This window comes from Kitasatospora sp. NPDC088264 (genome assembly GCF_040685715.1).
In the GTDB taxonomy this organism is placed as follows: Bacteria; Actinomycetota; Actinomycetes; order Streptomycetales; family Streptomycetaceae; genus Kitasatospora.
The window spans coordinates 1-57,671 of sequence record NZ_JBFBIR010000001.1 but is presented as its reverse complement, the minus strand read 5'-3'; the positions used below and the strand labels follow the sequence as shown (position 1 = coordinate 57,671).

43 protein-coding genes and 1 riboswitch (1 of these 44 running past the window's edge) are annotated in these 57,671 nt (G+C 74.4%); of the genes, 23 read left to right on the top strand and 20 right to left on the bottom strand.

The window, feature by feature from the left end; genetic code table 11:
- The 9 genes from AB0O82_RS00215 to AB0O82_RS00175 form a co-directional block, all read left to right on the top strand.
- Positions 1-1,009, top strand: partial view of a hypothetical protein gene (locus AB0O82_RS00215; protein ID WP_363579181.1) — the 3' portion only. 284 nt of this gene lie to the left of the window's left edge; the window shows 1,009 of its 1,293 coding nt (coding positions 285-1,293); its start codon lies beyond the left edge, outside the window; its stop codon occupies positions 1,007-1,009.
- Positions 999-2,639 carry a CpaF/VirB11 family protein gene (locus AB0O82_RS00210; RefSeq protein ID WP_363579179.1) on the top strand — a complete coding sequence of 547 codons (1,641 nt, stop codon included), beginning with the start codon at positions 999-1,001 and terminating at the stop codon, positions 2,637-2,639. The genes AB0O82_RS00215 and AB0O82_RS00210 overlap by 11 nt, the downstream gene beginning before the upstream one ends.
- Entirely contained in the window at positions 2,636-3,598 is a 963-nt protein-coding gene (locus AB0O82_RS00205; RefSeq protein WP_363579177.1) for a type II secretion system F family protein, read from the top strand. The genes AB0O82_RS00210 and AB0O82_RS00205 overlap by 4 nt, the downstream gene beginning before the upstream one ends.
- Positions 3,595-4,473 (top strand): hypothetical protein, encoded by an 879-nt coding sequence (locus tag AB0O82_RS00200; protein ID WP_363579175.1) that lies wholly within the window; start codon positions 3,595-3,597, stop codon positions 4,471-4,473. The genes AB0O82_RS00205 and AB0O82_RS00200 overlap by 4 nt, the downstream gene beginning before the upstream one ends.
- 54 nt (positions 4,474-4,527) lie before the next feature.
- Positions 4,528-4,815 carry a hypothetical protein gene (locus AB0O82_RS00195; protein ID WP_363579173.1) on the top strand — a complete coding sequence of 96 codons (288 nt, stop codon included), beginning with the start codon at positions 4,528-4,530 and terminating at the stop codon, positions 4,813-4,815.
- 35 nt (positions 4,816-4,850) lie between these two features.
- Positions 4,851-5,228, top strand: coding sequence for a TadE/TadG family type IV pilus assembly protein (locus tag AB0O82_RS00190; RefSeq protein ID WP_063350046.1), 378 nt, complete (start codon positions 4,851-4,853; stop codon positions 5,226-5,228).
- Positions 5,225-5,755, top strand: coding sequence for a TadE/TadG family type IV pilus assembly protein (locus tag AB0O82_RS00185; RefSeq protein ID WP_363579171.1), 531 nt, complete (start codon positions 5,225-5,227; stop codon positions 5,753-5,755). The genes AB0O82_RS00190 and AB0O82_RS00185 overlap by 4 nt, the downstream gene beginning before the upstream one ends.
- A gap of 164 nt (positions 5,756-5,919) precedes the next feature.
- Positions 5,920-6,366 carry a hypothetical protein gene (locus tag AB0O82_RS00180; RefSeq protein ID WP_363579169.1) on the top strand — a complete coding sequence of 149 codons (447 nt, stop codon included), beginning with the start codon at positions 5,920-5,922 and terminating at the stop codon, positions 6,364-6,366.
- Positions 6,366-10,481, top strand: a complete 4,116-nt coding sequence (locus tag AB0O82_RS00175; RefSeq protein WP_363579168.1) for a BTAD domain-containing putative transcriptional regulator — start codon at positions 6,366-6,368, stop codon at positions 10,479-10,481. Before AB0O82_RS00180 ends, AB0O82_RS00175 begins: the two co-directional genes overlap by 1 nt.
- 78 nt (positions 10,482-10,559) lie before the next feature.
- Here the strand turns inward: AB0O82_RS00175 and AB0O82_RS00170 are convergent, their stop codons facing one another.
- Both AB0O82_RS00170 and AB0O82_RS00165 read right to left on the bottom strand, forming a co-directional pair.
- Complete coding sequence (locus AB0O82_RS00170) at positions 10,560-10,847, bottom strand: hypothetical protein (RefSeq protein ID WP_363579166.1); 288 nt, start codon at positions 10,845-10,847, stop codon at positions 10,560-10,562.
- A gap of 11 nt (positions 10,848-10,858) precedes the next feature.
- Positions 10,859-11,401 (bottom strand): HAD domain-containing protein, encoded by a 543-nt coding sequence (locus AB0O82_RS00165; protein ID WP_363579164.1) that lies wholly within the window; start codon positions 11,399-11,401, stop codon positions 10,859-10,861.
- 158 nt (positions 11,402-11,559) lie between these two features.
- On the opposite strand from AB0O82_RS00165, the gene AB0O82_RS00160 reads away from it, so the two are divergent.
- A complete protein-coding gene (locus AB0O82_RS00160; protein ID WP_363579162.1) occupies positions 11,560-13,743 on the top strand; it encodes a hypothetical protein in 2,184 nt (727 codons plus the stop codon).
- Between the two features lie 139 nt (positions 13,744-13,882).
- Here the strand turns inward: AB0O82_RS00160 and AB0O82_RS00155 are convergent, their stop codons facing one another.
- The 4 genes from AB0O82_RS00155 to AB0O82_RS00140 form a co-directional block, all read right to left on the bottom strand.
- Entirely contained in the window at positions 13,883-15,253 is a 1,371-nt protein-coding gene (locus AB0O82_RS00155; RefSeq protein WP_363579160.1) for a S53 family peptidase, read from the bottom strand.
- Between the two features lie 253 nt (positions 15,254-15,506).
- Entirely contained in the window at positions 15,507-16,304 is a 798-nt protein-coding gene (gene fabG / locus AB0O82_RS00150; RefSeq protein ID WP_363579158.1) for a 3-oxoacyl-ACP reductase FabG, read from the bottom strand.
- Between the two features lie 121 nt (positions 16,305-16,425).
- A complete protein-coding gene (locus tag AB0O82_RS00145; protein ID WP_363579157.1) occupies positions 16,426-17,628 on the bottom strand; it encodes an acetyl-CoA C-acyltransferase in 1,203 nt (400 codons plus the stop codon).
- Between the two features lie 160 nt (positions 17,629-17,788).
- Positions 17,789-18,952, bottom strand: coding sequence for an acyl-CoA dehydrogenase family protein (locus AB0O82_RS00140; protein ID WP_363579155.1), 1,164 nt, complete (start codon positions 18,950-18,952; stop codon positions 17,789-17,791).
- Between the two features lie 138 nt (positions 18,953-19,090).
- Here AB0O82_RS00140 and AB0O82_RS00135 point away from each other — a divergent pair, with 138 nt between their 5' ends.
- On the top strand, positions 19,091-19,768 hold the full coding sequence (locus AB0O82_RS00135) for a TetR/AcrR family transcriptional regulator (protein WP_363579153.1): 678 nt from the start codon (positions 19,091-19,093) through the stop codon (positions 19,766-19,768).
- A 57-nt stretch (positions 19,769-19,825) separates the two neighbouring features.
- Here AB0O82_RS00135 and AB0O82_RS00130 read toward each other — a convergent pair whose 3' ends face one another.
- From AB0O82_RS00130 to AB0O82_RS00095, 8 genes are all read right to left on the bottom strand, one after another.
- Positions 19,826-21,046, bottom strand: a complete 1,221-nt coding sequence (locus AB0O82_RS00130; RefSeq protein WP_363579151.1) for a nitric oxide synthase oxygenase — start codon at positions 21,044-21,046, stop codon at positions 19,826-19,828.
- A gap of 120 nt (positions 21,047-21,166) precedes the next feature.
- Positions 21,167-22,591, bottom strand: a complete 1,425-nt coding sequence (locus tag AB0O82_RS00125; RefSeq protein WP_363579150.1) for a sugar porter family MFS transporter — start codon at positions 22,589-22,591, stop codon at positions 21,167-21,169.
- Between the two features lie 143 nt (positions 22,592-22,734).
- On the bottom strand, positions 22,735-23,706 hold the full coding sequence (gene egtD / locus AB0O82_RS00120; RefSeq protein ID WP_363579148.1) for an L-histidine N(alpha)-methyltransferase: 972 nt from the start codon (positions 23,704-23,706) through the stop codon (positions 22,735-22,737).
- A gap of 45 nt (positions 23,707-23,751) precedes the next feature.
- Positions 23,752-24,501: an ergothioneine biosynthesis protein EgtC gene (gene egtC, locus AB0O82_RS00115; RefSeq protein WP_363579146.1), complete on the bottom strand. Its 750-nt coding sequence runs from the start codon at positions 24,499-24,501 to the stop codon at positions 23,752-23,754.
- Complete coding sequence (gene egtB, locus AB0O82_RS00110; protein WP_363579144.1) at positions 24,501-25,844, bottom strand: ergothioneine biosynthesis protein EgtB; 1,344 nt, start codon at positions 25,842-25,844, stop codon at positions 24,501-24,503. The genes egtC and egtB overlap by 1 nt, the downstream gene beginning before the upstream one ends.
- Positions 25,841-27,130, bottom strand: a complete 1,290-nt coding sequence (gene egtA, locus AB0O82_RS00105; RefSeq protein WP_363579142.1) for an ergothioneine biosynthesis glutamate--cysteine ligase EgtA — start codon at positions 27,128-27,130, stop codon at positions 25,841-25,843. The genes egtB and egtA overlap by 4 nt, the downstream gene beginning before the upstream one ends.
- Before the next feature lie 288 nt (positions 27,131-27,418).
- Positions 27,419-28,564, bottom strand: a complete 1,146-nt coding sequence (locus AB0O82_RS00100) for an aminotransferase class I/II-fold pyridoxal phosphate-dependent enzyme (RefSeq protein WP_363579141.1) — start codon at positions 28,562-28,564, stop codon at positions 27,419-27,421.
- Between the two features lie 73 nt (positions 28,565-28,637).
- A complete protein-coding gene (locus AB0O82_RS00095) occupies positions 28,638-29,102 on the bottom strand; it encodes an SRPBCC family protein (protein WP_363579139.1) in 465 nt (154 codons plus the stop codon).
- 276 nt (positions 29,103-29,378) lie between these two features.
- On the opposite strand from AB0O82_RS00095, the gene AB0O82_RS00090 reads away from it, so the two are divergent.
- The 3 genes from AB0O82_RS00090 (at position 29,379) to AB0O82_RS00080 (ending at position 36,205) form a co-directional block, all read left to right on the top strand.
- Positions 29,379-30,185, top strand: coding sequence for an SAM-dependent methyltransferase (locus tag AB0O82_RS00090; RefSeq protein WP_363579137.1), 807 nt, complete (start codon positions 29,379-29,381; stop codon positions 30,183-30,185).
- Between the two features lie 256 nt (positions 30,186-30,441).
- The gene (locus tag AB0O82_RS00085; protein ID WP_363579135.1) at positions 30,442-32,556 is read left to right on the top strand and encodes an EAL domain-containing protein; all 2,115 of its coding nucleotides are present in this window, start codon (positions 30,442-30,444) and stop codon (positions 32,554-32,556) included.
- A gap of 232 nt (positions 32,557-32,788) precedes the next feature.
- A complete protein-coding gene (locus AB0O82_RS00080) occupies positions 32,789-36,205 on the top strand; it encodes a hypothetical protein (protein ID WP_363579133.1) in 3,417 nt (1,138 codons plus the stop codon).
- A 43-nt stretch (positions 36,206-36,248) separates the two neighbouring features.
- Here AB0O82_RS00080 and ribA read toward each other — a convergent pair whose 3' ends face one another.
- Positions 36,249-36,878: a GTP cyclohydrolase II gene (gene ribA, locus AB0O82_RS00075; protein WP_363579131.1), complete on the bottom strand. Its 630-nt coding sequence runs from the start codon at positions 36,876-36,878 to the stop codon at positions 36,249-36,251.
- Positions 36,879-37,227: 349 nt separating this feature from the next.
- Between ribA and gdhA the strand changes: the two genes are divergently transcribed.
- From gdhA to AB0O82_RS00055, 4 genes are all read left to right on the top strand, one after another.
- Positions 37,228-38,616 carry an NADP-specific glutamate dehydrogenase gene (gene gdhA / locus AB0O82_RS00070; protein ID WP_363579129.1) on the top strand — a complete coding sequence of 463 codons (1,389 nt, stop codon included), beginning with the start codon at positions 37,228-37,230 and terminating at the stop codon, positions 38,614-38,616.
- Positions 38,617-38,732: 116 nt separating this feature from the next.
- A complete protein-coding gene (locus AB0O82_RS00065; protein ID WP_363579127.1) occupies positions 38,733-39,602 on the top strand; it encodes an AraC family transcriptional regulator in 870 nt (289 codons plus the stop codon).
- Between the two features lie 243 nt (positions 39,603-39,845).
- Positions 39,846-40,754: an NADP-dependent oxidoreductase gene (locus tag AB0O82_RS00060; RefSeq protein WP_363579125.1), complete on the top strand. Its 909-nt coding sequence runs from the start codon at positions 39,846-39,848 to the stop codon at positions 40,752-40,754.
- Positions 40,755-40,830: 76 nt separating this feature from the next.
- Positions 40,831-41,595, top strand: a complete 765-nt coding sequence (locus AB0O82_RS00055) for a VOC family protein (RefSeq protein WP_363579123.1) — start codon at positions 40,831-40,833, stop codon at positions 41,593-41,595.
- A 64-nt stretch (positions 41,596-41,659) separates the two neighbouring features.
- Here the strand turns inward: AB0O82_RS00055 and lnt are convergent, their stop codons facing one another.
- Both lnt and cobN read right to left on the bottom strand, forming a co-directional pair.
- On the bottom strand, positions 41,660-43,330 hold the full coding sequence (lnt, locus tag AB0O82_RS00050; RefSeq protein ID WP_363579121.1) for an apolipoprotein N-acyltransferase: 1,671 nt from the start codon (positions 43,328-43,330) through the stop codon (positions 41,660-41,662).
- An 89-nt stretch (positions 43,331-43,419) separates the two neighbouring features.
- Entirely contained in the window at positions 43,420-47,118 is a 3,699-nt protein-coding gene (gene cobN / locus AB0O82_RS00045; protein WP_363579119.1) for a cobaltochelatase subunit CobN, read from the bottom strand.
- 301 nt (positions 47,119-47,419) lie between these two features.
- Positions 47,420-47,505, bottom strand: a riboswitch (cobalamin riboswitch).
- 167 nt (positions 47,506-47,672) lie between these two features.
- Between cobN and AB0O82_RS00040 the strand changes: the two genes are divergently transcribed.
- From AB0O82_RS00040 to AB0O82_RS00030, 3 genes are read left to right on the top strand one after another with little or no spacing between them, the layout of a single operon-like run.
- Complete coding sequence (locus AB0O82_RS00040; protein WP_363579117.1) at positions 47,673-48,986, top strand: hypothetical protein; 1,314 nt, start codon at positions 47,673-47,675, stop codon at positions 48,984-48,986.
- Positions 48,983-49,609, top strand: a complete 627-nt coding sequence (locus AB0O82_RS00035) for a precorrin-8X methylmutase (RefSeq protein WP_363579115.1) — start codon at positions 48,983-48,985, stop codon at positions 49,607-49,609. The genes AB0O82_RS00040 and AB0O82_RS00035 overlap by 4 nt, the downstream gene beginning before the upstream one ends.
- Positions 49,606-51,126, top strand: a complete 1,521-nt coding sequence (locus tag AB0O82_RS00030; protein WP_363579113.1) for a precorrin-2 C(20)-methyltransferase — start codon at positions 49,606-49,608, stop codon at positions 51,124-51,126. The genes AB0O82_RS00035 and AB0O82_RS00030 overlap by 4 nt, the downstream gene beginning before the upstream one ends.
- Positions 51,127-51,214: 88 nt before the next feature.
- On the opposite strand, the gene AB0O82_RS00025 is transcribed toward AB0O82_RS00030, so the two are convergent.
- Positions 51,215-52,954, bottom strand: coding sequence for a TIGR03767 family metallophosphoesterase (locus AB0O82_RS00025; RefSeq protein ID WP_363579111.1), 1,740 nt, complete (start codon positions 52,952-52,954; stop codon positions 51,215-51,217).
- Between the two features lie 296 nt (positions 52,955-53,250).
- Here AB0O82_RS00025 and AB0O82_RS00020 point away from each other — a divergent pair, with 296 nt between their 5' ends.
- Both AB0O82_RS00020 and AB0O82_RS00015 read left to right on the top strand, forming a co-directional pair.
- Complete coding sequence (locus AB0O82_RS00020) at positions 53,251-54,513, top strand: cobalt-precorrin-5B (C(1))-methyltransferase (RefSeq protein WP_363579109.1); 1,263 nt, start codon at positions 53,251-53,253, stop codon at positions 54,511-54,513.
- A 137-nt stretch (positions 54,514-54,650) separates the two neighbouring features.
- Positions 54,651-56,180, top strand: a complete 1,530-nt coding sequence (locus tag AB0O82_RS00015) for a UDP-N-acetylglucosamine 1-carboxyvinyltransferase (protein WP_363579107.1) — start codon at positions 54,651-54,653, stop codon at positions 56,178-56,180.
- A 71-nt stretch (positions 56,181-56,251) separates the two neighbouring features.
- Here AB0O82_RS00015 and AB0O82_RS00010 read toward each other — a convergent pair whose 3' ends face one another.
- The gene (locus AB0O82_RS00010; RefSeq protein WP_363579105.1) at positions 56,252-56,755 is read right to left on the bottom strand and encodes a DinB family protein; all 504 of its coding nucleotides are present in this window, start codon (positions 56,753-56,755) and stop codon (positions 56,252-56,254) included.
- 147 nt (positions 56,756-56,902) lie between these two features.
- A complete protein-coding gene (locus tag AB0O82_RS00005; RefSeq protein WP_363579650.1) occupies positions 56,903-57,646 on the bottom strand; it encodes a cobalt-precorrin-6A reductase in 744 nt (247 codons plus the stop codon).
- Between the last annotated feature and the right edge of the window lie 25 nt (positions 57,647-57,671).

The following is a 57,671-nucleotide window of genomic DNA, read 5'->3' as shown; positions in this document are numbered from 1 at the left end:
GCCCGGGCTGACCGACCCCACCCAGGCCCCGGGCCTCGCCTACACCTGGGAGCCGCTCGTCGACCTGCTGCACGGCCTCGAACCGCAGGGCTACGACGTCATCGTGGACCTCGGCCGCTCCGGCGCCACCGGCGTGAGCGCCGTGCTGGCCCGCCGGGCGGACGTGGTCGCGGTGACCGTCCGCACCACGCTGCGCGGCCTGAGCTCGGCCCGGCCCCGACTGGCCGCGCTCGCCGAGGACCTCGCCACGGCCGGCACCGGGGTGGACGCGCTCGGACTGCTGCTGGTCGCCGAGGGGCCGTACTCGGGGCCGGAGGTGGCGCGCGAGTTCGGCCTGCCGGTGCTGGGGCTGCTGCCGCACGCCACCCGCACCGCCCGGGTGCTCTCCGACGGCGGTGACATCACCGACCGGCGGTTCATCCGCTCGGAGCTGATGCGGACGGCGCGTTCGGCGGCGGACGAGGTGCAGCTGCTGGTCCGCCGCCGTCGCCAGCGGCTCGCGCCGACCGCCGCGCCGGTCCCGGCCCAGCTCACCGCCGCGGCCCGGACCGGGACCCCGGCCCAGCCCCCGACCGCGGTTCACGCCCAGCCCCCGGTGCCGACCCCGCAGGCGGCTGCGCCGACGGCGTACCGGCCGGTGGAGGGGGAGCAGCCCTCGTACACCCCGCCGCAGCCGGTCGGGCCGGTGATCACCACCGGCCCGGTGGCGCCGCTGGCCGGGCTGGCCCCCCAGCCGGCCGCTCCGGCCCCGTTCCCGGGGCACGTCCAGCCGCAGCCGCAGCCGCCGTACGGGCCGCAGGCCGGCTACGTCGCGTACGACCAGCAGGGCGGGTCCACCCCGTACGACCAGCAGGTGGGGGCCCCGTACGGCCAGCAGCCCGGGTACGTCCGCCCGGAGCCCGAGGACGACGGCCGCTACCCGCTCCAGCAGCCCGCCGTGACACCTGATCAGGCACACCCGAACGGTCCGCAGCCGTACAACCCCGGGGAGGTGCTCCGTGCGCGGTAGCCCCCTGCACCAGCACCCCGCGGCCGACCCGGCCGCGCTGCCCTGGGCCACCCAGGCCCAGGCCCAGGCCCCGACACAGGCCCAGACGCAGGCGCCGGCGGCCGCCCCGCCCCAGGCCTACCGGCCGGGCCCCGTCGCCCCGCAGCCCGCGCCGCCGCCGTACGTCCAGGCGGGCGGCGCGGCCACGCCCACCGCCGTGCCCTCCCAGCTGCCCTCGCTCGACCTGCGCGGCGCCGCCACCCGGCCGGCCGTCGACCCGCAGGTGGCCCGCGAGCTGAAGCGCCAGGTCGCGGCCGAACTGCACCAGCAGATCACCCGGTTGACCGCCACCTCGGGCGCCGAACCGGACCGCGCCACCCGCCGCCAGCGCGGCCGCGCGCTGATCGAGGAGGCAGTCGCCCGCTGGTCCGACGCCTACGCGCAGACCCACGGCATCCCGCCCACCCGGGAGCAGGACCGCGCGCTCGCCGAGGCCGTCTTCGACCTGCTGTTCCGGGCCGGGCGACTCCAGCCCTATCTGGACGACCCGGAGATCGAGAACATCCTGATCAACGGCTGTGACGACGTCTGGGTCTCCCGGGTGCACCAACCCCTGCGCCAGGTACCGCCGGTGGCCGAGAGCGACGCCGAACTCGTCGAACTGCTCCAGGACCTGGCCCGTCAGCACGGCGGCGGCGAGCGCAGCCTGTCCACCGCCAGCCCGACCCTCGCACTGCGCCTGGAGGGCGGCATGCGCCTCCAGGCGCTCACCGAGGTGACGCCCCGCCCGTACGTGGCGATCCGGCGCCACCGGGTGGCCTCGGCGACCCTGCCGGAGATGGTCGAACTCGGCACCCTGGACAGCACCTTGGCCGCGTTCCTGGCCGCCGCGATCCGGGCCCGGAAGAACGTGATGATCACCGGCACCCAGGGCGTCGGCAAGACCAGCCTGCTGCGCGCGATGGCCGCAGAGATCCCGCCGGACGAGCGGATCGGCACCCTGGAGTCGGAGTTCGAGCTGTGGCTGCACACTCTCGGCCACCTGCGCCAGGTCGTCCCGATGGAGGCCCGCGAGGGCAACGGCGAACGCGTCGAAGGCCGCCTGGCGGGCGAGTTGACGATCGGCGACCTCATCCCGGCGGCGCTGCGGATGACGCTGTCCCGGATCATCGTCGGCGAGGTCCGATCCGGCGAGGTCGTCCCGATGCTGCGGGTCATGACCAACGGAGAGGGCGGCTCGATGTGCACCTTGCACGCCCGCGGCCCGCACATGGTCGTCGACCGCATCGCCGAACTCTGCCTGGAGTACGGCTCGCACATGACCGACTCGCTCGCCTACCGGCTCACCGCCAACGCCCTGGACCTCATCGTGCACGTCACCATGGTCGACGAGACCGCCGTCGGCGGACGCCGGCACCGCTTCGTCTCCCACGTCCTGGAGGTCGCCGGCCTCGGCGAGAGCGGCCGGCCCGCGCTGAACACCGTGTTCGGCCCCCGGGTGGACCTCGGTGAGCCGCGGGCGGTCCCGCACACCCCGCCGCAGTGCCTGGACGACCTGCGCAGGGCCGGCTTCGACGCCGCCCTGCTCGGCTCCCGCTACGGCGGCTGGGCCACCCCGCTGCAACTGCGGATCGGCGGTGGCGCGCGATGATGCTGCTGTTCGCCCTGTGCGGGCTGGCCGTCGCGGGCGGGTTGGTCGCCCTGGTGGCCTGGGCCCGCGGCAGCGACCCGGCGGACGAGGACGAGACCCCGGAGCGGAGCAACCCGCTGGCCGGCCGCGCCCACGTCTTCTGGTACGGCGCCCCCGGCGCCGCCTCGGCCCGGGTCGCCCGGCTGCGCCGGATCCAGCTGCCGCTCGCGCTCGCCGGCGCCCCGCTCGCCTGGCTGTTCACCGGCATCCCGCTGGCCGCCCTGCTGGTGCCGCTGGCCGTGTTCGGCCTGCCCTGGCTGTTCGACACCACCCGCCCGGACACCCGCCGGATCGAACGCCTGGAGGCGCTGTCCGAGTGGACCCAGCGCATCGCCGACGTGCTGCTGCTCGGCGTCGGCCTCAACCAGGCCATCGTCACCAGCCGCCGCACCGCCCCCGCCGCCCTGGAGGAGGAGATCGGTGAGCTGGCCGCCCGGCTCCAGGCCCGCTGGCGGCCCGAGGAGGCGCTCCAGGCCTTCGCCGACAGCGTCGCCGACGCCACCGCCGACAAGGTGCTCGCCGCGCTCGTGCTGCGGTCCGGCGACAGCGGCCCCGGCCTGGCCCGGGCACTGGCCGACATGGCCGACTCGGTGCGCGAGGAGGTCCGCCAGCGCCGCGCCATCGAGGCCGACCGGGCCAAGCACCGCACCACCATCCGCTGGCTGGTCGGCATCATCGTGCTGGTCGTCACGGTCGGCTCCTTCAACACCGAGTACACCCGGCCGTACGGCACGCTGCTCGGCCAGATCGTGCTCGCCGTCGTCGCCGCCCTGTTCGTCGCGATCATCGCCTGGATGCGCGCCCTCGCCTCGCACCCGCCGGTGCCCCGGCTGCTGGCGTCCGACCGGCGCGGCAAGGCCGGGCGCCGCGCCCCGGCGCGCGAGGACGAGGCGCTCCAGCAGCTCGGGGAGGTCCGGTGATCTCCCCCTGGTCCGTGCTGGCCGGGGCCGTCGCCGCCGGCGGCGTCGCCCTGCTGATCGCCGAACTGCGGCCCGCGCCGCCCGACCTGCGCCAGGCCCTGGACCGGCTGCACCGCACCCCCGCCGAACGGGCCGCGGACCCGGACGAGCGGCCGCGCTGGTACGACCGGATCGGCGAGCGCTCGATCGGCCTGCGCGGAGTGTCCCTGCCGCACCGCGAACTCGCCCTGATCGGCCGCGCCCCGGCCCGGTTCATGGTGCACAAGCTGCTGTTCGCCGCGATCGGCCTGCTGCTGCCCGCCTACCTGGGCGCGATGGCCGCGCTGATGGACATCGGCCTGCCCTTCGCCCTGCCGCTGCTGGCCGGGCCGCTGCTGGCCGGCCTGCTCTGGTTCGTCCCCGACGCCATCGTGCGCGGCGAGGCCAAGGAGGCGCGCACCGAGTACCTGCACGGCATCGCCGCCTACCTCGAACTCGTCGCCCTGGAACGGGCCGCCGACTGCGGGCCCGCCGAGGCGCTGCGCCGCGCCGCCGCGGTCGGGCGCGGCACCGTGTTCCGGCGCATCCGCGACGCCCTCGACCGCGCCGCCACCGACCGGCTCCCGCCCTGGGCCGGACTCGACGCGCTGGCCGAGGAGTTGGGGCTCAGCCCGCTGCAGGACGTGGCGGACATCATGCGGCTGTCCGGCACCGACGGCGCCGCCGTGTACGACACCCTGCGGGCGCGCGCCAAGGGCCTGCGCGGCGAACTGCTCGCCGAGGACCTCGCCCGCGCCAACGCCGACAGCGAGCGGATGGTCGCACCCGGAGCCGCCCTCACCCTGCTGATGACCGTCCTGATCGTCTTCCCCGCACTCCACCAGATGCTCAACTGACCATCCTCGCAGGGCATCTGGCACCACACCGCACTCCACCCCCGGGAGACCCGAATGACCGTCCGACTCGTCCACCTGGCAGGCCGGCTGATCCGGCCCGTCCTGCTGCCCGTGCAGTTCGCCCTGCTGCTGTTCACCCTGCGGCTCGGCCGGCTGCGGGCCGCCCGCGCGCGCGGCGACCGCGGCGCGATCAGCATCGAACTCGCCCTCGCCATCATCGCGTTGGTCTTCGTCGCGGGCGCCGTCGCGACCGCGCTGTACCTGCTGAAGGACAAGGTCGTGCAGAAGGTCGAGCAGGACCCGAACATGCCGGGTGCGGGCGCGGGAGGCGCCACCAAGTGACGTACCGACCTCGCCGCCGCGGCGACCGGGGGTCGATGAGCGTGAGCCTCGCCATCGTCTTCCCGGTCGTCCTGGTGCTCCTGATGCTCGTCGTCCAGGCCGCGCTGCTGTGGTACGACCGCCAGCTCGCGCTCACCGCCGCCCGCGAGGGCGTGGACGCCGGCCGGATCCAGGGCAACGCGACGGACGAGGTGAAGAACGAGGCGGCGCGCCGACAGGCCAGGGACTTCCTCGACCGGCAGGGCGTGCACTCGTACACGGTGACGACCGACGGCAGCACGCCCGAAGTGGTCCGGGTCACGGTGGCGGTGCGCCCGCCGCTGCTGATACCCGGGCTGTCGGCGCCCGCCCTCACGCAGTTCGCCGAGGCGCCGCGCGAGCACTTCGTCCCGCCGGTGGCGGTGGCGCCGTGAGACCGCGGACCCGGGCCGGTCGGTGGCCGGCGCTCCGCGCCGAGCGCCGTTCCGAGGGCCGTTCCGAGCCCTGCGCCGCGCGCCGACCCCGGTGGTGGCCGGTCCGGCGCAGCGACGGCGGCGCGGTCGCCATCGAGGCGGCGATCGTCGTGCCCCCGGTGGTCGGACTGGTCCTGGTGGCCATCGCCGCCGGGCGGGTGCAGACCACGGCCGGTACGGTCGAGGCCGCCGCCCGGGCCGGCGCCCGCACCGCCTCCCTGCAGCGCAGCGTCGACGGGATGACGCAGCCGGGCCGGGACTCGGCCCTCGCGACGCTGCGCCAGCAGGGCGTCTCCTGCCGCAACGGGGACGTCCAGGTCGTGCCCGGCCAACTGGACCTGCCCGGCGGCGCCGTCACGACCGTCAAGGTCACCGTGGTGTGCGACGTCGAACTGGCGGACCTGCTCGGCGGACCGTCCGGCGTACCCGTGACGAAGCACCTCGTCGGCGAGTTCACCTCCGTGGTGGACCGCTACCGGGGCACATGACGACCCGGGGCGGCACCCGGCGGGACACGGGCCACGACGGGGGATTGGGGACGGCCCGCGCGGGGGAGACGCAAGCGGAGAGCGCACGGGGGATGACACGACGGGACCGGCCGGCGCCCGGTGGGGGCCGGTGGGGAGGACGAGGGGCGGGAGGGGCAGGGGGGATGGGAGTGCCTGTCAGGGCGCGGCGCCGGCGCCGCTCCGACCGGGGCGCGGTCGCCCTCTTCGTGGCGATCTGCGCGGCCTACGTCGTGCTCGTCATCGCCCTGGTGATCGACGCCGGCGGCCGGTTGCGGGTCGCCGAACGCACCGACGCCTACGCCCAGGAGGCCGCGCGGGTCGGCGGACAGCAGCTCGACCAGGCCGCCGTCCTCCAGGGGAAGGGCTTCAAGGTCCAGCAGGACTACGTTCGGCAGGCCGCCGACGCCTACCTGGCCCTGTACGGCCTTCAGGCGGGCGAGGTCGAGTTCTCCGGCGACGGCAAGGTCGTCACCGTCACCGTGCGGGCCGACTACCGGCCCGTCCTGCTGGGCGCGCTCGGGGAGCGGAAGGTAACGGGCAAGGGCAGTGCGACCCTCGTCCACGGAGTCGAGAAAGCGGAGACCGACTGATGGCCGCGCCACGTGCCAAGGACCAGGCCCGAACCGCCCCGGGCCGGGCTCGAACCGCCAAGGGCCGGAGCCCCGGCGCCAAGGACCAGGCCCGGGGCGCCGACGGCCGGGCCCACACCGGCCACCGGGCCGCGGGCCGCCCCGCCGCCCCGGCGCCCCGCCCACCGCGTGGGCGAGGCCGCGGCGCAGCCCTGATCACCGCGCTCGCCGCGCTGGTCACCCTGCTCGCCCTGCTGCTCGGTGTCCCCGCGCTGCTGCTCTACGGCACCCGTGCGGTCGCCGCGATGGGCGACGTCGCGCCGGAGGGCGTCGGCCAGGCGCTCACCGGCCCGGACGACGGACGGCTGTTCCTCTGGCTGCTGGTCGTGGTCGGCTGGTTCGCCTGGGCCTGCTTCGCGCTCTCCGTCCTGCTGGAGATCCCCGCGCAGCTGCGCGGCCGGATCGCCCGCCGCATCCCCGCCTTCGGCTGGAGCCAGCGGATGGCGGCCGGCCTGGTCGGCTCGGTGTTCGCGCTGATGCCGGTCGCCGGCTCGGCCTTCGCCGCCACCCCGGCCCACACCGCCACCGCCCCCGCGCAGTTGGCGGCCGGCGTGCAGCGCGCCGCCCTGCCCGCCGCCCAGGCCGCGCCCGCCCTGGCGCCCGCCGCCGAGCAGAACCCCACGTACACCGTGCGGGACAGTCGGCCCGCCGACAGCCTGTGGTCCATCGCCGAACGCCAACTGGGCTCCGGTGAACGGTGGGTGGATATCGCCAAGCTCAACGACGGCCGGGTGATGGACGATTCCGGCATCCGCTTCGACGCCGACCGGCCGATCCAGCCGGGGTGGGCGCTGCTGATGCCGGGGGACGCGAAGGCGGACGGGTCGGCGCCCGCGCCCGCTCCTGCGCCCGCTCCTTCGTCCGAGCCTGCCCCTGCCCCCGCTCCCGGTGCCGGGTCGGCCCAGGTGCCGCAGGCCGGGACGGAGCCGGGTGCGGGCGGGCATGCGACGGTGACCGTCCAGGGCGGGGACAGCCTGTCCGCCATCGCCCAAAGGGAGTTGGGGGACGCCGAGGCGTGGCCGAAGCTGTTCGAGGCGAACAAGGGCGCCCAGGCGCCGGACGGGGAACGGCTGACCGATCCGGACGTGCTGGTGCCCGGGATGGTGCTCACGGTGCCGGGGGCCGCCGCTCCCGCGCCTGCTCCTTCGCCTGCTCCTTCGTCCGAGCCCGCTCCCGCTCCCGCTCCCGCTCCGGCGCCGCAGTCGGCGCCGTCGACCGGCCAGCCGCCGGCCGATCAGGCGCCCGCCACCCCCGCCCCCGCGCCGACCCAGGCCGCGCCGACCCCGGCCGCGTCTAATCCCGTCACCCCGGCGCCCACCCACGCGCCCACCCATGCGCCTGCCCCCGCCGCGCACGCCGAACCGGCCGCCGGCGACGACTACTCCATCGCCCTCACTGCCTCCACCGTCGGTGTCCTGCTCGCCGCCGTCATGGTCGGCACCGTCGCGCACAAGCGCGGCACCCAGCTGCGCGCCCGCCGCCCCCGGCACCGCATCACCATGCCCGACGCCGAGGCCGCCGCCTTCGAGAACGAGCTCAGGGCCCGTCAGGACGACGCGGGCCTCGACCTGCTCGACCGCGCCCTGCGCACCATGGCCCGCAACACCGTGCGCGGCGGCAAGCGCCTGCCCGCCATCGTCGCCGCCCGGATCACCCCCGGCCACACCATCGAACTGCACCTCTCCGGCCCGGCCACCCCGATCGCGCCGTTCCGTGCCGCGCACGCCGCCAACGTCTGGTGGTGCAGCCTCGACTCCGGCGACCTGCTCAGCGCCGCCCAGGCCCGCAAGACCGCCGCGCCCTACCCCGCCCTGGTCACCCTCGGCACCTCGCCCGACGGCTCGGTCGTCCTCGCCGATCTGGAGGCCGTCCGGCTGCTCCACCTCTCCGGCCACCCCGACGACGCCCGCGACATCCTGCGCACCCTCGCCATCGAACTCGCGCACAGCCCGCTCGCCGACCGGCTCCACCTGCACCTGGTCGACCTCGCCGAGGAGGTGCCGATCAGCGGCCCGGCCGCCGAACGCATCCACCGCCACCCCACCCTGGAGGCCGCGCTCGCCGCCCTCGGCCCGCGCACCGCCAAGGCCCGCGCCACGCTGGTCGCCGCCGAGGCCGCCAGCCCGCGCGACGCCCGCAGCCGGGGCCAGGCCGACGAGTCCTGGACCCCCGAGATCGTGCTCTGCGCCCAGCAGCCCGGCGGCGAGGTCCCCGCCGAACTCGGCCGCCTGCTCGATGCCCGGCCGCGCACCTGCGTCGCCGTCATCACCCGTGCCCCCGAACGCGGTACCGGCCCGGTCGCCCGCTGGACCCTCCCGGCCACCGGCCAGGCGGCCATCCCCGGCCTGCACCTCACCGTCGAACTCCAGCGGCTCAGCGACCAGCAGTACGACCAGGTCGCCGAACTGCTCCGCGCCGCCGACGACCTCACCCAGCACCCGGCCCCCGCCTGGACCCTGGACGGTCCCGGCCTCGACCCCGACGCGGACGACGACGCCGACACGGCCGAACTGCCCGCCGCCGTACCCGTACTGGCCGCCGTCGGGGCCCCCGCGGCCGGCGTGCAGGGCGGTACGGACACGGCCGCCGGGCCCCGGCTGCTCGCCCGGGTCATCGGCACCGGCGCCAGCCCGTTCGCGGGCACCGACCCGGCGACGCCGGTGCCGGCCCCTCCGGCCGGGCCGGGGCGGTACGCGGTCAACGGACAGGGGCGGCAGGCCGCCTCCGCCGAGACCGAGACCGAGGTCGAGACCGAGGTCGAGGTCGAGGTCGAGGTCGGGAGCGGAGCCGGTACCGGGAGCGGGATCGGGACCGAGGAAGAGCTCGTGGTCGGTCAGGTCGTTGACGAGGCCGCGGACGAGGCAGCGGACGAGGCCACCCGGGACCTGCGCCGCCCGGACGCGGTGGCGGGGGACGCGGCGGAGGCACCGCAGCAAGCCCCCGCGGCGGTCCTCGCCGTGCCGTCCGTCCAGCCCGTGCTGTCCGTGCCGTCCGTGCCCGCCGTCCAGTCCGTCCAGCCGGTCGTGCCGCCGCCGCCCGTCGAGCCGGCCCCGGTCCACCAGCCCGCGCCCGCGCCCTCCGGCGTCGACCCGCGCGTCCCGTCCCGGCCGGAGCCCTCGCCCGACCTCGTGCCCGGCACCGAAGCCGAGGCCCCGGCCGAAGCCGGCTCCCAGGCCGATTCCTACGCCGAGCCCGGGCTCGAACCCGGATCCGAGCCCGGCCCCGCCGCCGCCCCGGTCGCCCAGACCACCCCCGGGCGCAGCGACAGCGACGACCTGCTCGCCATCCTGCGCTCCCCGGAGGCGCACGCCGCCCGCAACGCCCCCCGGATCCGCCTGCTCGGCCCGGTCGACGTCGCCGGAGCCCTCGGTGCCGCCGAACCCGGCGCGCTGTCCCGGCTCACCGAACTCGCCGTCTACCTCGCGCTGCGGCCCGGCGCCGACCACCACGCCCTCGACCACGACCTCCACCCCGGCGCCGCCCACCTCGACCCGCACCCCACCGCGGCCGACGCCAAGAGCCCGCTCCCCGGCAAACTCGCCGACCTGGCCGCCTGGTTCGGCACCTCGCCCGAGGGCCGCGCCTTCCTGCCGACCGACACCACCGACGGCTACTCCTTCACCCCGGTCGTCACCTGCGACTGGGACGAGTTCCGCAGCCTCTACCGGCGCGGCATGCGCAGCACCAGCGCCACCGCCGACGCCGCCCTCGCCCACGCCCTGGCCCTGGTGCGCGGCGCCCCGTTCGCCGAGGCCCCGCCCGCCTCCTACGGCTGGGCCGAGGCCGAACGCCAGGACATGATCGCGGCGATCGTCGACACCGCCCACGAACTGGCCGCCCGCCGCCTGCAGTACGGCGACCACCGCAGCGCCGAGGCCGCCGTCTTCCGCGGCCTCGCCGTCGCCCCGGACGTCGAACTCCTGCACCGGGACCTCTTCTACGCCTACGCCTCGGCCGGCGCCCGCGACCAACTCCTGCGCGCCGTCAACCGTCTCGACGCGCTCAGCCGCCGCACCGGCCGTGACCTGGACGCCGACACCGTCGCCCTGCTCCGCGATCTGCTGGCCGGTTCCTGACGTCCCCTGCATGCCGCTGCCCGGCCGCCCCTCGGGGTGACCGGGCAGCGGCATGCAGGGCAGGGCCGGTGGGGTCGGTCAGGTCGGGCAGACGCACCGGCCGTCGACGGTGCGTTCGGTGGCGGTGTGGACGTCCCAGACGGCGGCGACCGGGACGCGGGCCACCGTCACACCCACCCGGGTCGGGTCCGCCGGCGTCCGGGCGACGACGTCGACCTGCCCCTGCTCCGCCACGGTGGCCCGGGCGAGCACGCTGAAGACGTACGCCCCGCCCTCGACGCCGTACCCGTCCGCCCACAGCTCGACCACCGCCCCGCCGTCCAGCGTCAGGTGCCAGGGCAGGGGCGGTCCGGCGGCGTAGTCCACGGTCCGGGAGTCTAGATGGTCGGGGAGTCCAGGGCGCGTCGAGTCGGTAGTGCGCGCAACCAGGCGTCCAGGGTGGCGAAGTCGGCTGCGGTGAGGCCGCGTTGGGGGTCGACGCGGTGGAGGAGTGCGGGGGCGGGCGAGTGGGCCGCGATCCAGCGGCGGTCGGTGGCGGTGATCTCGTCGTCCACCCAGACGAACGGGCGGCCGGCAGCTCGGGCGACCAGCGCGCGGGTCTTCCCGTGCAGGTCGGCCGGTTCGTCGCCTTCCGCCACCGGCCAGTCCACGATGGGTAGTTGCGGCAGTCCGAGCCGGGGGGAGAGGCACTCGTTCGCATCGGACATCCACGTCGTCGCCCACACCAGTTCGCACGGCAGGCTCAGCAGGCGCCCGCCGAGTGCCGGATCGACGCGGGCCAGCAGGGGGTTGACGCCCGGACCGGGTGCGGCGGCGGAGTCGCCGCGGAAGACGGGGTAGCCGCCAGGGGGCGGCGCGCCGAAGGGGATGAGTGGTCCGTCGACGTCGAGGAACAGGAGAGGTGTACCGGGGCCTGCCATGACGGCACGATAGCGGGCCGCGTGGCGCTCCGATCGGAGACCCGGCCTGGATCGGGTGTGCCGGGATCTCGTAGGGTGGCGCGACGGGAGTGGTGGTAGGCACCACCCAGCAAGGGCATCAGACGCCGCGAAGCGGCGGGGTGGGCGGTGACCAGAAGATGGCGGAGACGACAGCTGTCCCCGGAGGCCCCGAACCGGCAGCGGACTCGGGCCCCTGGGACGCCGTACCGCCGCCGCGCACCCCGGCCGAGGAGCACCCGCCCGGGCCCGCCGCGCTCTACGAGCCGCCGCCCGTGCCCCCGCTCCCGCCGTCCGCTCCGGCAGCCCCGCCGACGGCTCCGGCCGCGGTGCCGGGCCCGCCGCCGACCGCGCCCACCGGATGGACCGTCACCGGCATGCCCGCCGTGGGCGCGCTGCCGTCCACGGCCACGCCGCTGTCCTTCCCGGCCCCGGGCGTGAGCGCTCCCGGTACAGGCGGACTGGGGGCGGCGCCGCGCGGACGGATCCTGGTCGTCGAGGGCGGGTACGGCAACTCCGGGCGCCGCACCTGGGGTCGGGGCGGTCCCGCCCAGGCGTCGGTGCTGTCCGCGATGCTCGCGGCCGTCTCACCGCAGGTGCTGCTCGCCGCGGACGCGGTGGACGCCGTCCACCTCCCCGGCGCCAGTGACCCGCACACCGTCCTCGCCCACCTGCGCGCCGCGTCCCGCCATCCGGGGCCGCTGCTCGTCCACTTGGGCGGTCACGTGGTCGCCGACAAGCGCGGCGGACAGCTCCAGCTCACCCTGCGCGACTCCAAGCAGGACGGCCTGCCCTGGCAGGCCGTCGCCGCCGAGCTGAGCCACCGCCCGGCCGAGTGGCAGACCCTCGTCGTCGCCGACCTCAGTGCCGACCAGAACGCCTGGCCGTACCTCCAGGGCGCCGCCTCGCCGCTCAGCGAGGGCATCCCGCTCTGGGCGGTCGTCAGCCCGGACCCGGAGCAGATCGGCACCTTCACCCGCGCCCTGATCGAGGCGCTGCACGGCGGCCGCCCCGGCGCGGGCGACGTGCTCGCGCCCGAGCAACTGCGGCAGCAGGTGTACTCGGTGCTGCGGCCGGACGTCGTCATCCTGGCCACGCACGCCCCGGACCGCCCGGTCTTCCGCAACACCGCCCGCCGTGGCGACGGTCCGCCGGCCGACGTGTCGGCGTCGGCCGACGCGGTGCCGCCGGTCGATGCGGTGCCGGTCGATGCCGTGCGCGCCGATGTGGTGTCGTCCGGGCCGCCCGCGCTGTCGGTGCCGCCGGTGCCGGGCCGGGCGGAGTCACAGGACGCCGTCGTCGAACCGCCCGTGGCGCCCACGGCTCCGCCGCCGTCGGCCTCCCCCGCTCCCACGGCCGAGGCCGGTCCGGTGAGCCTGGTCAAGCCCGGCGTGCCGCCCACCCCGCCGAGGCCGGCCCGCCCGGTCAGCCTGCTGAAGGGGCAGCCGGCCGGTCCGGCCGGCGTGACCCTGCACAAGCCCGCTCCGGCGGACGCGACGCCCGAGGTTGTCGAGCCGTCCGCAGGCGTGACGCTGGCCAAGCCCCAGCAGCCGGAGATGGAGCCGGAGTCGGAGTGGGAGCCGGAGCAGGCACCGGCGGACGCCGCCACGCTGACGGCGGAACCGCAGGACGCCGTCCCGGCGCAGGCCCCTCCGGTGGACGAGGCCCCCGCCGACGCGGTGCCGACGGCGGAAGCGCCGGACGGCACGGCCCCGACCGACGACGAGGCCCCCGTGGGCGAGGCCCCCGTGGACGCGGTCCCGGTGGCGGAGGCCCCGGCGGACCCCGTCCCGGCAGACGAGGTACCTGCCGATGCGGTGCCCGTCGACGCTCCGGTGTCCGGTCAGCCGCGTGCCGACTACCGGGAGGCCATCGGCCGGATCGTCCGCAGCGCGGACGCCGGAGAGCACGGCGCCGCCACCGAACTCGCCTTCGCCCTCGAACTGGAGGCGATCGCCGAGCACGGCGCCGTCTCCGAACCGGTCCTCCAGGTGCGCCAGGTCCGGGCGCACGTGTGCCGTCTCGCGGGCCGGTCGGCCGAGGCCGCGGACATCTACCGCGAGGTGGCCCTGGCGCTGCTCCGTTCGCAGGGACCGGACCACCCGGAGACCCAACAGGCGGCCACCAACGCCGAGGCCTGCTGGCGCTCTGTCCCCGATCGTGCGGCGGCCCTTCGGATCGCCCCGGAGATCATCGAGCTCCGCGCCTACCTCCCGGGCCCCGACGGCCGCAAGCTCCGCGCCGCCGAGCGCTACCTCGCCCAACTGGCCGCCGCCCCGGAGCCCGCCGCGACGCCTGCTTCCGCCCCGGCGGACCGCGTCTGACCCTTCGCGCCGCGCGCGGCTGGGCCGGACGACCGGTACCTGGCCGCGAACAGATGACAGAGAACAGCGAACAGATAACAGATTTCGAAATCTGTTATCTGTTCGCTGTTAGTTGTTACCTGCTACTCACTGCGGCCCGTCAGCGACCGGCGATGGCGTGGACGAACTTCGCGCCGTCGATGGTGCCGAGGCCGCTGGAGAGGTCGTAGCCCTCGGTGGCGGTGTAGCCGGTGACGCTGCCCCAGGAGTTGTCGCCCTCCTTCACGTCCGTGATGCCGCTCCACGCGCTCGGGAGCAGGTTGAGCCCGTACAGGCGCCAGTTGAGCTGGCCGAGGCGGTGGCCGGCGAGCTGGTCGGCGAGGGCGACGACGCCGGAGAACAGCGGGGTGGCCTCGCTGGTGCCGCCGGTGAGGTGCCAGCCGACGGAGGTCGGGTCGTAGGACTCGTAGGTCCAGGCACCGCCGTCGACGGCCGCGCTCATGCTGATGTCGGGCGTGCCGCGGTGGTTGCCGGTGACGTTGGCGACGCCGGCCTGGTACCACGGGCGCTCGAAGATGCCGGAGACGCCACCGCCGCCGGCGCCGGACTTGTCGTGCCACACCTTGTCGGGCGCGGTGCGCGCGCCGTTGTCGTCCAGGGTGAGCTGGGTGCCGCCGATGGAGGTGACCAGCGGGTCGGAGGACGGCCAGGAGTTGACCTTGTACGGGTACAGGTCGGTGCCGTTGGCCTGCGAGTCGGTGGCGCCGTTGTCGCCGGAGGCGGCGAGCACGGTGACGTTGTGGTCGGCGGCGGCCTGGAAGGCGTAGCGCAGGTCGGTGAGCGACTTGAAGTCGCCCTTGTCGTAGCCCGGGAAGGTGTTCTCGGTGGCGCCGAAGCTCTGCGAGATGACGTCGCCGCGACCGGCCTTGATGAGGGCCTTCTCGGCGTCCATCATCTCGGGCAGGCCGGTGGTGCCCTCGGTCTCGGCGACACCGGTCTCGACCAGGACGATGTGCGCGTCGGGGGCGATGGCGTGGGCGTACTCGACGTCCAGCGTGGTCTCGCCGGCCCAGCCGGTGTGGTCGGGGTTCTTGGGGTCGAAGGCGGGGACGTTGCCCCACTTGACCACCTCGACGTTGGTGTCCTGGATGCCCCACTGCTTGTCGAAGACCTCCAGGTCGTGCTGGATGGTCGGCGAGCCGAAGGAGTCGACGATGACGATCGTGCGGCCCTTGCCGGTGATGCCCTCCTGGTACAACGGGTTCAGGTTGTAGGCGTTCCGGTACTGCAGCGGCGAGTAGCAGTGGATGCCGATCTGGCTGACGCACTGGGTGGTGGTCAGCGGGGCGGTGCGGCCCTGGGCGTTGTGGTGCCCGAAGGAGGCGGGGCGGACGTGGACGCCCGTGAGGTCGTGCGCGGGGGCGGCGGTCGCGGCGCCGACCGCCGGGACGGCGATGGTGCCGGCCGTGAGGGCGGTGGCCCCGACGGCGAGCAGAGCCAGGGCACGGCGAAGGGGGGCGGGGCTGCCCATGGGACTCCTTGGGGCGCAGGGCCCGACCTGGTCCGGTCGGGTCGGTCCGGCCATCCCATCGACTGCCGCATGATCATGCCATAGTCATTTGGTGGGGTCGCCTGATCAGAGGCATGGTCATGCTCGGCCACGCGAAAAGGTAAAGGCCGTCCCAGGTGAAGGTAACCCCACGCCCGGGACGGTCATGTGACGCTACGTCAGTATTATCGTACTAATGCTGAAGAGTCCTTGAAGGTCCCCGCCCGGGCTAGACCTACCGCGCCCCGCCGTTGACGTACAGCGTCTGCCCGCTGACGTACGAGGCGTCCTCGCTGGCCAGGAAGGCGACCACGGACGCGATCTCCTCCGGCTGTCCCACCCGGCGCAGCGGGGTCCGGGCGGAGACCTCCGCCTGCTGGTCCTCGGCCGTGCTGCCGACCCGCTCGGCGGTGGCCGCGGTCATCGCGGTGGCGACGTACCCGGGGGCGACGGCGTTGACGTTGATGTTGAACGGCCCCAGCTCGATCGCGAGGGTCGCGGTGAGCCCCTGGATGCCGGCCTTGGCGGCCGCGTAGTTGGCCTGTCCCCGGTTGCCGAGGGCGGAGCGCGAGCTGAGCGAGACGATCTTCCCGTACTTCTGCGCCACCATGTACTTCTGCGCGACGTGGCTGCAGTTGTACGCGCTGGTCAGATTGACGGTCAGGACCGCGTCCCAGTCGGCCTTCGGCATCTTGAAGAACAGGTTGTCCCGGGTGATCCCGGCGTTGTTCACCAGGATGTGCACCCCACCGAGGTCCGCCGCGACCTGCGCGAACACCGCCTCGACGGCGTCGTAGTCGGCCACGTCGCAGCCGTACGCCCGTGCGGTGCCGCCCTTGGCGGTGATCGCCGCGACCGTCCCGGCGGCCCGTTCGGCGGTGAGGTCGACGACGGCGACGGCCGCGCCCTCCTCGGCGAGCCGGTGGGCGGTGGCCGCGCCGATGCCCTGCGCGGCGCCGGTCACGACGGCGACCCTCCCCGCGAACCTGCCCGCCAGGCCCGTCACTTCGGCCACTGCGGCTACTTCAGTCATTCCCGGTGCTCCCTTGAACTCGGACGTGAACTCAGACGTGAACTCGAACTCGGACGTGAACTCGAACTCGGACGTGAACGCGAACCCGGACGTGAACGCGAGCGCGAACGCGGGCGCGCACTCAGTCAACGTTCTCGACGAGGACGGCGGTGCCCTGACCGACCCCCACACACATGGTGGCGAGGCCGCGCCGGGCGTCGGTGCGGCGCATCCGGTGCAGCAGGGTGGTGAGGATGCGCGCGCCGGAGCCGCCCAGCGGGTGGCCGAGCGCGATCGCCCCGCCGCTCGGGTTGACCAGTTCGTCGGCCTGTTCGGGGGTGAATCCGATGCCGTCAGCGGAGGCCAGGGCCTGGGCGGCGAAGGCCTCGTTGAGCTCGGCGGTGTCGAGGTCGGCCAGCGACCAGCCGGCCCGGCCGAGCACCTTGCGGGTGGCCGGCACCGGGCCGATGCCCATCACGTCGGGGTGCACCCCGACGGAGGCGCCGGCGACGTACCGGCCGAGCGGGCGCAACCCGAGGTCGCGCAGCGCCTCCTCGCCGACCAGGAGCAGCCCGGCCGCGCCGTCGTTCATCGGCGAGGCGTTGCCGGCCGTGACGGTGCCGCCGGGGCGAAAGGCGGGCTTGAGGCGGGTGAGCTTCTCCAGGCTGGTGTCCTCGCGGATGCCCTCGTCCTGGCTGACCATCACGCCGTCGGGCCGTTCGACCGGGATCAGCTCGGCGTCGAAGTGGCCGTCCTTGCGGGCGGCGGCGGCCCGTTGGTGGCTGCGCAGCGCGAAGGCGTCCTGGCGTTCCCGCCCGATGCCGTACCGGCCGGCCACCTCCTCGGCGGTCTCGCCCATGCTGAGCACGCCGTGCAGTTCGGCCATCCGGGGGTTGGTGAGCCGCCAGCCGAGCCGGGTGTCGTAGGTCTCGATCCGGTGCGGGAGGGCCTCGTCGGGGCGGGGGAGGACGAAGGGGGCGCGGGTCATCGACTCGCAGCCGCCGGCCAGGACGACGTCGGCCTCGCCGGAGCCGATGGCCCGGGCGGCGAGGGTGACGGCCTCCAGCCCGGAGGCGCAGAGCCGGTTGACGGTGGCGCCGGGGACGGTCTCCGGCAGGCCGGCCAGCAGGACGGCCATCCTGGCGGCGTTGCGGTTGTCCTCGCCGGCCTGGTTGGCGGCGCCCCAGTAGACGTCGTCGATGCGGGCGGGGTCGAGGGCGGGGACGTCGGCGAGCAGGGCGCGCAGCACGGTGGCCGAGAGGTCGTCCGGGCGGACCGTGGCGAGCGCTCCGCGCAGCCGGCCAATGGGTGTGCGGCGGGCTGCGGCGAAGTAGACGGGACGCACGTCGTCGGGCTCCTATCCGGTTGAATCCGAGTGATCTCAGTGATCCGAGTGATCTGAGCAGTCGGGGTGATCCGAGCAGTCAGGACGGTCCGGGTGGTCAGGACGGTCCGGGTGGTCCGATTGACCCGTCCTGGCTGATCGGATGGGATGAACGGGCTGGTCAGAAGGCGTTGACCCCAGTGAGGGCGCGGCCGATGAGCAACTGGTGGATCTGGCTGGTGCCCTCGTAGAGGGTCATGACCCGCGCGTCGCGCAGGTACTTGCCGACCGGGTACTCGTCGATGAAGCCGTAGCCGCCGAACACCTGGAGCGCGTTGTTGGCGGCCCGGACGGCGGCCTCGCTCGCGTAGAGCTTGGCGACGGAGGATTCGGTGGCGAACGGCAGGCCGCGTTCGATGTGGTCGGCGACCTTCCAGGTGAGCAGCCGGGCGGCCTCGACGTCGACGGCGATGCCGGCCAGCAGTTCCTGGACGAGCTGGTGCGAGGCGATCGGGCGGCCGAACTGCTCGCGCTCGCCGGCGTAGCGGACGGCGGCCTCCAGGCAGGCACGGGCGATGCCGACGCAGCCCGCCGCGACCGACATCCGGCCCTTGGCGAGCGCGGACATCGCCACCCGGAACCCCTTGTCGACTTCGCCGAGCCGTGCGCTGTCGGGCACCCGGACCCGGTCGAGGGCGAGTTCGGCGGTGGCCTGGCCGCGCAGGCCGAGCTTGCCGTGGATCTCGGTGCGGGTGAAGCCGGGCAGGTCGGTGGGCACCAGGAAAGCGGTGATGCCCTTGTGGCCCTGCCGGTCGGGGTCGTCGCCGCCGGTGCGGGCGAAGACCAGGGCGACGTCGGCCCAGGTGCCGTTGGTGATGAACATCTTGGCGCCGCTGATCAGCCAGTCGTCGCCGTCCCGGACGGCACGGGTGCTGAGGTTGGCCGCGTCGGAGCCGGTGCCGGGTTCGGTGAGCGCGAAGCAGCCGAGCGACTCGCCCGAGGTGAGCCGGGGGAGCCAGTGCCGCTTCTGCTCCTGAGTCCCGTAGCCGTTGACGGACTTGGCGACCAGGCCGAGCGTGACCGAGACGATGCCGCGGACGGCCGAGTCGCCGCGGCCGAGCTCCTCCAGGACCAGGCAGTACGCGAGGTGGTCGCCACCGCTGCCGCCGTACTCCTCGGGGATGGTGAGGCCGAGGAAGCCGAGCCCGGCCAGTTTGCCGATGATCGCGCGGTCGACGGACTCGGCGCGGTCCCACGCGGCGGCGTGCGGAGCGATCTCGCGATCGGTGAAGGAGGCGGCGAGGTCCCGGACGGCGCTCTGCTCCTCGGACAGCTCCAGGTTCACGGCGGCTCCAGATCCATTAAACTAGCGCTGCAAGTTTTATGGAGGGACTGTAGCCCCGGCCGGCCCGCGCTGGGAAGGGGCGCCTGCCAGAATCGGTCCCCGCCCCACCCGACCGGAGGAACCGGAGGCAGCACCCCGATGGCCCGCCCGCGCACCCCGCTGCTCAGCCGCGAGCGCATCGTCGCCGCTGCTCTGCGGCTGATCGACGCCGAGGGCCTGGCGGCCCTCTCCACCCGCCGCCTCGCCACCGAACTGTCGGTCAGCGGTCCCTCGCTCTACAACCACGTCGCGACCAAGGACGAACTGCTGGACGCGGTGGTGGACAGCGTGATCGGCGAGGTCGACTTGTCGATGTTCGGCACTCCCGACGGCGCGCCCGACCGCTCGCCCGGCGGTAGGCCGACGCCCTGGCCGGACGCGCTGCGCGACTGGGCCCGCTCCTACCGCGCCGCCCTCGCCGCCCACCCCAACATCGTGCCGGTGCTCGCCCAGGGCCCGGGCCGCCGGCCGAACGCGCTGCGCCTGGCCGACGCGGTCTTCGGCCACCTGGTCGAGGCCGGCTGGCCGCGCGGCCAGGCCACCCGGATCGGCGCGCTGATGCGCTACTTCGTCACCGGCTCGGCGCTGGCCTCCTTCGCGGCCGGCTTCCCCGCGGACGCCGAGGTGTACGACGCGGCCGACTACCCGCACCTCGGCGAGGCGCACCGGCTGGCCGGGCATCGTGGGACGGTGGACGAGGGCGCCTTCGAGACCGGCCTGGAAGCGCTGCTCGACGGGCTCGTCCTGCGGTTCGACCGCCTCACCGAACGCTCCTAGACTCCGCCGCCGGCCTCCCCCCGTTCCGCTGTTTCCGCCGTTTCCTCCCCCGCCGCCTCACCAGGGCTCGCGCGGCAGGAAGGCCGGCCGCAGCGACGGGTCCACCGGGTCGTAGTACCGGTGGTAGACGGGCGTGAGCCCGCCGGAGACCGGGGGCACGATCCAGCTCCAGTCCGCCGGGGTCGGCCGGCCGAGCCGCTTCTCCTGGGCGACGTGCCGGAGGAAGCGTTCGGACTCGGTGTGGTGGTCGGCGATCGTCACTCCGGCCTCCTGGAAGGAGTGCAGCACCGCGATGTTGAGTTCGATCAGCGCGCGGTCGCGCCAGAGCGTGCGCGCGCTGGAGGTGTCCAGGCCCAGGCGCTCGGCGACGGTGCCGAGCAGGTCGTAGCGGTCGGCGTCGGCGAGGTTGCGGGCGCCGATCTCGGTGCCCATGTACCAGCCGTTGAAGGGCGCGGCCGGGTAGCGGACGCCGCCGATCTCCAGCGTCATGTCGCTGATCGCGGGCACCGCGTACCAGCGCAGGCCCAGGCCGGCGAACCACTCGTACGCGGGGTGGGTGAGCGGTACCTCCAGGGCGGTGTCGTCCGGCAGCTCGTACCAGTGCGGGCGCTCGCCGGGGTGTTCCTGGACGAGCAGCGGCAGCACCTCGAAGCGGTCCTCGGCGCACTTCCAGCCGAGGTCGCGGGCGCGGGCGGCGAGTTCGGTGCCGGCCGGGTCGCCGACGACGGCGTCGCCGACCCGGTGGCCGGCGTAGCGGACCAGCTGCTGGTTGACGATGCGGGCGGCCGGGCGGCCCGGGCGGTCGGGGGCGAACACCGAGACCACCGGGCGGATCCGTCCGCCGTTGCCGGCCAGCCGCAGGTGCTCGAAGCACTCGGCGGCGATGTCATCGGCCGAGCCGAGGTGGCGCAGGTCGCGCACCACCAGACTGCGCCAGTACAGCCGGCCGATGCAGCGGGCGGCGTTGCGCCAGGCGAGCTTGGCGCCGTAGGCGAGTTCGGCGGGGGTGTGCTCGTAGCTGCCGGTGCGCTCGATCTCGTCGAGGACGGCCCGTATCCGGGTGTCCGGGGCCCCGGTGGCGGGCTGCTCGTGATGGAAGCGGCGGATGAACTCGGCGGCCTGCTCCGGGTCGGTGAACGGCGGCGGGGACGACGGCGGGGGCGACGGCCAGGCCGCGGCCGGGGCGTGGGTGTGGGCGTACGGGCAGCCGGCGGTGGCGGTGGCGGTGGCGGTGGCGGCTGGTCTGCGGGCGCGGAGCCGGTTGAAGATCAAGGACACATCCCTCCTGGCGAACAGGAGTACCGGAGGTGTCCGGGCCGCCGCAGGGAGTGAACGATTCGGCCCCCGCACCCGCGCTGATCGCGCTAGGGTGCGGGGGTCGATGGTCGGACTGTCGGATCAGCCCATGTCCTCCAGCCGGACGCCCTTGGTCTCCTTCATGAACTTCGCCACGAAGACGATCGACAGCGCCGCGAACGCCGCGTACACCAGGTAGGTCGCCGACAGGTTCCAGCGCGACATCGACGGGAACGACACGGTGATCGCCCAGTTGGCGATCCACTGCGCGGAGGCGGCGACGGACAGCGCGGCGGCCCGGATGCGGTTCGGGAACATCTCGCCGAGCATCACCCAGACGACCACGCCCCAGGACATCGCGAAGAACAGCACGAAGGCGTTGGCGGCGACCAGCGCGACGGTGCCCTGGAGGTCGGGCAGCGTGACGTTGTCGCCGCTGCCGGTGGCGGAGGAGAACGCCCAGCCGGCCGCGCCGAGCGCGACGGCCATGCCGGCCGAGCCGATCAGGGCGAGCGGCTTGCGGCCGATCCGGTCCACCAGCAGGATCGCGACCACGGTGCCGAGGATGTTGATGACCGAGCCGACGAAGCTGATCAGCAGCGAGTTGCTCTGGTCGATGCCGACCGACTGCCACAGGATCGACGAGTAGTAGAAGATCACGTTGATGCCGACCAGCTGCTGGAAGACCGACAGGCCGATGCCGACCCAGACGATCGGCAGCAGGCCGAAGCGCCCGCCGAGCAGGTCGCCGAAGCGCGGGCGGTGGTCGGAGGCGATCAGCCCCTGGACCTCGGCGATCCGGGCGTCGGTGTCGACGTCCTGGCCCTCGACCTGGGCGAGCACGGCGCGGGCGTCGTCCAGCCGGCCGGCCTGGATCAGGTAGCGCGGGGACTCGGGGATCACCGAGGCGAGGGTGAAGTAGACCGCGGCCGGGACGACGCAGATGCCGAGCATCCACTGCCAGGCCTCCAGGCCGAGCAGCTGGCCGCGGGTGTCGCCGCCGGCCGCGTTCGCCAGCAGCCAGTTGACCAGCTGGGAGATCGCGATGCCGAGCACGATCGCGGCCTGCTGGAAGGAGGCCAGTCGGCCCCGGTACTTGGTGGGCGCGACCTCGGCGATGTAGGTCGGGGCGATCACCGAGGCGATGCCGATGGCCGCGCCGCCGAGCACGCGCCAGAAGGCGAGGTCCCAGGCGGCGAAGGGGAGCATCGAGCCGATCGCGCTGACCGCGAACAGCAGCGCGCCCGCCTTCATGACCTTGATGCGGCCGTAGCGGTCGGCGAACCGGCCGGCCAGTGCGGCGCCGATCGCCGAGCCCAGCAGGGCGGAGGAGACGATCAGACCGGTCACGCCGTCGCCGACGCCGAACTTCTCCTGGATCCCGGAGACGGCGCCGTTGATCACGGAACTGTCGTAGCCGAACAGGAACCCGCCGAGGGCTGCGGCGGCGGTGATGAAGACGACGAAGCCGAGGCGGCCGGGCGCTGAGGCCTCGACCGCCCCGGAGGGCTGCTTGGTGACGCTCACGATCTTGACTCCTGGTACTCAACGCTGAGCTCGGTAGCCGAGATCGTAACCCTTATTCGTTTAAGTCTTGTACACCGGAAACCTCAATTTTTGCTCTGAGGATTCGTAAGGTGAACAAGCAAATTCAGCTGCGCCGACCGTCCCTACGCCGGGGCGGACAGTGACAGCCCGAACCGGCCCTCCTCGTCCGTCCACCAGTGGCTCAGCCGCAGCCCGGCCGCCGCCAGCTCGGCGGACACCCGCTCCCGGCGGAACTTGGCGGACACCTCGGTGCGCAGTTCCTCGCCCCGGTCGAAGTGCACCGGCAGGTTCAGTGCCGGGATCTTCACGGTCTGCGCGCGCAGCGAGCGCAGCCGCATCTCGATCCACTCCCGGTCCGGGTCCCACCGCGCGACGTGCGCGAACGCGGTCGGGTCGAAGTCGGCGCCCAGCTCGCGGTTGAGCACGTTGAGCACGTTGAGGTTGAACTCGGCGGTCACCCCGGCCGCGTCGTCGTAGGCGGCGACCAGCACCGACGGGTCCTTGACCAGGTCGGTGCCGAGCAGCAGGAAGTCGCCCGGGTCGAGGGAGGCGCGCAGCCCGCGCAGGAAGGCCGCCCGCTCCTCGGGCAGCAGGTTGCCCAGGGTGCCGCCGAGGAAGGCGACCAGTCGGGGGCCGCCCTCCGGGGGCAGGCCGAGCCGGGCGGTGAAGTCGGCCAGCACGCCGTGCACGGCGAGCCCGGGGTACTCGGCGGCGAGCGCGACGCCGGCGGCGGTCAGCGCGCTCTCGCTGACGTCCACCGGGACGTACGTCTCCAGGGTGCCGAGCGCGCGCAGCGCGTCCAGCAGCAGCCGGGTCTTCTCGGAGGAGCCGGAGCCCAGCTCGACCAGCGTGCGGGCCCCGGTGGCGGCGGCGATCTCGCCGGCCCGGGCGGTCAGGATGGCCCGCTCGGCGCGGGTCGGGTAGTACTCCGGCAGCCGGGTGATCTCCTCGAACAGCTCGCTGCCCCGCGCGTCGTAGAACCACTTCGGCGGCAGCCACTTGGGTTCGGAGGTCAGGCCGTGCTGCACGTCGTGGCGCAGCGCGCTGCTGAAGTGGTCGGCGGGCAGCAGCCGGGTGAGATCAAATGTGTCCATGACAGGGTGGGTCCTCTGTTCAGAAGATGAAGGGGCGGTGGAGGATCAGTAGCGGCCGAGGAGCTGACGGACGGTGACGCCGCGCTCGTCGACCACCACCAGCGAGCCGTCCGGGACGGCCGTCCAGCCGGGAGCGTCGTCGTACGGCTCGGAGGCCACCACCGTGCCGAGCCCGGGCAGGTCGCGGTGGTGCAGGGTGTCGCCCCAGGCGGTCGCGGCGAGTGTGCGGCCGTCGGTGAGCAGCAGGTTGAGCCGACCGGTGGTGTGCGCGGTGACGTCCGCGACGGTGCCCGCCAGCGCCTCGCCGAGCCCGGCCCCCGCCCGCAGCCGGTGCAGGACCAGGGCCCACAGCAGCGCCGAGTCGGAGCGTGCCTCCAGCTCCAGCAGCTCGGCCGGCGGGAGCAGGGCGGCCAGCGCGTCCAGCTTGCCCGGCCAGCCCGCCACCGCGCCGTTGTGGCTGAACAGCCAGCGCCCGGCCGCGAACGGCGCCGCCGCGCTCTCGCCCGCCGCGCAGCCCTCGGTGGCGGAGCGGACCGCCGCCAGCAGCGCCCGGGTGCGGATCACCCGGGCGAGGTCGGCGAACGCGACGTCCGCCCAGATCGGCCCGTCCCGGCGGTAGCGGGCCGGCACCTCGTCGCCGTCCGCGTACCAGCCGAGGCCGAAGCCGTCCGCGTTGACCGTGCCGTACTGCTGCGCCCGGGGCGCCCAGGACTGCCGGTACAGGCCGTGCGGCGGGTGCACCAGCAGCTCCCGTGGCGCCACCGGCCCACCCAGGTAGGCGAGGTGGCGGCACATCAGGCCACCTCCAGGTCGCGGGCGGTGCGGAACCCGGCGAAGATCTGCCGCCGGACGGGGTAGTCCCAGTTGCGGAAGGTGCCCCGGCAGGCGACCGGCGCCACCGCGAAGCAGCCGCCGCGCAGCACCTTGTACTCCGGTCCGAAGAAGACCTCCGAGTACTCCTGGTAGGGCCAGGCCCGGAACCCGGGGTAGGGGCGGAGGTCGCTGGCCGTCCACTCCCACACGTCGCCGATCAACTGCCGTACGCCGTACGGGGACTCGCCCGCCGGGTAGCCGCCGGCCGGGGCCGGGCGCAGGTGTCGCTGCCCGAGGTTGGCGTGCTCGGCTCCGGGGGCCTGGTCGCCCCACGGGTAGCGGCGGGAGCGGCCGCTCGCCGGGTCGTGCCGGGCCGCCTTCTCCCACTCCGCCTCGGTCGGCAGCCGCCGTCCGGCCCACCGGGCGTAGGCGTCCGCCTCGTACCAGCTGACGTGCAGGACGGGTTCGTCCGCCGGGACGGGCTCCACCGTGCCGAACCGGCGCCGCAGCCACTGGCCGCCGTCCAGGCGCCAGAACAGCGGGGCGGTCAGGTCGGCCCGCCGCCGGTGCTCCCAGCCCTCGGGCGTCCACCAGCGCGGCTCGTCGTAGCCGCCGTCCGCGATGAACCGCTGGTACGCGGCGTTGGTGACCGGCGTGGTGTCCAGCAGGAAGGCGGGCAGCTCGACCACGTGCGCGGGGCGCTCGTTGTCCAGTGCCCACGGCTCGGTGTCGGTGCCCATCGTGAACGGTCCTGCGGGGACGAGCACTTCGGCGGGCAGCGCGGCCGCGTCCGCCGGGGCGGGCGGCGGCGGGGGAGCGGCCAGCGCAGGCTCCCCCGGGCGGAGCTGATGGGTGATCAGCATCGTCTCGTCGTGCTGCTGCTCGTGCTGGGCGATCATCCCGAACGCGAACCCGGCGTCCAGCAGCGGCGCCCCCTCCAGCGGACTGGCCGCCAGCAGGTCCAGCACCCGGCCGCGCACCTCGTGCGCGTACGCCCGGGCCTCGGCGGGCGCCAGCAGCGGCAGGCTCGGCCGCTCGGCCCGGGGGTGCTGGAAGGCGTCGTACAGCGGGTCGATCTCCGGGTGCATCGGGTCGCGGCCGCCGACGTTGCGCAGCAGCCAGAGTTCCTCCTGGTTGCCGATGTGCGCCAGGTCCCAGACCAGCGGGGACATCAACGGCGAGTGCTGGGCGGTGAGGTCGCCGTCCTCGACGCAGTCGGTGAGCGCGGCGGTGCGGGCGCGGGCGGCCAGCAGCTCGGCCGCGATGGTCTCGCGCAACTCCTCGGTGCCCGCCGCCGGGGCGGCAGGGGGGCGGACGTCGGTCATGGTGCGGCCTCCTCCGGAGGAGTGCGTCGGGTGCCGGAGCGCAGGGCGTCCAGCTGGTCGTCGGCCGGGCAGCGGCCGCGCGCGGGGTAGCGCTCGGCGAAGTCGGCGACGGCGGCGCGCAGCCGACCGGCCCCGGGCAGGCGGCCCAGCGCGGCGTCGGCGGCGGCGAAGCAGGTCAGGGCGGCGCGGCGCAGCTCGGGATCGGCGACGGCCAGCGTCGCGGCCCGGCGCCAGACGTCGCTGCGCGGCGGGCGCGGACCGTCCGGGCGGCCCAGCGGCTCCAGCGCGGCGAGCGCGGCCTCGGCGGCCGGCACGTCGTCCAGCAGCGCGGTCACCAGGGCGGTGGGCACCACCCAGCCGTCCCCGGGCTGGGCGTCGATCATGCGCAGCTCCAGGTGGCCGTGCGGGCGCACCGGCGGGAACAGGGTGGTCCGGTGGTAGTCCAAGTCGCCCAGCGTGGGCGGGCGTTCGCCGCCGCCGCGGACCCAGTCGCGGAAGGTCAGGCCGGGTGGGGCCGTCCACGGCAGCCCCTCGGGGCGGCGCACGCACAGCACCTCGGCGTCCAGCACGTACTGCGCCCAGGCCTCGCGGGGGTCGCCGTGGTCCGGCTCCGGGGCGAGCGTGCGGGTCGGGTCCATCCGGGACCAGACGGTCTGCCGGGTGGAGCGGTGACCGGTCGGCCTGCCGTCCAGCAGTGGGGAGTTGGCGAAGGCGGCGACCAGGACCGGGCCGAGCAGGTGGGTCAGTCGCCAGCGGCGCTCCACCGCGTGCGGGCCGTCCGCGTCGCCGGCGTCCAGGCACACCTGCACCGAGGCCGTGCCGGTCATCATGATCCGGCCCCAGGGGCCGGCGGAGTCGAAGAACCGCTCCATCGCGAGGTAGCGGGGGTGGTCCAGGACCATCAGGCGGGGGCGGGCCAGCGGGTCCGTCCCGGTGCCGGTGAGGCGCAGGCCCTGCGCCGCGAAGGCGGCCCGCAGGGCGGTCAGATCGCGTCGGGTGTCCTCGACGCAGGCCAGGAGGCCGGTGGCGGGCGGGGAGCTGAGCTCGACCTGCCCGCCGGGTTCGAGCGTGAGCCGCGAGCCGGAGGGGAGCGAGGCTCCGTCCGGGCCGCCGAGTGGCAGCGACTCCAGTGCGGCGTGGACCAGTTCCGGTCGGACGGGCTTGCCGGGACATCGGTCGTCGTGGACGAACCACTCGACCTCGACGCCCACCAGCCGGGGCGGTCCGATCTTGAAGCAGACGCCCGACACGTGGCTGAGCGCCCCCGACTCGGTCAGCGGGGTCACCCCCGGCGGGGGCGCTGGGGGGCTCTGCCGGTTGGGCGGAGTGGTGCGGGATGTCGGTATCACCGGACTTACCATCCTCGGGGTCAGGATTGCGGCCCGAACTACCCTGCCCAGTCTGCTACGGAGCATGCGGGGGCGCTTCGCAAATATCGTGTGAACGTTCGTTTCTGCAGGTCAGGGGTGGCGCGATCGGGTGAATCCGGGGATCCGGGCGGCTTTCCGGGCGTGCGCGGGGGCGCCGGGCGGGACGTGCGCGGGGCTGCCGGGCGGGGTGGCCCGGTGGTTCGGTCACCGCCGGTCGAGGCGCTCCAGGACGGCGTCCAGCACCGGGCCCGGCAGGGCGTAGTTCAGCCGCAGCGCGCCCCGGCCGCCGGGGCCGAACTCGGCGCCGTCCGAGGCCTCCAGGCCGTAGCGCTCCAGCAGCGCCCGGCGGGCCCCGTCCGGTGGCAGCCCCAGGGCGGCGGCGTCCAGCCAGAGCAGGTAGGAGGACTGCGGCGCGGAGCGGACGGCGGGCCCCAGCCGGCCGGTGAGCCGGGCGCGGGCGGCGGCGAGGTGGGCGAGCAGCGCGTCCAGCCACGGCCCGCCCTCGGCCAGCGCCGCCCGCTGGACGGTCTGCTCCAGCAGACCGCCCTCCCAGAGGCCGAAGCCGGCCAGCACCTCGGTGAACCGGGCGCGCAGGCCCGGATCGGGGACGAGCGCGAAACTGCTCGGCAGGCCGGAGCAGTTGAAGGTCTTGCCGACCGAGTTCAGCGTGACCACCCGGGGCCGGAGCGCCGCGTCGACGGTGGCCACCGCCACCGGGTGGACGTACCCGGGGTGGGTGAGATCGCCGTGCACCTCGTCCGAGACCAGCAGCGCGCCGGCCTCCGCCGCCCGCTCGGCGAGGGCCCGCAGGTCGGTGGCCGGCCAGACCCGGGCGGAGGGGTTGTGCGGGCTGCTCAGCAGGACGGCTCCGGCCGGGTGGGGGAGCGGACCGTCCGGGAGCCGGTAGCCGTCCGGGCCGGCGGTCAGGGGCAGTTCCCGGTACGGGAGGCCGGCCGCCCGGCACAGCTGGGCGAAGCCGCCCCACTCCGGCGTCGGGAACAGCACCGGCGCCTGCGGGCGCACGGTCTCCAGCAGCAGGCGCAGGGCGGTGCGCGGGCCGCAGGGCAGCAGCAGCACCCAGTCCGGATCCACCTCGACGCCGTGCCGCGAGCGGTACCAGCGGGCCACCAGCGCCCGCCCGGCCGGGTCGCACACCGTGTACCCGTACGCGCGGTGGCGGGCCCGGTGCTCCAGCGCGGCGGCCACGGCCGGCGGTCCGGGCAGGTCCATGTCCGCCAGGCCCATCGCGATCACCCCGGGCGCCCCCGCGCGGGCCCACTTGCTGCTGCCCGTCCCGGTCCGGTCGAAGGGGGCCGCGAAGCCGAACGCGTCCGGTGCGGTGGTGGGCATGACGGCCTCCGGTGGTCGGGGGTGCGCCGCCACGCTAGAGCCGGACGGGTGCCGGCCGCCACCGGCCGCGTGGTCACCCGTTCGCCGGCCCGCTCCCGCTGCCCAGGTGTGCCGCCAGCCCCCGCCGCCCCCGGCGCATCATCACCGCGTGGTTGGCCCGGAAGAGCGGGTGCAGGGGCAGGGCGAGGCGGCGCAGCAGGGGTTTGCCGGGGCGGGTGTCCTCCTCGAAGAGCACGCGGCTGCCCGGCCCGTCCGAGGTGACGGTGAACCGTGACCACCCGGTGAGATCGCCCCGCATGACCGCCTCCAGCACTCCGGCGGCCCGGTCGCGCCGTCGCGCCTCCAGGCGGATCACCAGCCGGTACGGCAGCAGCGCGCGCACCACGAGGTCCCCGGACTCCTCGCCGGTCTGCCGGACTTCGAGGACCTCGGGCCACCACAGCGGGTAACTCCGCACGTCCTCCAGCGCCGCGTACACGTCGGGCGCCGGCGCCGCGAGTCGCCACATGCCCCGGAAGCGGTAGTGGTTGGGGTCCACGCGCCCCACCCTAGAGCGCCACGGTCCGGAGCCGGCCCGTTTCGGTCGGGTTCCCTCGTCGACAGCCGGGCCCTACGGTGGCCCGGCCGTCGGCGGGACCGGTTCCGGTGAGACGGGAGGGGAACGCTCCGTAAACGTCGCATGCCAGGAGGGAGGTGTTCCGCTTGCAGCCGTTCGGGGTGCAGGGGAGGATCTTGTGTGCTTGTAGTCTCGTCTGTCACAGCAGTTGTCGCGAGGCACTGCATCCCCGGAAAACGGAGTGAAGGAGTCACAGGCATGCGGCGACCGAGCTGGGTACCGGAGGGCACGGACCTGGACAAACCGAACGCCGCGCGGGTCTACGACTACTACCTGGGGGGCTCGCACAACTTCGAGGTCGACCGGGAGATGGCGCGCAAGGCGATGGCCCTGTGGCCGGAGCTGCCGCAGATCATGCGCTCCAACCGGGCCTTCCTGCGGCGGGCCGTGTCCTACCTGGCCGAGCGCGGCGTCACCCGCTTCCTGGACATCGGCTCCGGCATCCCGACCTTCGGCGCGGTGCACGAGATCGCCCGCGCGATCCGCCCCGAGGCGACGGTCCTCTACGTGGACCGGGACCCGGTCGCCGTCGCGCACAGCCGCCTGCTGCTGGAGGACGACCCCGGCAGCGAGGTCGTCCAGGCCGACCTGCGCGACGTCCACGACCTGCTGGCCCGCCCCGAGGTGGCCGCGCTGCTGGCGCAGGGCGAGCCGGTGGCCGTCCTGCTGGTCGCCGTCGCGCACTTCGTCACCGACGACGAGGACCCGTGGAAGCTGATCGGCACGCTCCGTGACGCGCTCCCGCCCGGCAGCGCGCTGGTCCTCTCGCACGCCTCCCTGGAGGGCCGCCCGGACCAGGCGGAGGACCACCAGGAGCTCTACCGCAAGACGCCGACCCCGCTGACCATGCGCACCCACGAGCAGATCAGCGGGATGTTCGCCGGCTTCGAGCTGGTCGAACCGGGCGTGGTCTACCTGCCGCAGTGGCGTCCGGACCAGCCGGAGACGGTCGGCGAGCACCCCGAGCGGATGACCGGGGTGGCGGGCGTGGGGTTCCGCCCTTGAGCGGACGGATCGGGCGAGTGACCGACGGCCGCGGGCTCCGCGAAGCGGCCGCCGGTCCCCCCACCGTGCCCGCCGCGCGGACCACTGCTCACCCCACCGTGCCCGCCGCGCGGACCACTGCTCACCCCGCCGTGCCCGCCGCGCGGACCACTGCTCACCCCGCCGTGCCCGCCGCGCGGACCACTGCGCCCCCCGCCCGGACCGCTGCCCGCGCCGGCCACCCCGCAGCGGTGACCGCGCGCACCCGGGTGGACGCATGAGCGCCGCCCCGGTGTCCGGCAGCGCCGAACGGTTCCACGAGGCCTGGGCGCGACTGCTTTCCGCCGACCACGGCACGGCCGTCCACCCCGGGCTGCTCGGCCGCCTCACCGCCCGGACCGCCGCCCTGCTCCACCGCGCGCAGCTGGGCGAGCCGTTCGAGCCCCGGCTGGCCGAGCAGGCCGGCGCGGAACTGGTCGACGCGCACTTCACCGACCCGGTGGTGCTGGCCCGGGCGGTGGAGCTGCTCCAGGCGCAGCCGCTCGGCGACGACCGCGGCCCGGCCCTGACCGGCGCCTTCGCGGCCGGCTGGGCCGCCGCCCTGCGCGAGCGCACGCTGCGGGAGCAGGAGGCGATCCGCACCGCCGCCGACACCGCCCGCAAGGAGGCCGAGCGGGCGCTGCGCGCCTCCGAGGCCCGGTTCCGGGCGCTGTTCGAGAGCGCCGCCATCGGGATCGGCATCGGCGACACCGACGGCAACATCCTGGCGGTCAACAAGGCGCTCCAGGAGCTGTTCGGCGCGAGCCCGGAGGACATGACCGGCCGCCGGGTCGGCGATCTCGTCCACCCCGAGGACACCCCGGGCGTGTGGGAGGCGTACGAGGAGCTGATCAGCGGCAAGCGGGACTACTTCCAGTTCGACAAGCCGTACTACCGCCAGGACGGCGAGGTGGTCTGGACCCATCTGACCGTCTCGCTGATCCGCGACGACGACGGCGTCCCGCAGTACCAGGTCGCGATGCTGGAGGACGTCACCGACCGCTACCGGCTCCAGGAGCGGCTGCGCCACCAGGCCACCCACGACCCGCTGACCGGCCTGCCGAACCGGGCGGCCTTCTTCGAGCGGCTGGAGAAGCTGTTCGAGGATCCGGATCCGGGCGCCAGGTTCGGCCTCTGCTACGTCGACCTCGACGGCTTCAAGGTGGTCAACGACAGCCTCGGCCACGACACCGGGGACCAGCTGCTGTCCGCGGTGGCGGCCCGGCTGAAGGCCGCGCTCAACCCGCTCGGCCACCTGGTGGCCCGGCTCGGCGGCGACGAGTTCGTGGTGCTGCTGGAGAACTGCCGGGGCGAGCAGGAGGCCGTCGCGGCGGCGAAGACGGTGCTCAAGGCGCTGGCCGGGCCGGTGCTGATCGGTGACCACAAGCTGGCCGTGGGCGCGAGCGTCGGCGTGCTGGAGCGGCGGGTGTCCACCACCACCCCGGGCGCGGCCGTCCGGGCCGCCGACCTGACGCTGTACCGGGCCAAGGAGGCCGGCCGCGGCCGCTGGACGCTGTTCGACCCCAAGGAGAACGCCCGCGCGGTCAGCCGCTACGCGGTGTCGGTGCGGATGCCGGCCGCCCTCGACCGGGGCGAGTTCTTCATCGACTACCAGCCGCTGTACGCGCTGGCGGACGGCCGGCTGGCCGCGGTGGAGGCGCTGGTGCGCTGGCGCCACCCGCAGCTCGGCGTCCTCGGCCCGGACGAGTTCGTGACCACCGCCGAGGAGACCGGGCTGATCATGCCGCTCGGTCGCTGGGTGCTGGAGCAGGCCTGTGGCCAGGCCGCGGACTGGGTCAAGCGGTTCGGCGACGCCGCGCCGCAGCTGAACGTCAACCTGGCGGTCCGCCAGGCGCGCAGCACGGCGCTCGTCACCGACCTCGGCCGGATCCTCGACACGACCGGCCTCGAACCGGCCAGGCTGCAACTGGAGATCACCGAGTCGACCGTGGTCGGGCCCGAGGACGAGGCGCTGCGCACCCTGCACGGGCTGGTGGACCTCGGCGTGTCGCTGGCCGTGGACGACTTCGGCACCGGCTGGTCCAACCTCGCGTACCTGCGCGACCTGCCGGTCTCCGGGCTGAAGATCGCCGGTTCCTTCGTCGGAGACCTGCACGATCCGGAGAAGGACGAGTCCACCGGGTGGCGGATCGTCAGCGGCCTGGTGTCGATGGCGCACGCACTCGGGCTGACCGTCACCGCCGAGGGCGTGGAGACCCGCAAGGACGCCGAACGGCTGCGGACCATCGGCTGCGACTGGGCCCAGGGCTGGCACTTCGGCCGCCCGGTGCGGCCGGACGAGATCGCCCGCCGGATCGCCGAGGAGCCCCGGGGACGCCCGGTCGGGGGCTGACGCGTCGGGGGTGTCGGCTCCGCGGCCGAAGGGGACAGGGCCGGGCAGGTGGGGGAGGTCCGCGGCGGCGTTCGGCGGCGTTCGTGCAACCGCTCGGTCGCGTTCCGGAAAATCGGCCAACACCACGGCCCACCATGCGGGATGATGGCGCGTCAAAATCACCACCCGGGGCCGTGCGGCGCGCGGCTACGGCCCCGCGCCGGCCCCGGGAAGCGGGGAGGAGAGCGCCGCCATGGCCACACCGGAGGACGCCGGCCCGGCCGACGACGACCGACGAGGCCCCTGGCCGGAGAGCGGCCCCGGGGTCCGGCCCGAGCCCCCGACCAGGGCGGACCGGCGGCCGTGGGGGCGGCGCCTCGGTGTCGTGCCGGACCGGCCGTCCCGGCTCGGCGCCGTCCCGCGCACCCGGACGGACCCCGACGCCGCGACCGGGCGGGAGCCGGACGGCGGGGCCCGCTTCGACCCGGAGGCGCCGACCAGGGTCCAGCGGGCCGCGCCGGAGCGGGTCGACCCGGAGGCGCCGACCAAGGTCCAGCGGCGCGCGGGCACCGGGCGCGCCGCCGCCCCCGGCTGGGCCGACAACGTCGGCCCCGGGCCCAGCCGGAGGGGCGAGGGCCCCGTGGGCGGGGTGTCAGGGGGTGGGATATCGGCGGGCGGGGCGCCGGAGGGTGCGGGGCCCACCGGCGGACGGTTCGCGGGCGCTTTCCCGGACGCCCTGCGCGGCCGCTTCGACCCGCTCGGCGTGGCCGGCTCCGGCACCGAGGGCACCGTCTGGCACGTCCGGCGCACCGACGGCGGCGGCGAGGCCGCGGTGAAGGTGACGGCCGCCGGCCAGTCCATGGACGCCGACCTGCTCGGCTACCTGCGCAACGACGACTACCGCCGCCACGTCCCGCACATCGTCGACTTCGGGCGGGTCGGCCACCACGGCGCCGAACTCGACTGGGTGGCCATGGAGTACCTGCCGGTCACCCTCGCCGACCACTTCGCCGAACTGCGCGAGCGCGGCCGGTACACCGACCCGCGGGAGGCCGAGCGGATCGTCTACGAGCTCGTCGCCCTGCTCGACTTCTGGCAACGGCGGATCGAGCGCAACCCGCTGGACTTCAAGCCGGCCAACGTGCTGGTCCGCCCCGGCCGCGCGCCCGGGGAGTTCGTGATAGCCGACTTCGGCGGCGTCGCCCGGCTCACCGCCAGCCGCCGCTTCACGCCCGAGACGATCGTCACCATCCCGTACATGGCCCCCGAGCTCCTGGCCGGCCGCAATCACGAGGCCGGGCCCTGGTGGGCGCTCGGCAACGTCCTGTACGAGCTGTTCACCGGCCGCCCCCGCTTCCTCGGCGCGGACGGCCTGCTGATCAGCGACGAGGTGCTGCAACTGGAACTGGTCCTGGGGGACGAGGTCGACCTCTCCGCCCTCGCCGACCCCCGCCAACTGCTGCTCCTCCAAGGGCTGTTCACCAAGAACCCGGAGGACCGCTGGACCGCCCCGCAGGTCCGCAGCTGGCTGGCCGGCGGCAGCCCCGCGGTGGTCCGGCGACAGACCCGGGCCGACACCGGCCGCACCCACCGGCCGATCACCTTCCTCGGCTCCCCCTTCACCGATCCGGCCAAGCTCGCCGAGGTCCTGCTCAGGCGCTCCGGCGACGCGGCCCGCTGGCTCTCCGCCGGGGGAGCGGAGCGGCTGCGCGACTGGCTGCGCGACGACGTCCAGGACAACATCTTCGACCTGCACCACCTGACCGACGTCGCCCGGGCGCCCGGCTCCCGCCGCGACGCGGCGGGAGCCCTCGCGGTGCTCGCCTTCGGCGCCGCCTTCGCCCCCTCCGCCACCCCCTACTACCTCGACCGCCCGATCGACACCCCCGGGCTGGAACGCATCGCCACCGAACCGGACGGCGCCGTGTTCATCGACGCGCTGGTCCGGGGCGGCGCCCCGGCCGTCGCCGCCCGCTACGACTGCTTCCACCCTGAGTGCTCCGGCGAACACTGCTCCCGACTGCTCGCCCTGGCCCGGCTCCCGGACGTCCTGGCCGAAGTGGACCGTGCCGCCCGCACCGTCGGCGGCGGCCGGCGGGGCGGCGACGGGCTCAGCCCGCAGGAGCGCGAGGAGGCACACCGGCTGGTGGTGTGGCTGAGCGTGCGCCCCGAGGAGCGCGACCGGCTGCTCGGCCGGCTCTCGCCGCTGCCCACCGCCCTGCACCGGCTGCCGCTGCCCGAACGGATGGCGGAGCTCGCCGCCCTCGTCGCGGCGGTGGTGGTGGACGCGGCCCTGGCCGCCGGCTCCGGGATCCGCACGGCCGTACGCGCCGCGGTGCGCCGGCCCGCGCCGGACCCGACCGCCGCGCCGGAGGCGGTCCGGCGCCGCTGGTCGGCGTTGCGGCGGCGGGCGGTGGGCGCCGACCCGGGGGACGACGCCGGGCGCGCGGCCCTGGTCGCCGCCGAGACGCTGCGCCCGCGCGGCCGGGGCCGGGGCGAGCGGCCCGACGACGCGGATGGCCGGGAGGGCGGGGCCGGGCGGGAGAGCCGGGCCGGCCGGGACCGGTGGCTGGGGCGGCTGTGGCAGGGCGGGCGTGGACGGACGCCGGTGGACTGGGCGGCCCGGCTGCGGGCGTGGTGGCCGCACGCCCGGACCGGCCTGCCGCGCCGGGCGGGCGCCGTGCTGCTGCTGTTCCTCGCGCTCGGGTTGCTGCTGTGGGCGGGGGCGGTGTTCCGCTACCCCGTCGAGGCCGGGGTCCAGCTCAGGATCTCGCCGGACGGCGCCTTCGGCGGGCCGTTGAAGAAGGCCGGCGAGCACGCGGCCCAGCAGGTGGTCGGCCAACTGGGGGCGGCACTGGTCGCCGCCGCCGTCCTGGCCTTCTTCCCCGCCCGGGTCGGCCTCGGCACGGCGGCCCTGACCGGCGTCGGGGCCTTCGCCATCGGCTACCTGCGGCTCGGACCGCCGATGACGGGCCTGGAGATGCCGAGACCGGTGGCTGAGCGGGTGGTCATGTTCGAGGGCGGGATGGGCAGTTGGGCCGGCTTCGCGGCGGTGGCGGCGATCGTGGCGTCGTTCGCGCTGATCGAGCGCGCTGCGGACCGGTTGCTGAAGCCCGCGCACGAGGCCCGGCGGCAGGTGCGGGAGGCCTGGCGGCGGCTCGCCGGGCGGGGCGCGGCGGCACGGTGGGACGGCAAGCAGTGGCGGACGGGCCCCGTGGGCGCCCGTGACCGCGTGCTCTTCGCGCTCGGGAGCACCTGTGTGCTGGCCCTGCTGCTGTGGGCGGCGGTCGAGGTGCGGCTGGCGGCCACCGGGCACCACCCGACGCCGGACTCCTGGGGGACCGGCCGGACCGGCGCGGCCTACCAGTCCGGGTTCGTCGTCCTGCTGGCCGTCGTCTCCCTCGCGAGCACCCTGGGGACGCCGGGTACCGCCCGGGCGCTCCTCGGCTGCTGGATCCCCGCCACCCTGGTGCTCGGCGCCTGGCCCGGACCGCTCGGCCCGGTCGAGGCGCTGCGGATCCCGGTGTTCAAGGGGCAGCTCGCGGCCGTCGCGGAGTTCTGGGGGCACGGCGCGTTCTGGGCCGCGCTGCTGGTCGCGCTCCCGCTCGCGGCGTACGGGGTGCTGCGCACGGTCCGGGCGCGGGGGGCGGGTGCGGGGGTGGACGGCTGACGGCTGACGGTCCGGCCGTCATCCGGTCCGGCCGTCATCCGGCTCAGCCGACCAGCCGGGACAGTTCGATCGAGTGCCCGGTCCGCTCCACCTTCGCCCGCAGGTAGCGCACGTTGCTCGCGGACAGATGCACGCCGGTCGGCACCCGCCGCCGCACGGTGATCCCGAGGTCGGCCAGCTGCTGCGCCTTGTCCGGGTTGTTGCTCAGCAGGTCGATGCCGGTGGCGCCGAGGGTGGTGAGCATCTGGGCGGCGGCGGTGTAGTCCCGGCCGTCCTCGGGCAGGCCGAGCGCCGTGTTGGCGTCGTACGTGTCCAATCCGGAGTCCTGCAAGGAGTAGGCCTCCAGCTTGTTGTAGAGCCCGATGCCCCGGCCCTCCTGCCGCAGGTACAGCAGGTAGCCGCCGGCCTCGGTGATCCGCTCGACCGACTCGCGCAGCTGCGGGCCGCAGTCGCAGCGGTCCGAGCCGAAGACGTCGCCGGTCAGGCACTCCGAGTGCAGGCGCACCAGTGGCGTCCCGCCCTCCGGCACCTCGCCGAACGCGAGCGCCAGGTGTTCGGCGCCGTCGGCGAGGTCGTGGAAGGTGAGGGCCTCCGCCTCGGCGCGGTAGCCGTCGGAGAAGGTCAGCGGGATGCGCACACGCGAGCGCACCGTGGCGGGACCGGGCTGCGGCATGGGTGGGCCTCCGTCGATGAGGAGATGGGTCGGCGAACCGACGAACCGATGGGGTCGAGAGGGGCGGACCGGGTGGCCCGGGGTGGAGCGGATGTCGATGACCGTACTCGGTAGTTCCAATTTGAACAACTAAATACCGCCCGTGCCCGATGCGACTACGGACCGTGGTTCAGCCGGGCTCCGTGCGGACGCGAGGGCGCTGGTGGATCGTACGGTCCGCGAGGCGTGGGGGTTTCAGCATGTGGATGCGTCGGGAGCCGGACTGTGGACACTGCGAGGATTCCCCCGTTTCCTGGGCACGGGAATGCCTCGCGAACGAGCACCGACGACCACGGAAGGTCCTGATCAGATGCCCACAACCCCTCCCGCCGCCACCTCCCCGACCTCCTTCGACGCCGAGCAGCGCGTGATCGAGGCGCTCTACGCGGACGTGGTCCGCCGGAACAGGGGTGAGACGGAGTTCCACCAGGCGGTCCACGAGGTCCTGGAGACCCTCGGGCCGGTGCTCGCCCGCCGTCCCGAGTTCGTCGACGCCCGGATCATCGAGCGGATCTGCGAACCCGAGCGGCAGCTCATGTTCCGGGTGCCGTGGACGGACGACTCCGGCGACATCCACGTGAACCGGGGCTTCCGGGTGGAGTTCAGCAGCGTCCTCGGCCCGTACAAGGGCGGGCTGCGCTTCCACCCCTCGGTGAACCTCGGCATCGTCAAGTTCCTCGGCTTCGAGCAGATCTTCAAGAACGCGCTCACCGGGCTGTCGATCGGCGGTGGCAAGGGCGGCTCCGACTTCGACCCCAAGGGCCGCTCGGACGCCGAGGTCATGCGGTTCTGCCAGTCCTTCATGACCGAGCTGTACCGCCACCTCGGCGAGCACACCGATGTCCCCGCCGGGGACATCGGCGTCGGCGGCCGGGAGATCGGCTACCTGTTCGGCCAGTACAAGCGGATCACCAACCGCTACGAGACCGGCGTGCTCACCGGCAAGGGCCTCGGCTGGGGCGGCGCGCAGGCCAGGACCGAGGCGACCGGCTACGGCTGCGTGCTGTTCACCGCCGAGATGCTGCACAGCCGCGGCGAGAGCCTGGACGGGCGCCGGGTCGTCGTCTCCGGCTCCGGCAACGTCGCCATCTACGCGATCGAGAAGGCGCAGCAGCTCGGCGCGACCGTGCTCACCTGCTCCGACTCCACCGGCTACGTGGTGGACGAGAAGGGCATCGACCTCGCGCTCCTCAAGGAGGTCAAGGAGGTCCGGCGCGGCCGGGTCGCCGACTACGCCGAACTGCGCGGCAGTCACGTCCGGTTCGTCGAGGGCCCGGGCGTGTGGAGCGTGCCCTGCGACGTCGCGCTGCCCTGCGCCACCCAGAACGAGCTGACCGAGACGGACGCGCTGGCCCTGGTGCGGGGCGGGGTGCTGGCGGTCGCCGAGGGGGCCAACATGCCCACCACCCCGGAGGCGGTCCGGGTGTTCCAGGAAGCCGGGGTGGCCTTCGGCCCGGGCAAGGCGGCGAACGCGGGCGGCGTCGCCACCAGCGCCCTGGAGATGCAGCAGAACGCCTCGCGCGACTCCTGGACCTTCGCCCGCACCGAGGAGCGGCTGGCCGGGATCATGAAGCACATCCACGACTCCTGCTTCACCACCGCCGAGCGCTACGGCCACCCGGGCGACTACGTGGTGGGCGCGAACATCGCCGGCTTCGAGCTGGTCGGGGACGCGATGCTGGCCCAGGGCCTGATCTGAGCCCTGCCGCCCGCCACCCGGCGATCGGTACCCGACCGGATCGGGCACCGATTGTCGGGTGCGGCAGGGTGGGTCCTTCCTACGGTGGTGATCAGTAAGGGAAGGACGGGGTCGGAGTGCTGGAACACCTGAACCGGGCGATGGATCACATCGAACGGAACCTGGACCAGGAGGTCGAGGTCGCCGAGCTGGCCCGGATCGCGATGACGTCGGAGTACCACTTCCGGCGGCTGTTCTCGATGCTCTCCGGGATGCCGCTGTCGGACTACGTCCGGCGCCGGCGGTTGACCGTCGCCGGGGCCGAAGTCCTCGGCGGGGAGCGGACGTTGCTGGAGGTCGCGATCCGGTACGGCTACACCTCGGGGGAGGCGTTCGCCCGGGCGTTCCGGGCGATGCACGGGGTCGGGCCCGGTGAGGCCCGGCGCGAGGGCGCGGTGCTCAAGTCCCAACCCCGGATGTCCTTCCGACTCGTCGTGGAGGGAAGCAGCAGTATGGAATACCGGATCATCGAGCAGCCGGACTTCCGGATCATCGGTCGGCGGGCTCGGGTCCCGCTGGTGCACGAGGGGGTGAACCCGGCCATCGCCTCGTTCATCAAGGGGCTCGGCCAGGAGACCGTCGACCGGATCTCGGCGCTCTCGGGCCGTGAGCCGGAAGGCATCCTCTCGGTCACCGAGTTCTTCTCGGAGAGCCGCGAAGAGGGTGTCGAACTCGACTACTACCACGCGGTGGTGGCGGACGCGGGCACCGTCGTCCCGGACGGCCTGGACGTTCGGGAGGTGCCGGCGGGGACCTGGGCGGCCTTCTCCAACACCGGGACCTTCCCGAAGGCCCTCCAGGAGATGTGGCGGGACGTCTTCACGCAGTGGTTCCCGTCCAATCCGTACGAGTTCCGGCCGGGGCCGGAGATCCTGCGTACCCGGTTCCTGCCGGACGGCCAGGCGGAAGCCCAGCTGTGGATCCCGGTGGCACGGGCGCCGCGCTGACGGACGGCCGTTGACAGCTGACAACTGACAAAAAACAGATGACAGATAACAGATTTCGAAATCTGTTATCTGTCATCTGTTTTTTGTTCGCCCGCCAATGCCCGCCAACGCCCACTGCCGCCGCCCGCCGCCCCGCCCGCCCCCGTTCGGCCCAGCAGCGCCCGCACCCGTCCTCCCCCGCCCGCATGCTGGGGCGGGGGAGGACGGGGGATCGCAGCCGCTACCCGAGGAGTGGGATCACCGATGGCCAAGGCATTCGGCTTCGTCGACTACGGCGGGCCGGAGACACAGGAGTTCCTGGACCGCCCGGCGCTGGAGCCCGGCCCCGGGCAACTGGCGATCGCGGTCGGTGCGGCCGGGGTGAACCCGGTGGACTGGAAGATCCGCACGGGCCTGCTCGGCCGGGAGCGCGAACTCCCCGCCGTCATGGGCCAGGAGGCCTCGGGCGTGGTCCTGCAAGTCGGCCCCGGGGTCACCGGGTTCACCCCGGGCGATGAGGTGTTCGGCCTCGCGGCCGCCGGTGCCTACGCCGAACAGACGCTGATGCTCGCCGAGTTGAGTGCCCTCAAACCCGAGGGTGTCGGCTTCGACCAGGCCGCCGTCCTGCCCGTGTCGGCGGCCACCGCGGACGACGCCGTCCGTGACCTCGGCCTCGGCGCCGGCCGGACGCTGCTGATCCTCGGCATCGCCGGCGGTGTCGGCAGCGCGGCCGCCCAGATCGCCCGCAGTCGCGGCCTGACCGTTCTCGGCACCGCGAGCGACGCCAATCACGCGTACGTGGAGTCCCTCGGGGCGGTGCCGGTCCGCTACGGCGACGGCGTCGCCGAACGGATCGCGGCCGCGGCGCCCGACGGCGTCGACGGCATCCTCGACCTGGTCGGCGGCGACGCCCTGCGGGCCGCCGCCCCCGTGCGCACGGACCGTACGGAACTGGTCAGCACCGCCGACCCGGCCACCGTGGCGGAACTCGGCGGCCGCTACATCACCCGCTCGACGACGTCCGAGACCCTGTCCGCGCTGGCGGCCCTGGTCGCCGCCGGTGAGCTGGACCCGCACATCACCGGCCGCTACCCGCTGGCCCGGGCCGCCGAGGCGCTCGCCTTCGTCGAGTCCGGCCACGCCAGCGGCAAGGTGGTCATCGAAGTCGCTTGACGCGAATCAAGAGTGACGATCAGTCAGTGAAGACCGAGAGATCGAGAACCGAGAGAAGAAGTCGAGAGAAGAAGCCATGAAGCAGAACTCCGTGACCATCGGCGGCCCCTGCTGGGTCGAGCTGGGCACCTCCGACCCGGCCGCCGCCAGCACCTTCTACAGCGAGTTGTTCGGCTGGCGGGCCGAGGCCGATGTGCGCCCCGAGGCCAACGGCTACACCCAGATGTTCCTCGGCGACGCCCCGGCGGCCGCCGTCAGCCCGCGGTTCGCGCCGCAGCAGCCCATCGCCTGGTCGACCTGCTTCGCGGTCACCGACACCGACGCCACGGTCGCGAAGGTCGAGGACGCCGGCGGCAAGGTCCTGAAGGAGCCCACCGACGCGTCCGACCTCGGCCGCTTCGCGGTGGTCGGGGACAGCTCCGGCGCGGTCTTCCTGCTCTGGCAGGCCCGCGCGTTCGCGGGCGCCGGTGTGTTCAACGAGCCGGGCTCGCTCGGCTGGGTGGAACTGCTCACCCGCGACCCGGCCGGTGCGACCGCCTTCTACCCGGCGGTCTTCGGCTGGTCCGTCAGCCTGTCCGAGCAGTACACCCAGTGGGGCCTGGGCGGCGATGACTTCGGCGGCATGCTGGTGATGGACGACCGCTTTCCGCCGCAGGTGCCGCCGCACTGGCTGCCGTACTTCTCGGTCGCCGACGTCGACAACACCGTCGCCCGGGCGAGCGGCCTCGGCGCGGACGTGCTGATGGCGGCCACCGACGTGCCGGGCGGCCCCCGGATCGCCGTGCTGCGCGACCCGCAGGGCGCGTCGTTCGGCGTCTACCTGGCCGGCACCGAGGGCTGACCCGCCGGAGGCCACGCCCCTGCCCACGCCCCTGCCCACGCCCCTGCCGAGGACCCCGCCGCCCTCACGCCGGGCGCCGACTGCGGCTGGAGCGCCACGCCGCCGCCGTCGCGCCCGCCGTGACGAGCAGCGCGCCGATCGGCACCACGTCGCCGATCCGGTCGTACCAGGTCAGCGTCCCGGGCTCGGTGAGCGGCAGTCGGACGGTCAGCGCTCCGGTGCCGTCGGTACCGAGCCGGGCGAGCTCGCGGCCCTGCGCGTCGAAGGCCGCCGACACCCCGGTCAGCGAGGCCTGCACGGCCGGCCGGCCCGTCTCGGCGGCCCGGATCGCCGCCAGCGAGACGTGCTGTTCGGGTGCCCAGGTGTGCTGGAAGGTCGAGGTGGAGGACTGGTAGACCAGCACCCGGGCGCCGTCCCGCGCGGCGGTGCGGGCCAGGTCGGGGAAGGCCGACTCGAAGCAGATCAGCGCGCCGACCGGCAGCGGCCCGCCGGCCCGGTCGGTGGCCGGCAGGACGTGGAAGGCGGTGCCGGGCGCCCGGTTCTCGCCGGCCGCCCGGCTGACGCCGGCGATCCAGCCGAGCACCGGCCGCAGCGGGATGTACTCGCCGAAGGGCACCAGCCGGATCTTGCGGTAGCGGTCCAGCACGCCCGCGGGGGAGACCAGCACCGCGTCCTTGGAGATCCGCCCGTCCGCCTTGCGGGCGTCCTCCCCGGCGATGATCTGGGCCCCCGTGACGGTGGAGAGTTGGCGCAGCCGGTCGAGCGCGGCCGGGTCGCGGTCGAGGTCGGCGGTGGTGCTGCTCTCGCCCCAGACGACCAGGTCCACCGGCTGCCCGCCGAGCGCGGCGGTGGCCCGGGCGCTGGCCTCGAACCGGGCCTGCGGGTCGTCCACGATGCCGGGCTGGACCAGCGCGACGGTGACCGCCCCGGCCGGGGCGGGGGCGTCGCGCAGCGCGAACAGCAGCGGGCCGGCGGCCAGGACCAGGACGGTGGTCAGCGCCGCGAGGGCGCGCGGCCGCCGGTGCACGGCGGTCAGGACGATCAGCACCCCGGTGTTGGCGGCCGCGACGGCCGCGCTGACCAGCCAGATCCCGCCGGTCGAGGCCAGCCCGAGGATCGCCGGGTGCTGCCACTGGGTGGCGCCGAGCAGCGCCCACGGCCCGCCGAGCGCGTCCCAGGAGCGCGCGTACTCGGTGGTCACCCAGACCGCCGGGACGACGAGCAGCGCGAGCAGTGCCCGACGGCCGGTCAGTGGCGGGTGCAGCAGCCGGTGGACGGCGTACCCGAAGCCGCCCTGGAGCGCCCCGAACAGCACGGCGAGCACCGGTAGTCCCGGCCCGATGGACGGGACCAGCCAGTACATCGCGGTCAGGATGAAGCCCGCCCCGAACCACCACCCGCGCACCGCCGCCTCCCGCCCGCCGGGCGCGCGCTGCATCAGCAGCATCCCGGGGACGAGCGCGACCCATGCCAGCCAGGCCTGCCCCGGCGCCGGGAAGGCGAGCACCGGTACGGCCCCGGCCGCCAGGGCACCGAACCGCGCGCGGTAGCGGTGCGGGCGCGCCTGCGGGTGGCCGCCGTTTCCGGGGTGCCCGCCGTGTTCGGGGTGCCCGGGAGGTTCGGGGCGCCGGGGGTGCCCGGGATTCGAGGAGTGTCCGGAGTGCCCGGGGTGATCGGGGTGCGAGGAGTGCGGCGTGCGCCGGGCGGGGCTGGTGAGGGCGAGGCGGCGGGGCATGCCCCGTATTGTCCGCTTGGACGGACTACGCCACCAGTGTTCCTGTCACCCGAATGGGCTACGGGAACACTGGTGGCCACCCCCGTGACTCAGCCCTCGTCGCCCTCCAGGTCCCCCTCGGTCTCCAGGAACGCGGCCTGCAACTGCGCGATCAGCTCCGGGTCGGGCTGCTCCCACAGCCCGCGGCTGGCCGCCTCCAGCAGCCGCTCGCTGATCCCGTGCAGCGCCCACGGGTTGGCGCCGGTCAGGAACTCCCGGTTGACCGGGTCGAGCACGTACTCCTGGGTGAGCTTCTCGTACATCCAGTCCGCGACCACGCCCGTCGTGGCGTCGTAGCCGAACAGGTAGTCCACCGTCGCGGCCATCTCGAACGCGCCCTTGTACCCGTGCCGGCGCATCGCCTCGATCCAGCGCGGGTTGACCACCCGGGCGCGGAAGACGCGGGCGGCCTCCTCGGTCAGCGTCCGGGTGCGGACCGTCTCCGGGCGGGTCGAGTCGCCGATGTAGGCGGTCGGCGCCTTGCCGGTGAGCGCCCGGACGGTGGCCACCATGCCGCCGTGGTACTGGAAGTAGTCGTCCGAGTCGGCGATGTCGTGCTCGCGGGTGTCGGTGTTCTTCGCGGCGACGGTGATGCGCTTGTACGCGGTCTCCATCTCCTCGCGGGCCGGCCGCCCGTCCAGCCCGCGGCCGTAGGCGTAGCCGCCCCAGACCGTGTACACCTCGGCCAGGTCGGCGTCGGTGCGCCAGTCCCGGCTGTCGATCAGCTGGAGCAGGCCCGCGCCGTAGGTGCCCGGGCGGGAGCCGAAGACGCGGACGGTGGCCTTGCGCTCGTCGCCGTGCACCGCGAGGTCGGCCTGGACGTGGGCGCGTACGAAGTTCTGCTCCGCGGGCTCCTCCTGGGCGGCGGCCAGGCGCACCGCGTCGTCCAGCAGGGCGACCACGTGCGGGAAGGCGTCGCGGAAGAAGCCGGAGATGCGCAGCGTCACGTCGATGCGCGGGCGGCCCAGCTCGGCGAGGGTGATCGGCTCCAGGCCGGTGACCCGGCGCGAGGCGTCGTCCCAGACCGGGCGGACGCCGAGCAGGGCGAAGGCCTCGGCGATGTCGTCGCCGGCGGTGCGCATCGCGCTGGTGCCCCACAGCGACAGCCCGACCGAGGGCGGGTAGTCGCCGTCGTTGTCGGCGGTGTACCGCTCGACCAGCGAGGTGGCGAGCGCCTGGCCGGTCTCCCAGGCGAGCTTGCTCGGGACGGCCTTCGGGTCGACGGAGTAGAAGTTGCGGCCGGTCGGCAGCACGTTGACCAGGCCGCGCAGCGGCGAGCCGGACGGCCCGGCCGGGACGAAGCCGCCGCGCAGCGCGTGCAGCACGGCGTCCAGCTCGTCGGTGGTGGCGGCCAGTCGCGGCACCACCTGGGTGGCGGCGAAGGTCAGCACCTCGTGGACGGCCTCCGGCAGCCCGGCGGCGACCTTCTCCACCGCCTCGACCGCCCAGTCCTGCGCCTCCATGGCCTCGACCAGGGCGCGGGCCTGGGCCTCGGCGGCGTCGGTGGCCCCGAGGGTGAGCGCGGCCTCGTCCAGCCCGAGCGCCTCGCGCAGGCCCGGCAGCGCGCTGACACCGCCCCAGATCTGGCGGGCGCGCAGGATGGCGAGCACGATGTTGACCCGGTCGGTGCCGGCCGGCGCCTGGCCGAGGACGTGCAGGCCGTCGCGGATCTGGGCGTCCTTGATCTCGCACAGCCAGCCGTCGACGTGCAGCAGGAAGTCGTCGAAGCCGTCGTCCTCGGGGCGCTCGTCCAGGCCGAGGTCGTGGTCCAGCTTGGCGGCCTGGATGAGGGTCCAGATCTGCGCGCGGATCGCGGGCAGCTTGGCCGGGTCCATCGCGGCGATGTTGGAGTGCTCGTCCAGCAGCTGCTCCAGGCGGGCGATGTCGCCGTAGGAGTCGGCGCGGGCCATCGGCGGGACGAGGTGGTCGACCAGGGTGGCGTGGGCGCGGCGCTTGGCCTGGGTGCCCTCGCCCGGGTCGTTGACCAGGAACGGGTAGATCAGCGGCAGATCGCCCAGGACGGCGTCCGGGCCGCACTCGGCGGACAGCGCGGCGGTCTTGCCGGGCAGCCACTCCAGGTTTCCGTGCTTGCCGAGGTGGATGACGGCGTGCGCGCCGAACCCGCCGTCGGCCTGCGCGACCTCGATCCAGCGGTAGGCGGCCAGGTAGTGGTGGCTCGGCGGCAGGTCGGGGTCGTGGTAGATGGCGACGGGGTTCTCGCCGAAGCCGCGCGGCGGCTGGATCAGGACGAGCAGGTTCCCGGAGCGGATCGCGGCCAGCACGATGTCGCCGTCCGGGTTCTGCGAGCGGTCGACGTAGAGCTCGCCGGGGGCCGGGCCCCAGTGCTCCTCGACCTGCTCGCGCAGCGCCTGGGGGAGCGTGGCGTACCAGCGGCGGTAGTCGGCGGCGGGGATGCGCACCGGGTTGCGGGCCAGCTGGTCCTCGGTGAGCCAGTCCTGGTCGTAGCCGCCGGCGGCGATCAGGGCGTGGATCAGGGCGTCGCCCTCGTGGGAGGCGTCGAGCGAGGAGTCCTGGGACGCGTCGTGGGAGCCCTTGCGGGAGCCGTCGGAGGACGCGTCGTGGGAGCCGTCGTGGCCGTCCCCGTTCGTTCCGTCCACCCCGGGGAGGTCCGAACCCAGGTCCATGCCCTCCGCGCGCAGCCGGTTCAGCAGGCGGATCGCGCTGGCCGGGGTGTCCAGGCCGACGGCGTTGCCGACCCGGGCGTGCTTGGTCGGGTAGGCGGACAGCACGAGCGCGAGGCGGCGCTCGGCGGCCGGGATGTGCCGCAGCCGGGCGTGCTTGACGGCGGTGCCGGCCACCCGGGCGGCGCGCTCCGGGTCGGCGGCGTAGACGGTGAGGCCGTCCTCGTCCAGCTCCTTGAAGGAGAACGGGACGCTGATCAGCCGGCCGTCGAACTCCGGCACCGCGATCTGGGTGGCGGTGTCCAGCGGGGACAGGCCGTCGTCGCTGGCCTCCCACTGGGCGCGCGACCAGGTGAGGCAGAGCGCCTGGAGGATCGGCCGGTCCAGGGCGGCGAGCGCGCCCGCGTCCCAGGCCTCCTCGTCGCCGCCGGCCTGCGCGTCCGCCGGGCGGGTGCCGCCGGCGGCGAGCACGGTGGTGACGAGCGCGTCGGCCTCGCCGAGCGCGGCCAGCAGTTCGGGCTCGGCGCCGCGCAGCGAGGCGCAGTAGTAGGCCCTGGCCTGCGCGCCCTGGTCCTCGATCGCCCGGCAGAGCGTCTCGACGAAGGCGGTGTTGCCGCTCATGTGGTGGGCGCGGTAGTAGAGCACCGCGACCGTCGGGCCGTCCTGCGTACGGGCTTCGCGCTCCAGCGGCCCCCAGGCCGGGGCGGAGGCGGGCGGGGCGAAGCCGTGGCCGGTCAGCAGCACGGTGTCGGAGAGGAAGGCGGCCAGCTCGGCGAGGTTGGCGGCGCCGCCGTGCGCGAGGTAGGCGTGCGCCTCGGCGGCGATGCCGGCCGGGACGGTGGACAGCTCCATCAGCTGGGCGTCGGGGGCCTGTTCACCGGTCAGCACGATCACCGGGCGGGGGCCGGCCAGCAGCGTGTCCAGGCCCTCCTGCCAGGCGCGGCGACCGCCGAGCAGGCGGACCACGACGAGGTCGGTGCCCTCCAGCAGCGCGGGCAGGTCCTCGGGGGTGAGCCGGGCCGGGTTGCCGAGCCGGTAGCGGACCGGGCCCTCGGCGGCGCGGGCACTGAGCAGGTCGGTGTCGGACGTCGACAGCAGCAGGATCATGCGAAGGCCCTCCCGGCCTCGGAGCCGCCCCGAGCCGAAGGGCGCGCCGGCGTGGAAAGTGACGAGTGACGAGCGACGGACGAAAACGCGTGGTGCGCGGCGGACGAAGGCGCGTGGCATCTGGCGGACGAAAGCGAGCGACGGCGCGTGGCCGGCGACCGAAGGAGCGCCGAGGCGTCGGCGAAGCGCCCGGAGTCGGGCGGGCGTGAGGCGCCCGGGGACCCGGGCGCGGGCATGCGGCAGCGCATTGCTCTTCGAGCCTTCCTCGGGGTCCGCGCCCCGGGCCGGTGGAGGACGGCAGGAGTTCCTGGCTCCCGCGGCCCTCCGGTCTCCCGGTGAACCGCGGTCACAGTGGCGGGACCGCACCGGGCTTGCACCGGTTTCCTCCCCTGCGCCGTCGCTGGCGTGCGGACGGCCCGCGGGGACCGTCCGCCAGCATCGTACGGGGTGCGGCTGACCTGGGGGAGGGCGATCCCGGGGAGGCCGCCCGGAGCGCCCGGGGTGTGAGGCGACGGACAAAGGCAACCGATCGGATCATCTGTATGCTCGCGGCCATGCCACCGACACCCGACGCCACCGCGCCGGGCGCCGCGGTGCCCGACCGAGGGCGCGCGGACGCCTGCCCAGGGGCCCTTCGTCTACACCCGGCCGACGACGGCGCCCTGGCCCGGGTCCGCCTGCCCGGCGGCCTGCTGACGGTCCGTCAGGCGCTGGCGCTGGCCGACGCCGCCGAGGCGCTCGGCGACGGCGAACTGGAGACCACCTCCCGCGGCAACGTCCAACTCCGCGGCCTGGCTTCGCACTGCGGGGCCGAACTCGCCGAACGGCTGCGCGCCGTCGGCCTGCTGCCCTCGGACACGCACGAACGGGTCCGCAACATCGTGACCTCCCCGCTCGCCGGGCTCGACGGACACGGCTTCGCCGACGTGCAGGCCTGGGTGCGGGAGCTGGACGCGCGGCTGTGTGCGAGCGACTGGGCGGCCGGACTCTCCGGCAAGTTCCTGTTCGCGCTGGACGACGGGCGGGGCGACGTCGCCGCGTTCGACGCCGATGTGACATTGATCGCAGGCCCGGACGGGTCGGCGCTGCTGCGCCTCGGACGGGCCGCCCACGGGCGTCCGGTGCCGGCGGGGCAGGAGGTGACGGCCGTGCTCGACGCGGCCCGGACCTTCCTGGACGTGCTGCGGGAGAGCGGGCGCAAGGCCTGGCACCTGCGCGAGGTCCCCGAGCTGCTGCCGGCCGGGCCCGTGCCGGTGCCCGCTTTCGCCGGGGCCGCGCCCGCGGTCGGCGTGGTCCCTACGGCCGGTGCGGTCCGGACGGTCGGCCCGCTCGCCACGGTGGCGGGCGGGGCCGTGGCGGGCGGGCTGTCGGTGGGCATGCGCTTCGGCCGGGCCGGTGCCGCGCAGTGGCGGGAACTCGCGGGCGCCTGCGCCGGGGAGATCCGGCTGACGCCCTGGCGCGGCGCGGTGCTGCCGGGGGCGCCGGCCGACCGGCTGCCCGCGCTGGCGGCGGCCGGGTTCCGGACCGCGCCCGGCTCGCCCTGGGAGCGGGCCACCGCCTGCACCGGGCTGCCGGGGTGCGCCAACTCGCGGGCCGACGTCCGGGCCGACGCGGCGCGGGCGCTCGATGCGGCGGCCGTCGCCGGGAGCCCGCCGGTTATGGGCCTTCCGACCGCCGGTCTCCCGGTGCACTGGTCGGGGTGTGAACGGCGCTGCGGTCATCCGGCCGGGCGGTGGGTGGACGTGCTCGCCACCGGGCAGGGCTACCGGGTGACGGTGAACGGTCCGGCGTCCGCCGGGGCGGCCGTGGACGTGACGAACGAGGAGATGGCCGAGGCGGTCGCCGAGGCCAGGAGGACCACGAAGTGATCGAGTACGAGAAGGACGGCGCGTCCATCTACCGCCAGTCCTTTGCCACCATCCGTGCGGAGGCCGACCTGGCCGCCCTCCCGGCGGACGTCTCCCAGGTCGCGGTGCGGATGATCCACGCCTGCGGGATGGTCGACCTGGTCGAGGACCTGGTGTACTCGCCGGGCGTGGTCGCCTCCGCACGCGCGGCGCTGCGGGCCGGGGCGCCGATCCTGTGCGACGTGAACATGGTGGCGAGCGGCGTCACCCGCAAGCGGCTGCCCGCCGACAACGAGGTCGTGTGCACCCTCACCGACCCGTCCGTGCCGGAACTCGCCCGGAAGATGGGCAACACCCGTAGCGCCGCCGCCATGGAACTGTGGCTGCACCGGCTGGAGGGCGCGGTGGTGGCCGTCGGCAACGCGCCGACCTCGCTGTTCCGGCTGCTGGAGATGATCGAGGCCGGTGCGCCGCGCCCGGCCGCGGTGATCGGCGTCCCGGTCGGCTTCATCGGCGCCGCCGAATCCAAGCAGGCCCTGGCCGAGCACCCGTCCGGCCTGGAGCACCTGGTGGTGCGCGGCCGGCGCGGTGGCAGCGCGATCGCCGCCGCCGCCGTCAACGCGATTGCGAGCGAAGAAGAGTGACGGATCGTCAGACCCCTGGTGTCGGCCGGCTCTACGGCGTCGGGCTCGGCCCCGGCGACCCGTCGCTGGTGACCGTCCGGGCGGCCGAACTCATCGGCAAGGCCGACGTGGTGGCCTACCACAGTGCCCGGCATGGCCGGTCCATCGCCCGTTCGATCGCCGAGCGCTATCTGACGGGTGGTCAGGTAGAGGAGAAGCTGGTCTACCCGATCACGGTCGAGACCACCGACCACCCGGGCGGCTACCGGGGCGCGCTGGACGACTTCTACGAGGAGGCCGCCGCCCGGCTGGCCGCCCACCTGGACGCCGGCCGCGACGTCGTGGTCCTCGCCGAGGGCGACCCGCTGTTCTACGGCTCGTACCAGCACATGCACAAGCGGCTCGCGCACCGCTACCCGACCGAGGTGGTGCCGGGTGTGACCTCCGTCAGCGCCGCGGCCGCCCGGCTCGGCCAGCCGCTGACCGAGGCCGAGGAGACGCTCACCGTCATCCCGGGCACGCTGCCCGAGGAGGAGCTGACGGCGCGGATCGCCGCCGCCGACTCCGCCGTGATCATGAAACTGGGGCGCACCTTCCCGGCCGTCCGGCGGGCGCTGGAGCGGGCCGGACGGCTCGACGACGCGCAGTACGTCGAGCGCGCGTTCATGGACGGGGAGCGCATCCTGCCGCTCGCGGAGGTCGAGGGCGAGACCGTCCCGTACTTCTCGGTGGCGGTGCTGCCGAGCAAGGTCGCGCCGCTGGAGCCGGTGGAGCGGCGGACGGACGGTGCCGGCGCGGTGGCCGTCATCGGCACCGGTCCGGCCGGGCCGCTCTGGCTCACCCCCGAGGCGCGCGGCGTCCTGGCCGAGGCGACCGACCTGGTCGGCTACACCACCTACCTGGACCGGGTGCCCGAGCGGCCGGGGCAGCGGCGGCACGCTTCGGACAACAAGGTGGAGTCGGAGCGCGCCGAGTACGCCCTCGAACTGGCCCGCCGCGGGCACAAGGTCGCGGTGGTGTCCTCGGGCGACCCGGGCGTCTTCGCGATGGCCACCGCCGTCCTGGAGGTCGCCTGCGAGGAGGCCTACCGGGACGTCCCGGTGCGGATCGTCCCGGGGATGACCGCGGCCCACGCGGCCGCCTCCCGGGCCGGCGCCCCGCTCGGGCACGACTACGCGGTGGTGTCGCTGTCGGACCGGCTCAAGCCCTGGGACGTGGTGGCCCGCAGGCTGCGCGCGGCGGCCGAGGCGGACCTGGTGCTCGCGCTCTACAACCCGGGCTCGAAGTCGCGCACCACGCAGGTCGCCCTCGCCCGGGACCTGCTGCTGGAGTACCGCGCGCCCGAGACGCCGGTGGTGATGGCGCGCGACGTCGGCGGGCCGACCGAGCGCGTGCGGATCGTCCGGTTGGGCGAGCTGGATCCGGCGCTGGTCGACATGCGGACGATCCTGCTGATCGGCTCCTCGCAGACCCGGGCGGTCGAGCGGGGCGGCGGCGTGGAGGTCGTCTGGACGCCGCGGCGGTACCCGGAGGAGTAACGGGCGACGACTGACAGATGACAGCTAGCAGATTTCATCATCCGTTAGCTGTCATCTGTTTTCTGTTACTTGTTCGCCGCCGCCTCCGTCACCGGGTCGGCTTGGTGATCACCAGCTCCGTGTTGTGGTCCTCGCCCGCGCCCAGCAGCGCCGCCGGCCGGCCGTTCGGGTCGTTGTACGACAGTTCGCGGTACAGCGCGGCGAGGTTGGCGTCAGAGGTGCTGTCGAAGTCCGTGCCGTACGGTGCGGAGGACTCGATCAGCGTCGTGAACAGGGAGAGCGTGCCGTCCCCGTTGTCCGCGATCTCGATGATGCGCCCGTGCTGCGGGTAGTCGATGTGCGAGGCGGTGTTGATCTCCCAGAACGCCCGCTCCGGCACGGCGTGGCCGTGCGCCGTGACCTTGTTCATGTGGGTGTGCCCGTTCACCCACGCGATCACGTTCGGGTAGCGCTGGAGCAGCGCCACCAGTTCGTTGCCGTCGTGCCGCTTCTCGAAGATGTTGCGCGGGTCGGGCAGCAGGTTGCCCATGGTGGTGCTCGTGTGGTGGCTGAACAGGAGGATCACCTCGTCCGTGCTGCCGCCCGTCACCTTGCGTCCGTCGGTGTCGTACCAGTGCCCGCTGTGCGCCTTCAACTGCTGCTCCAGCCAGCGCAGTTGCGCGGTGCCCAGCGAACCGTCCGCGAATCCGGCCTGGTTGGTGGTGTCCAGGCTGATGCCGACCACCTTCTCCGAGATGCGGAAGGCGTAGTAGAGCTTGCCGCTGCCCACCATGTCCGAGGTGAAACCGTGCCCGTACGGGCCGGCGCCGGTGTGCGCCGGGTTCAGGTGGGCCTTGGCGAACTCCTTGAGCGTGAACGGCCGTCGGCGCTCGTCCGGGGTGATCCGGCGCACCGCGTCGCCGCTCGCGAGCAGCTTCGCGAGCAGGAGCGCGGCGTCGGCCGGGTCGCGGCGCAGCGAGTCCATCAGCTGGGCCGCGTCCGCGTCGTTGCAGCCCTCCAGCTTGTACTGGCCGGTGTAGAGGTCGTTCAGTAGCCCGAGGTCCGGCAGCGAACCCTCAAGGCTGTCGTCGTGGTTGCCGACCGTCGTGTACCAGGGCGTACGCAGGCCCGGCGCGTCGAACGGCCGGCCTGCGGCGTCGAGGAAGCCCGGTATCTGCGGGAAGCCCTTCGCCTTGTAGCCGTCGCTGTAGGCGAGTTCGGGGTTCCAGTAGGCGGCGTTGCCCGAGTTCTGCACGCCTTCGTAGCGGTTCGGGTCGCCGGTGTTCTGGGCGAGTCGGCCGCCGCCCATGACGGTGAGGTACCAGTCGAGTTCGGCCTGCTCGTGGTTGTCGGTGTTGTCGCCGGTGGCCATCACCATGCTGAACGGCATCCCGGTGTAGGGGCCGCCGTCGAGCGCGTTGACCCGCTCGACGAGGGCCGAGACGCCGCGGGCGTTCAGGGCCTCCTGCGGCCGGTACGCGCTGCCGTTGAACCGGGCCAGGTACTCGAATCGCACCGGGGACTCGGTGTCCACCAGGTGCAGGTCGCTGAACTGGACGAAGCTGGCCAGCCCGGTCCGCCGGTCGTCCCGCCCGGTGCCCGGCGCCGCCAGGTCGCCGCGCACCACCAGCGGCCAGCCCGGCCCGGCCGTCAGCCGCTTGTACCCGCCGGTGCCGACGGGCGTGGCCACCTGGTCGAGCGTGGTGCCCGTCGTCCTGACCGCCCGCGCGGCGGTGGCCGCCAGTGCGCGCTCGCGCTCCGCCGCCGAGGCGAACTGCCCGCCGCCCAGCGACAAGGCCGACCAGGCGGCGGCCACCGACGTACCGGTGAGGAACGTACGCCGACTCATCCCTGCCACAAGAACCCCCACATGCTGATGGCCCGGCCGGACAACCCGGACACCGGACCCCGTGTCATGAACCCGCCTCTGGCGGACCGCCAGATTACTCACTGGTAGGCGCGAGGTGCGAGGCCCGTGCGGAGAACTCTTCGGGAACGCGGGGCAGCGGCCGCTCCCCGACTCGGACACCGGGTCGCGGGGCCCTGCTGACCGCCCCCGGTCGGGGCGCGGTCAGGCGAATGGGGGAAAATCGGTACCGACGGTCGGTGCGGCCGCACCTCAACGGAGTCGGAAGCGAGACGCAGGTGGCCAAAGCGGGAGCCGAAGCGGGAGCCGAGGCCGGAGCCGAAGCCGGAGCCGAAGCCGGGGGCCGGGCCGGCCAGCTGAAGAGCAGCGGCCTGCGGCACGGCTGGACCACGGGCGCCTGCGCCACCGCCGCCACCAAGGCCGCGTACACCGCGCTGCTCACCGGCGAGTTCCCGGACCCGGTGACCATCACCCTCCCCAAGGGCCAGCAGCCGGCCTTCGCCCTCGCCGCCGAGGAGCTCGCCGTCGAGGAACTCACCGCCGAGGAACTCGCCCCCAGGGCCGGGGGACTGGCCGCCGGGGTCCTCGCGGCCGGGGGTCGAGCCGCCGTCCCGCCCGGGCCGGCGAGCGCGATGGCCGCCGTGGTCAAGGACGCCGGCGACGATCCCGACGTCACCCACGGCGCGCTGATCCGCTCGACGGTGCGGGCCGGCGAGCCCGGCGCCGGAGTGGTGTTCCGGGCCGGACCGGGGGTGGGGACGGTCACCAAGGCGGGCCTGCCGCTGCCCGTCGGCGAGCCCGCGATCAACCCGGTGCCCCGGCAGATGATCCGCGACGCCGTGGCGGAGGTGGCCGCCGCGCACGGCGGCAGCGGGGACGTGGTGGTCGAGATCTCCGTGGACCACGGCGAGGAGATCGCCCGTTCCACCTGGAATCCACGGCTGGGCATCCTCGGGGGCCTGTCCATCCTCGGCACCACCGGCATCGTCGTCCCCTACTCCTGCTCCGCCTGGATCGACTCCATCCGCCGCGGCGTGGACGTGGCCCGGGCGGCGGGCCGCACCCACGTGGCCGGCTGTACCGGCTCGACCTCCGAGAAGGTCGCCGTCGCCGTGCACGGACTGCCCGAGGACGCGCTGCTCGACATGGGCGACTTCGCGGGCGCCGTCCTCAAGTACCTCAAGCGCCACCCGGTGCCCCGGCTGACGATCGCGGGCGGCTTCGCCAAGCTGTCCAAGCTCGCCGCCGGTCACCTCGACCTGCACTCGGCGCGCTCCCAGGTGGACAAGGGGTACCTGGCAGAACTGGCGCGGCGCGGCGGGGCCGACGGGGTGTTGGCCGAGGCGGTGGCCGCCGCCAACACCGGGTTGGAGGCGGTGCAGTTGTGCCGGGCGGCCGGGGTGCCGCTGGGCGATCTGGTCGCCGAGGCGGCGCGGGCGACGGCGCTCGGCGTGCTGGTCGGCTCGCCGGTGGCGGTGGACGTCATCTGCATCGACCGCGCGGGCACCGTCGTCGGCCGGGCGGAGCCGCTCGGGCCGTGACGCTCTCACAGAATCGCGGCAATACCGCCTGGTGATGTGAAGATCTGACGTTCATACGGGGTGAGAAACGGACAAAAGGAGTGTCACGCCCACCCCCGGTTCTGTTGTCATCTCAACCATGAGATATGGTCTGGCGAGTGACAGGCGACTACCTCACCCGTATCGGCACCCTCATCCGTACCGCCCGCCAGCACCGCGGCTGGTCCCAGGCGCAGCTCGGCGAGGCCCTCGGCACCAGCCAGAGCGCGGTCAACCGCATCGAGCAGGGCAAGCAGAACGTCAGCCTTGAGATGATCGCGCGCATCGGCGAAGCCCTCGACAGCGAGATTGTCTCCCTCGGCTACTCCGGCCCGATGCACCTGCGGGTCGCCGGCGGCACCCGACTCTCCGGCGCCATCGACGTCCGCAGCAGCAAGAACGCCTGCGTCGCGATCCTCTGCGCCTCACTGCTGACCACCGGACGCACCACGCTGCGCAGCGTCGCCCGGATCGAAGAGGTCTACCGCATCCTCGAGGTGCTCACCAGCATCGGCGTCAAGAGCCGCTGGACCAACGACGGCCGCGACCTCGAACTCACCCCGCCCGCCGAGCTCGACCTCGCGGCGATGGACGTCGAGGCGGCCCGCCGCACCCGCAGCGTGCTGATGTTCCTCGGCCCGCTGATGCACCGCGCCAGCCGCTTCGCCATCCCGTACGCGGGCGGCTGCGACCTCGGCACCCGCACCGTCGAGCCGCACCTGACCGCGCTGCGCCGCTTCGGGCTGGAGGTCGCCACCACCGGCGGCGCCTACCACGCCTCGGTCGAGCCGGGCACCCCGCTGGACCGTCCGATCGTGCTGACCGAGCGCGGGGACACCGTCACCGAGAACGCCCTGCTGGCCGCCGCCCGGCACGACGGCGTCAGCGTCATCCGCAACGCCTCGCCCAACTACATGGTCCAGGACCTGTGCTTCTTCCTGGAGAAGCTGGGCGTGCGGATCGAGGGCATCGGCACCACCACCCTCACCGTCCACGGCGTCCCGGAGATCACCTGCGACGTCGACTACACCCCGGCCGAGGACCCGGTGGAGGCGATGAGCCTGCTCGCCGCCGCCGTCGTCACCTCCTCCGAGCTGACGATCCGCCGGGTGCCGATCGAGTTCCTGGAGATCGAACTCGCGGTGCTGGAGGGGATGGGCCTCGACTACGACCGGACCCCCGAGTACCGGGCCCACAACGGCCACACCCGCCTGGTCGACCTCACCGTGCGCCCGTCCAAGCTGACCGCGCCGATCGACACCATCCACCCGATGCCGTTCCCCGGCATCAACATCGACAACGTGCCGTTCTTCGCGGCCATCGCCGCGGCCGCCCACGGCACCACGATGATCCACGACTGGGTCTACGACAACCGTGCGATCTACCTCACCGAGCTGACCCGCCTCGGCGCCGACGTCAAGCTCCTCGACCCGCACCGCGTCCTGGTCCAGGGCCCCACCCGCTGGCGCGCCGCCGAGATGATGTGCCCGCCGGCGCTCCGCCCCGCGGTCGTCATCCTCCTCGCGATGCTCGCCGCCCAGGGCACCTCCGTCCTGCGCAACGTCTACGTCATCAACCGCGGCTACGAGGACCTCGCCGAGCGCCTCAACTCCATCGGCGCGCAGATCGAGACCTTCCGCGACATCTGATCCGATCCGGATCTGAATGGCAGTCGGATGGCCGACCGGCCCCACGCGTTGGGGCTGGTCGGCCGTTTCGGCTACTCGCCGGTGGTGCCGTCGAGGTGTTCGCGCAGGAGGTCGGCGTGGCCGTTGTGGCGGGCGTACTCCTCGATCATGTGGGTGAGGATCCAGCGCAGCGAGAAGACCTCCTCGCCGTAGTGCCCCAGAACGTCCAACGACTCGGTGGCCGCGACGAGTTGCCGGGCGTGGTCGCACTCGCGGCGCCAGACCGCGAAGGCCTCGTCCGGGTCGGCGGTGTCGGCGTCGAACTCGGCGAAGGAGCCGTCGGGGTTCTTCCAGAAGGCGGGCTTGGCCTCGTCGTTGAGGACGTTGCGGAACCAGCTGCGCTCCACCTCGGCGAGGTGGCGGACCAGCCCGAGCAGGGAGAGACCGGAGGGTTCGAGGGCCCGGGTGCGGAGCTGTTCGGGGGTGAGGTCGGCGCACTTCAACGCGAGCGTGTCGCGCTGGTAGTCCAGGAAGCTGGCCAGGGTGGCCCGTTCGTCGGCCGTGCGCAGGGTCATGGTGCGGTGATCGTCTGCCATCGGCCCATCCTGCCGGTGCGGCGCCGAAACCCGCCCGGTAATTTCTCGCGGCCCGGTCGGCCCGGTCGGCCCGGTCGGCCCGGTCGGCCCGGTCGGCCCGGTCGGTCCGCCCGGGCCCGGTTGGTTCGGCCGACCCGACCCGCCGTTCTAGCGCAGGTGCTGCAACCACCGCACCGCGCCCGGTACGTCCGGGGCCACCGGTACGCCGTCCGGGACCGGCGGACGCCGCACGATGACCACGGGCAGGTGGAGTTCGCGTGCGGCGGTGAGTTTGGGTGCGGTCGCGGCGCCGCCGCTGTCCTTGGTGACCACGACGTCGATGCGGTGCTCGCGCAGGAGTGCCCGTTCGCCGTCGAGCGTGAACGGCCCCCGGTCCAGCAGGACTTCGAAGGACGGTGGCAACGGGGGCTCGGGCGGGTCGACTGACCGGGCGAGGAAGTGGACCCCGTCGAGGTGGGCGAAGGTGGCGATGCCCTGTCGCCCGGTGGTGAGGAAGACCCGTCGCCCGAGGCCGGGCAGGAGTTCGGCCGCGGCGGCGAGCGAGGGGACGGGGAGCCAGCGGTCCCCGGCGACGGGTGTGAAGCCGGGGCGGCGTAGCACCAGCAGCGGTACGCCGGTGGCCGCCGCCGCGAGGGCCGCGTTGCGGGACATCCCGGCGGCGAACGGGTGGGTGGCGTCGACGACCGCGTCGACCCGTTCGCCGCGCAGCCAGTCGGCCAGCCCCTCGGGGCCGCCGAAGCCGCCGATCCTCACCTCTCCGGCGGGCAGCCGGGGTTGGGCGACCCGGCCGGCCAGCGAACTGGTGACCCGCAGGGACGGCAGCTCGGCGAGTGCGGCGGCCAGCGCCCGCCCCTCCGTCGTCCCGCCGAGGATCAGGACGTGCCGGGTCATGGGGTTCACGCCCCGCAGGGCTCGT

Coding starts and splice junctions, on each gene's coding strand:
- AB0O82_RS00175 (WP_363579168.1), top strand. CDS start 6,366: ATGGCCGCGCCACGTGCCAAGGACCAGGCCCGAACCGCCCCGGGCCGG.
- AB0O82_RS00010 (WP_363579105.1), bottom strand. CDS start 56,755: ATGGCAGACGATCACCGCACCATGACCCTGCGCACGGCCGACGAACGG.
- AB0O82_RS00090 (WP_363579137.1), top strand. CDS start 29,379: ATGCGGCGACCGAGCTGGGTACCGGAGGGCACGGACCTGGACAAACCG.
- lnt (WP_363579121.1), bottom strand. CDS start 43,330: ATGCCCCGCCGCCTCGCCCTCACCAGCCCCGCCCGGCGCACGCCGCAC.
- AB0O82_RS00080 (WP_363579133.1), top strand. CDS start 32,789: ATGGCCACACCGGAGGACGCCGGCCCGGCCGACGACGACCGACGAGGC.
- AB0O82_RS00205 (WP_363579177.1), top strand. CDS start 2,636: ATGATGCTGCTGTTCGCCCTGTGCGGGCTGGCCGTCGCGGGCGGGTTG.
- ribA (WP_363579131.1), bottom strand. CDS start 36,878: ATGCCGCAGCCCGGTCCCGCCACGGTGCGCTCGCGTGTGCGCATCCCG.
- AB0O82_RS00005 (WP_363579650.1), bottom strand. CDS start 57,646: ATGACCCGGCACGTCCTGATCCTCGGCGGGACGACGGAGGGGCGGGCG.
- AB0O82_RS00155 (WP_363579160.1), bottom strand. CDS start 15,253: ATGGGCAGCCCCGCCCCCCTTCGCCGTGCCCTGGCTCTGCTCGCCGTC.
- egtB (WP_363579144.1), bottom strand. CDS start 25,844: ATGACCGACGTCCGCCCCCCTGCCGCCCCGGCGGCGGGCACCGAGGAG.
- fabG (WP_363579158.1), bottom strand. CDS start 16,304: ATGACTGAAGTAGCCGCAGTGGCCGAAGTGACGGGCCTGGCGGGCAGG.
- AB0O82_RS00180 (WP_363579169.1), top strand. CDS start 5,920: ATGGGAGTGCCTGTCAGGGCGCGGCGCCGGCGCCGCTCCGACCGGGGC.
- AB0O82_RS00165 (WP_363579164.1), bottom strand. CDS start 11,401: ATGGCAGGCCCCGGTACACCTCTCCTGTTCCTCGACGTCGACGGACCA.
- AB0O82_RS00025 (WP_363579111.1), bottom strand. CDS start 52,954: ATGAGTCGGCGTACGTTCCTCACCGGTACGTCGGTGGCCGCCGCCTGG.
- AB0O82_RS00195 (WP_363579173.1), top strand. CDS start 4,528: ATGACCGTCCGACTCGTCCACCTGGCAGGCCGGCTGATCCGGCCCGTC.
- AB0O82_RS00085 (WP_363579135.1), top strand. CDS start 30,442: ATGAGCGCCGCCCCGGTGTCCGGCAGCGCCGAACGGTTCCACGAGGCC.
- AB0O82_RS00060 (WP_363579125.1), top strand. CDS start 39,846: ATGGCCAAGGCATTCGGCTTCGTCGACTACGGCGGGCCGGAGACACAG.
- AB0O82_RS00190 (WP_063350046.1), top strand. CDS start 4,851: ATGAGCGTGAGCCTCGCCATCGTCTTCCCGGTCGTCCTGGTGCTCCTG.
- egtD (WP_363579148.1), bottom strand. CDS start 23,706: ATGGACACATTTGATCTCACCCGGCTGCTGCCCGCCGACCACTTCAGC.
- AB0O82_RS00055 (WP_363579123.1), top strand. CDS start 40,831: ATGAAGCAGAACTCCGTGACCATCGGCGGCCCCTGCTGGGTCGAGCTG.
- AB0O82_RS00100 (WP_363579141.1), bottom strand. CDS start 28,564: ATGCCCACCACCGCACCGGACGCGTTCGGCTTCGCGGCCCCCTTCGAC.
- AB0O82_RS00160 (WP_363579162.1), top strand. CDS start 11,560: ATGGCGGAGACGACAGCTGTCCCCGGAGGCCCCGAACCGGCAGCGGAC.
- gdhA (WP_363579129.1), top strand. CDS start 37,228: ATGCCCACAACCCCTCCCGCCGCCACCTCCCCGACCTCCTTCGACGCC.
- AB0O82_RS00135 (WP_363579153.1), top strand. CDS start 19,091: ATGGCCCGCCCGCGCACCCCGCTGCTCAGCCGCGAGCGCATCGTCGCC.
- egtC (WP_363579146.1), bottom strand. CDS start 24,501: ATGTGCCGCCACCTCGCCTACCTGGGTGGGCCGGTGGCGCCACGGGAG.
- AB0O82_RS00040 (WP_363579117.1), top strand. CDS start 47,673: ATGCCACCGACACCCGACGCCACCGCGCCGGGCGCCGCGGTGCCCGAC.
- cobN (WP_363579119.1), bottom strand. CDS start 47,118: ATGATCCTGCTGCTGTCGACGTCCGACACCGACCTGCTCAGTGCCCGC.